Origin of the sequence: Massilia sp. GCM10023247, from assembly GCF_042653325.1 — a bacterium.
Lineage (GTDB): Bacteria > Pseudomonadota > Gammaproteobacteria > Burkholderiales > Burkholderiaceae_D > Telluria.
This window is the reverse complement of the sequence record NZ_JBHSIB010000022.1, coordinates 1-55693: the sequence shown is the minus strand read 5'-3', so window position 1 is coordinate 55693 and position 55693 is coordinate 1. Positions and strand designations below refer to the sequence as shown.

At 66.0% G+C, this 55693-nt stretch carries 54 protein-coding genes (1 of these 54 cut by a window edge); 36 read left to right on the top strand and 18 right to left on the bottom strand.

What is annotated here, in order from left to right; genetic code table 11:
* Both ACFPAH_RS17035 and paaX read right to left on the bottom strand, forming a co-directional pair.
* On the bottom strand, positions 1 to 342 hold the beginning of the coding sequence (locus ACFPAH_RS17035; RefSeq protein WP_379747668.1) for a M14 family metallopeptidase. Its footprint begins 804 nt before the window's first position; only the first 342 of its 1146 coding nucleotides appear in the window; its start codon is at positions 340 to 342; its stop codon lies beyond the left edge, outside the window.
* 118 nt (positions 343 to 460) lie between these two features.
* On the bottom strand, positions 461 to 1390 hold the full coding sequence (gene paaX, locus ACFPAH_RS17030) for a phenylacetic acid degradation operon negative regulatory protein PaaX (RefSeq protein WP_379747666.1): 930 nt from the start codon (positions 1388 to 1390) through the stop codon (positions 461 to 463).
* Positions 1391 to 1508: 118 nt separating this feature from the next.
* Here paaX and paaA point away from each other — a divergent pair, with 118 nt between their 5' ends.
* From paaA to paaZ, 12 genes are all read left to right on the top strand, one after another.
* Positions 1509 to 2498, top strand: coding sequence for a 1,2-phenylacetyl-CoA epoxidase subunit PaaA (gene paaA, locus ACFPAH_RS17025; RefSeq protein WP_379747664.1), 990 nt, complete (start codon positions 1509 to 1511; stop codon positions 2496 to 2498).
* A gap of 107 nt (positions 2499 to 2605) precedes the next feature.
* Complete coding sequence (gene paaB, locus ACFPAH_RS17020) at positions 2606 to 2890, top strand: 1,2-phenylacetyl-CoA epoxidase subunit PaaB (protein ID WP_078033736.1); 285 nt, start codon at positions 2606 to 2608, stop codon at positions 2888 to 2890.
* Between the two features lie 8 nt (positions 2891 to 2898).
* Complete coding sequence (gene paaC, locus ACFPAH_RS17015) at positions 2899 to 3651, top strand: 1,2-phenylacetyl-CoA epoxidase subunit PaaC (RefSeq protein ID WP_379747661.1); 753 nt, start codon at positions 2899 to 2901, stop codon at positions 3649 to 3651.
* Positions 3651 to 4181 carry a 1,2-phenylacetyl-CoA epoxidase subunit PaaD gene (gene paaD, locus ACFPAH_RS17010; RefSeq protein WP_379747659.1) on the top strand — a complete coding sequence of 177 codons (531 nt, stop codon included), beginning with the start codon at positions 3651 to 3653 and terminating at the stop codon, positions 4179 to 4181. The genes paaC and paaD overlap by 1 nt, the downstream gene beginning before the upstream one ends.
* A gap of 14 nt (positions 4182 to 4195) precedes the next feature.
* Positions 4196 to 5272 (top strand): 1,2-phenylacetyl-CoA epoxidase subunit PaaE, encoded by a 1077-nt coding sequence (paaE, locus tag ACFPAH_RS17005; RefSeq protein ID WP_379747657.1) that lies wholly within the window; start codon positions 4196 to 4198, stop codon positions 5270 to 5272.
* A gap of 19 nt (positions 5273 to 5291) precedes the next feature.
* Positions 5292 to 6083, top strand: a complete 792-nt coding sequence (gene paaG, locus ACFPAH_RS17000) for a 2-(1,2-epoxy-1,2-dihydrophenyl)acetyl-CoA isomerase PaaG (RefSeq protein WP_379747655.1) — start codon at positions 5292 to 5294, stop codon at positions 6081 to 6083.
* A 2-nt stretch (positions 6084 to 6085) separates the two neighbouring features.
* A complete protein-coding gene (locus ACFPAH_RS16995; RefSeq protein WP_379747652.1) occupies positions 6086 to 7651 on the top strand; it encodes a 3-hydroxyacyl-CoA dehydrogenase in 1566 nt (521 codons plus the stop codon).
* Entirely contained in the window at positions 7641 to 8078 is a 438-nt protein-coding gene (gene paaI, locus ACFPAH_RS16990) for a hydroxyphenylacetyl-CoA thioesterase PaaI (protein ID WP_379747650.1), read from the top strand. The genes ACFPAH_RS16995 and paaI overlap by 11 nt, the downstream gene beginning before the upstream one ends.
* Before the next feature lie 25 nt (positions 8079 to 8103).
* Positions 8104 to 9420, top strand: coding sequence for a phenylacetate--CoA ligase PaaK (gene paaK, locus ACFPAH_RS16985; RefSeq protein WP_379747646.1), 1317 nt, complete (start codon positions 8104 to 8106; stop codon positions 9418 to 9420).
* A gap of 15 nt (positions 9421 to 9435) precedes the next feature.
* On the top strand, positions 9436 to 10641 hold the full coding sequence (gene pcaF, locus ACFPAH_RS16980) for a 3-oxoadipyl-CoA thiolase (protein ID WP_379747644.1): 1206 nt from the start codon (positions 9436 to 9438) through the stop codon (positions 10639 to 10641).
* A gap of 11 nt (positions 10642 to 10652) precedes the next feature.
* Positions 10653 to 11252 (top strand): phenylacetic acid degradation protein PaaY, encoded by a 600-nt coding sequence (locus tag ACFPAH_RS16975; protein ID WP_379747642.1) that lies wholly within the window; start codon positions 10653 to 10655, stop codon positions 11250 to 11252.
* Between the two features lie 71 nt (positions 11253 to 11323).
* The gene (gene paaZ / locus ACFPAH_RS16970) at positions 11324 to 13375 is read left to right on the top strand and encodes a phenylacetic acid degradation bifunctional protein PaaZ (RefSeq protein WP_379747640.1); all 2052 of its coding nucleotides are present in this window, start codon (positions 11324 to 11326) and stop codon (positions 13373 to 13375) included.
* 168 nt (positions 13376 to 13543) lie between these two features.
* Here the strand turns inward: paaZ and ACFPAH_RS16965 are convergent, their stop codons facing one another.
* Positions 13544 to 13804, bottom strand: a complete 261-nt coding sequence (locus ACFPAH_RS16965) for a hypothetical protein (protein ID WP_379747638.1) — start codon at positions 13802 to 13804, stop codon at positions 13544 to 13546.
* Positions 13805 to 14326: 522 nt separating this feature from the next.
* On the opposite strand from ACFPAH_RS16965, the gene ACFPAH_RS16960 reads away from it, so the two are divergent.
* A complete protein-coding gene (locus ACFPAH_RS16960) occupies positions 14327 to 14884 on the top strand; it encodes a cupin domain-containing protein (protein ID WP_379747636.1) in 558 nt (185 codons plus the stop codon).
* Between the two features lie 16 nt (positions 14885 to 14900).
* On the opposite strand, the gene ACFPAH_RS16955 is transcribed toward ACFPAH_RS16960, so the two are convergent.
* Positions 14901 to 15128, bottom strand: coding sequence for a hypothetical protein (locus ACFPAH_RS16955; protein WP_379747634.1), 228 nt, complete (start codon positions 15126 to 15128; stop codon positions 14901 to 14903).
* A 96-nt stretch (positions 15129 to 15224) separates the two neighbouring features.
* Positions 15225 to 16235: a YeiH family protein gene (locus ACFPAH_RS16950; protein WP_379747632.1), complete on the bottom strand. Its 1011-nt coding sequence runs from the start codon at positions 16233 to 16235 to the stop codon at positions 15225 to 15227.
* 102 nt (positions 16236 to 16337) lie between these two features.
* On the opposite strand from ACFPAH_RS16950, the gene ACFPAH_RS16945 reads away from it, so the two are divergent.
* The gene (locus tag ACFPAH_RS16945) at positions 16338 to 17228 is read left to right on the top strand and encodes a LysR substrate-binding domain-containing protein (RefSeq protein WP_379747630.1); all 891 of its coding nucleotides are present in this window, start codon (positions 16338 to 16340) and stop codon (positions 17226 to 17228) included.
* 6 nt (positions 17229 to 17234) lie between these two features.
* On the opposite strand, the gene argH is transcribed toward ACFPAH_RS16945, so the two are convergent.
* Entirely contained in the window at positions 17235 to 18632 is a 1398-nt protein-coding gene (argH, locus tag ACFPAH_RS16940) for an argininosuccinate lyase (RefSeq protein WP_379747628.1), read from the bottom strand.
* A gap of 137 nt (positions 18633 to 18769) precedes the next feature.
* Between argH and ACFPAH_RS16935 the strand changes: the two genes are divergently transcribed.
* From ACFPAH_RS16935 to ACFPAH_RS16910, 6 genes are all read left to right on the top strand, one after another.
* Positions 18770 to 19345: a hypothetical protein gene (locus ACFPAH_RS16935; protein ID WP_379747626.1), complete on the top strand. Its 576-nt coding sequence runs from the start codon at positions 18770 to 18772 to the stop codon at positions 19343 to 19345.
* 70 nt (positions 19346 to 19415) lie between these two features.
* Positions 19416 to 19853, top strand: coding sequence for a GNAT family N-acetyltransferase (locus ACFPAH_RS16930; protein WP_379747624.1), 438 nt, complete (start codon positions 19416 to 19418; stop codon positions 19851 to 19853).
* 68 nt (positions 19854 to 19921) lie between these two features.
* On the top strand, positions 19922 to 21157 hold the full coding sequence (locus ACFPAH_RS16925) for a cyanophycinase (RefSeq protein WP_379747622.1): 1236 nt from the start codon (positions 19922 to 19924) through the stop codon (positions 21155 to 21157).
* A 384-nt stretch (positions 21158 to 21541) separates the two neighbouring features.
* Positions 21542 to 21763 (top strand): hypothetical protein, encoded by a 222-nt coding sequence (locus ACFPAH_RS16920; RefSeq protein WP_379747620.1) that lies wholly within the window; start codon positions 21542 to 21544, stop codon positions 21761 to 21763.
* A 129-nt stretch (positions 21764 to 21892) separates the two neighbouring features.
* The gene (locus ACFPAH_RS16915; protein ID WP_379747618.1) at positions 21893 to 23308 is read left to right on the top strand and encodes an IgA Peptidase M64; all 1416 of its coding nucleotides are present in this window, start codon (positions 21893 to 21895) and stop codon (positions 23306 to 23308) included.
* 174 nt (positions 23309 to 23482) lie between these two features.
* Positions 23483 to 24019, top strand: a complete 537-nt coding sequence (locus ACFPAH_RS16910; protein WP_379747616.1) for a hypothetical protein — start codon at positions 23483 to 23485, stop codon at positions 24017 to 24019.
* 173 nt (positions 24020 to 24192) lie between these two features.
* On the opposite strand, the gene parC is transcribed toward ACFPAH_RS16910, so the two are convergent.
* The gene (parC, locus tag ACFPAH_RS16905; protein WP_379747614.1) at positions 24193 to 26517 is read right to left on the bottom strand and encodes a DNA topoisomerase IV subunit A; all 2325 of its coding nucleotides are present in this window, start codon (positions 26515 to 26517) and stop codon (positions 24193 to 24195) included.
* A gap of 77 nt (positions 26518 to 26594) precedes the next feature.
* Positions 26595 to 28592 carry a DNA topoisomerase IV subunit B gene (locus tag ACFPAH_RS16900; RefSeq protein ID WP_379747612.1) on the bottom strand — a complete coding sequence of 666 codons (1998 nt, stop codon included), beginning with the start codon at positions 28590 to 28592 and terminating at the stop codon, positions 26595 to 26597.
* 292 nt (positions 28593 to 28884) lie between these two features.
* Here ACFPAH_RS16900 and ACFPAH_RS16895 point away from each other — a divergent pair, with 292 nt between their 5' ends.
* The 3 genes from ACFPAH_RS16895 (at position 28885) to ACFPAH_RS16885 (ending at position 31175) form a co-directional block, all read left to right on the top strand.
* Positions 28885 to 29685: a response regulator gene (locus ACFPAH_RS16895; protein ID WP_379747610.1), complete on the top strand. Its 801-nt coding sequence runs from the start codon at positions 28885 to 28887 to the stop codon at positions 29683 to 29685.
* Between the two features lie 85 nt (positions 29686 to 29770).
* Positions 29771 to 30757: a gamma-glutamyl-gamma-aminobutyrate hydrolase family protein gene (locus tag ACFPAH_RS16890; RefSeq protein ID WP_379747608.1), complete on the top strand. Its 987-nt coding sequence runs from the start codon at positions 29771 to 29773 to the stop codon at positions 30755 to 30757.
* A gap of 91 nt (positions 30758 to 30848) precedes the next feature.
* Positions 30849 to 31175, top strand: coding sequence for a hypothetical protein (locus ACFPAH_RS16885; RefSeq protein ID WP_379747606.1), 327 nt, complete (start codon positions 30849 to 30851; stop codon positions 31173 to 31175).
* Between the two features lie 90 nt (positions 31176 to 31265).
* Here the strand turns inward: ACFPAH_RS16885 and ACFPAH_RS16880 are convergent, their stop codons facing one another.
* Both ACFPAH_RS16880 and ACFPAH_RS16875 read right to left on the bottom strand, forming a co-directional pair.
* A complete protein-coding gene (locus ACFPAH_RS16880; RefSeq protein ID WP_379747604.1) occupies positions 31266 to 32402 on the bottom strand; it encodes a YbdK family carboxylate-amine ligase in 1137 nt (378 codons plus the stop codon).
* The gene (locus ACFPAH_RS16875) at positions 32392 to 33594 is read right to left on the bottom strand and encodes a cation:proton antiporter (protein ID WP_379747602.1); all 1203 of its coding nucleotides are present in this window, start codon (positions 33592 to 33594) and stop codon (positions 32392 to 32394) included. The genes ACFPAH_RS16880 and ACFPAH_RS16875 overlap by 11 nt, the downstream gene beginning before the upstream one ends.
* 284 nt (positions 33595 to 33878) lie before the next feature.
* On the opposite strand from ACFPAH_RS16875, the gene ACFPAH_RS16870 reads away from it, so the two are divergent.
* Positions 33879 to 34478: a type II CAAX prenyl endopeptidase Rce1 family protein gene (locus tag ACFPAH_RS16870; RefSeq protein ID WP_379747600.1), complete on the top strand. Its 600-nt coding sequence runs from the start codon at positions 33879 to 33881 to the stop codon at positions 34476 to 34478.
* A gap of 54 nt (positions 34479 to 34532) precedes the next feature.
* On the opposite strand, the gene ACFPAH_RS16865 is transcribed toward ACFPAH_RS16870, so the two are convergent.
* From ACFPAH_RS16865 to ACFPAH_RS16855, 3 genes are read right to left on the bottom strand one after another with little or no spacing between them, the layout of a single operon-like run.
* On the bottom strand, positions 34533 to 35705 hold the full coding sequence (locus tag ACFPAH_RS16865; protein ID WP_379747598.1) for a vWA domain-containing protein: 1173 nt from the start codon (positions 35703 to 35705) through the stop codon (positions 34533 to 34535).
* 5 nt (positions 35706 to 35710) lie between these two features.
* Positions 35711 to 36304, bottom strand: a complete 594-nt coding sequence (locus ACFPAH_RS16860) for a GNAT family N-acetyltransferase (protein ID WP_379747596.1) — start codon at positions 36302 to 36304, stop codon at positions 35711 to 35713.
* A complete protein-coding gene (locus ACFPAH_RS16855) occupies positions 36301 to 37155 on the bottom strand; it encodes an AAA family ATPase (protein WP_379747594.1) in 855 nt (284 codons plus the stop codon). Before ACFPAH_RS16855 ends, ACFPAH_RS16860 begins: the two co-directional genes overlap by 4 nt.
* Positions 37156 to 37331: 176 nt before the next feature.
* On the opposite strand from ACFPAH_RS16855, the gene ACFPAH_RS16850 reads away from it, so the two are divergent.
* The 3 genes from ACFPAH_RS16850 (at position 37332) to ACFPAH_RS16840 (ending at position 39636) form a co-directional block, all read left to right on the top strand.
* Positions 37332 to 37667 carry a c-type cytochrome gene (locus ACFPAH_RS16850; protein WP_379747592.1) on the top strand — a complete coding sequence of 112 codons (336 nt, stop codon included), beginning with the start codon at positions 37332 to 37334 and terminating at the stop codon, positions 37665 to 37667.
* A gap of 10 nt (positions 37668 to 37677) precedes the next feature.
* Positions 37678 to 38019, top strand: a complete 342-nt coding sequence (locus tag ACFPAH_RS16845) for a c-type cytochrome (RefSeq protein ID WP_379747590.1) — start codon at positions 37678 to 37680, stop codon at positions 38017 to 38019.
* Between the two features lie 111 nt (positions 38020 to 38130).
* Complete coding sequence (locus ACFPAH_RS16840) at positions 38131 to 39636, top strand: SulP family inorganic anion transporter (RefSeq protein WP_379747588.1); 1506 nt, start codon at positions 38131 to 38133, stop codon at positions 39634 to 39636.
* Positions 39637 to 39699: 63 nt separating this feature from the next.
* On the opposite strand, the gene ACFPAH_RS16835 is transcribed toward ACFPAH_RS16840, so the two are convergent.
* Complete coding sequence (locus tag ACFPAH_RS16835) at positions 39700 to 40128, bottom strand: DUF1841 family protein (RefSeq protein ID WP_379747586.1); 429 nt, start codon at positions 40126 to 40128, stop codon at positions 39700 to 39702.
* Between the two features lie 127 nt (positions 40129 to 40255).
* On the opposite strand from ACFPAH_RS16835, the gene ACFPAH_RS16830 reads away from it, so the two are divergent.
* On the top strand, positions 40256 to 41116 hold the full coding sequence (locus tag ACFPAH_RS16830; RefSeq protein WP_379747584.1) for an alpha/beta fold hydrolase: 861 nt from the start codon (positions 40256 to 40258) through the stop codon (positions 41114 to 41116).
* Positions 41117 to 41133: 17 nt separating this feature from the next.
* On the opposite strand, the gene ACFPAH_RS16825 is transcribed toward ACFPAH_RS16830, so the two are convergent.
* The gene (locus ACFPAH_RS16825) at positions 41134 to 42696 is read right to left on the bottom strand and encodes an aspartyl protease family protein (RefSeq protein ID WP_379747582.1); all 1563 of its coding nucleotides are present in this window, start codon (positions 42694 to 42696) and stop codon (positions 41134 to 41136) included.
* A gap of 137 nt (positions 42697 to 42833) precedes the next feature.
* Positions 42834 to 43457, bottom strand: a complete 624-nt coding sequence (locus tag ACFPAH_RS16820; RefSeq protein ID WP_379747579.1) for an RNA pyrophosphohydrolase — start codon at positions 43455 to 43457, stop codon at positions 42834 to 42836.
* A 205-nt stretch (positions 43458 to 43662) separates the two neighbouring features.
* On the opposite strand from ACFPAH_RS16820, the gene ACFPAH_RS16815 reads away from it, so the two are divergent.
* The 4 genes from ACFPAH_RS16815 (at position 43663) to ACFPAH_RS16800 (ending at position 49141) form a co-directional block, all read left to right on the top strand.
* Entirely contained in the window at positions 43663 to 45393 is a 1731-nt protein-coding gene (locus ACFPAH_RS16815; RefSeq protein ID WP_379747577.1) for a proline--tRNA ligase, read from the top strand.
* Complete coding sequence (locus tag ACFPAH_RS16810; protein WP_379747575.1) at positions 45393 to 46046, top strand: lytic transglycosylase domain-containing protein; 654 nt, start codon at positions 45393 to 45395, stop codon at positions 46044 to 46046. The genes ACFPAH_RS16815 and ACFPAH_RS16810 overlap by 1 nt, the downstream gene beginning before the upstream one ends.
* A gap of 240 nt (positions 46047 to 46286) precedes the next feature.
* Positions 46287 to 47723 (top strand): alkaline phosphatase, encoded by a 1437-nt coding sequence (locus ACFPAH_RS16805; protein WP_379748167.1) that lies wholly within the window; start codon positions 46287 to 46289, stop codon positions 47721 to 47723.
* Between the two features lie 23 nt (positions 47724 to 47746).
* Positions 47747 to 49141, top strand: a complete 1395-nt coding sequence (locus tag ACFPAH_RS16800) for an alkaline phosphatase (protein WP_379747573.1) — start codon at positions 47747 to 47749, stop codon at positions 49139 to 49141.
* Between the two features lie 203 nt (positions 49142 to 49344).
* Here the strand turns inward: ACFPAH_RS16800 and ACFPAH_RS16795 are convergent, their stop codons facing one another.
* Both ACFPAH_RS16795 and ffh read right to left on the bottom strand, forming a co-directional pair.
* Positions 49345 to 49740, bottom strand: a complete 396-nt coding sequence (locus tag ACFPAH_RS16795; RefSeq protein WP_379748165.1) for an SWIB/MDM2 domain-containing protein — start codon at positions 49738 to 49740, stop codon at positions 49345 to 49347.
* Between the two features lie 256 nt (positions 49741 to 49996).
* The gene (gene ffh, locus ACFPAH_RS16790; protein WP_379747571.1) at positions 49997 to 51364 is read right to left on the bottom strand and encodes a signal recognition particle protein; all 1368 of its coding nucleotides are present in this window, start codon (positions 51362 to 51364) and stop codon (positions 49997 to 49999) included.
* Between the two features lie 229 nt (positions 51365 to 51593).
* Between ffh and ACFPAH_RS16785 the strand changes: the two genes are divergently transcribed.
* The 4 genes from ACFPAH_RS16785 to ACFPAH_RS16770 form a co-directional block, all read left to right on the top strand.
* Entirely contained in the window at positions 51594 to 52403 is an 810-nt protein-coding gene (locus ACFPAH_RS16785) for a cytochrome C assembly family protein (RefSeq protein ID WP_379747569.1), read from the top strand.
* Complete coding sequence (locus ACFPAH_RS16780) at positions 52400 to 52651, top strand: PP0621 family protein (RefSeq protein WP_379747567.1); 252 nt, start codon at positions 52400 to 52402, stop codon at positions 52649 to 52651. The genes ACFPAH_RS16785 and ACFPAH_RS16780 overlap by 4 nt, the downstream gene beginning before the upstream one ends.
* A gap of 7 nt (positions 52652 to 52658) precedes the next feature.
* Positions 52659 to 54422, top strand: coding sequence for a sensor histidine kinase (locus ACFPAH_RS16775; RefSeq protein ID WP_379747565.1), 1764 nt, complete (start codon positions 52659 to 52661; stop codon positions 54420 to 54422).
* Positions 54423 to 54444: 22 nt separating this feature from the next.
* A partial coding sequence (locus ACFPAH_RS16770; protein WP_379747563.1) for a sigma-54-dependent transcriptional regulator occupies positions 54445 to 55693 on the top strand: 1249 nt, incomplete at its 3' end.

The following is a 55693-nucleotide window of genomic DNA, read 5'->3' as shown; positions in this document are numbered from 1 at the left end:
ATACGGCTCGAAATAGGCGTAGTAGACGCTGTCCATGCCCGGGGTGTGCTCGATGGTGAGCACGTCGCCGTCGAACGAGGTCGGCACGCGGAACCAGTTGATGCGGTCGTAGCTCGCCATTGCGTTGTAGTCTTCCCAGCCCTTCGGGTAGGCGGCCTGGCCGGCGTTGAGCAGGCGGATGGTGCAGGCCTGGCCCTGCGCGCCCTGCAGGCGGAAGTAGAACCACTGGGTGATGTCGGCGTGCGAATCCTTGCGGATGTTCAGGTCGATGGCGCCGGCGCTTGTGGCGTTGACGATCTCGATGGCGCCAGCGTCGAACTGGCTGCTGATCTTGATGGACATGGTAGGTTCCATTGATTGCGTAAAGCCGAGATGATACTCCGTTTCGTGGGCGGGAAAGGGAGCGCGACGGATCATGTCGTGTACCGCGTGCGCACGAGTGCGCACCCTACAACGGCGATCATCCGCGCAATCCGCCGAAGCGCTGATAAAACGCCTCGTCCGCCGCCGGCGCGGCCTCGTCCTCGCGTTTGAGCACCGCATCGACGTGCACCTCGGCCTGCGCGCACACCAGGCCATAAATCGCGCGCGCCACCTCGTAGGCGTCCGAGCCCGGCCACGGATCGGGCAGCAGCTCGATCGGCAGCAGCGGGTCGTGCAGCTGCAGGCGGCGGTAGGCGTGGATCAGCAGCGAGCGGATCACGAAGGCGTCGGCCGGGGCGATCTCGACCTGCTCGCGCAGCAAGGCCAGCAGCGGCGTGAACTTCCCGATGAACTCGACATAGCTGCGCGCCACCGCCGTCAGGTCCCAGCCGTCCTGTGCCAGTTCCGGCAAGGGGCGCGAGCCGGCCCCGGGCAGCTCGTTCGCGGTCAGCACGAACACGCGGCCGGTGGCGCGCGTGCGGTCGAGCGCGTCGCGCAGCCCCTCGGTGTCGGCCGCCGGATGGGCCAGCAGGCCGGGGCCGAGCATGGCGAAGCCTTCCCACTCCAGCTCTTTCTTCACCGCCGAGCGCAGCTCGCCGTCGATGCTGCCGTTGGGTGCCAGCACCAGCGTCCAGCGCCCGTCCCAGTGCAGGCCGGGCGGCGCGTAGACGCGGCGGTCGGCGCGCTGGAAGCGCGGCAGCGATTTCGGATCGAAACCGTAGCGGCTGCGCCGTCCCTCGCGGCTGGCGTTCAGCCAGCCTTCCTGCACCAGCCGGAACACGCTGGTGCGCACCAGGCGGTCGGTCACGCCGAGCGGTGCCAGCAGTTCGATCAGGCTGCCCAGCCAGACCGCGCCGCCGTGGGGCGCGACGGTGTCGCCGAACACCGTCATCACGAGCGATTTCGAGCGCGGTGGTTCAAGGGCGAGCGAGTGGGCGATCCACTCCGTGCTGGTCAGTTGTTTCATGCGGTCCCGGTGAATGAGTAGCGGCCTATTGCTTCTGGATATGATTCAAAATTTTGGTGTACATCCCGAATTCTGTATCGTATTATCTCCTCACGATGTTTGCAATGGGAGACTGACCATGTATGCGCAACTGGTGGAAACGGGCCTGAAAAAGGTCCAGAGCGAAGAAGACATGAGCCTCGAAGAACAGGCCTTCCAGGCCCGGGTCGACGCGGGCGTGAAGATCGAAGCCAAGGACTGGATGCCGGAAGCCTACCGCAAGACCCTGATCCGCCAGATTTCCCAGCACGCGCATTCGGAAATCGTCGGCCAGCTTCCGGAGGGCAACTGGGTGACCCGTGCGCCTACCCTCAAGCGCAAGTCGGTGCTGCTGGCGAAGATCCAGGACGAAGCCGGCCACGGCCTGTATTTATACAGCGCCGCCGAAACCCTGGGCGTCTCGCGCGACGAGCTGCTGGCGGCCCTGCATTCCGGTAAAGCCAAGTACTCGAGCATCTTCAATTATCCGACCCTGAGCTGGGCCGACATGGGCGCGATCGGCTGGCTGGTCGACGGCTCGGCCATCATCAACCAGATCCCGCTCTGCCGCTGCTCCTACGGCCCGTATGCGCGCGCCATGATCCGCGTCTGCAAGGAAGAGTCCTTCCACGCGCGCCAGGGCTACGACATCATGATGAGCCTGGCCAAAGGCACGCCGGAACAGAAGGCGATGGCCCAGGATGCGCTGAACCGCTGGTGGTGGCCCTCGCTGATGATGTTCGGCCCGTCCGACGCCGAATCGGTCAACAGCGCGCAATCGACCAAATGGCGCATCAAGCTGTTCTCGAACGACGAACTGCGCCAGCGCATGGTCGACCAGACCGTGCCGCAAGCCGAATACCTGGGCCTGACGATCCCCGACCCCGACCTCAAATGGAACGCCGACACCGGCCACTACGAGTTCGGCGAGATCGACTGGAGCGAGTTCCACAACGTCCTGAAGGGCAACGGCCCCTGCAACCGCGAACGCCTGCGCACCCGCGTAAAAGCCTGGGACGACGGCGCATGGTTCCGCGATGCGTTAGTCGCCCACGCCGACAAGCAAGCCGCGAAGAAGGCCGCCGCGTAACGAAGGGACGTAGGGTGGACGGCTTCGCCGTCCACGCGTTCAAGCGGCTTACGCCTACCCGAACGCTACAACGTCCAAAAAATATTCCTGAATCACCGGAGACAAGCATGAGCAAAGAATGGCCCCTGTGGGAAGTTTTCATCCGCAGCCAGCACGGCCTGGCCCACAAGCACGTCGGCAGCCTGCACGCCCCTGACGCCGAAATGGCGATCAACAACGCGCGCGACGTCTACACCCGCCGCAACGAAGGCGTCTCGATCTGGGTCGTGCGCGCCGCCGACATCGTCGCCTCCAGCCCGGCCGACAAGGAAGCCCTGTTCGAGCCCGCCAACAGCAAGGTCTACCGCCACCCGACCTTCTTCCCGATGCCGGAAGAAGTGAAAAACCTGTGAGTACGGCCATGGATGCAAAGACCCAGTATCTGCTGCGCCAGGGCGACAACGCCCTGATCCTGTCGCAGCAACTGTCCCAGCTGTGCGGCAAGGGCCCGGCGCTGGAAGAAGACATGGCGCTCACCAACGTCGCGCTCGACCTGCTCGGCCAGACCCGCATGTGGCTGACCTATGCCGGCGAGCTCGAAGGGCAGGGGCGCGACGAGGACCGGCTCGCCTTCCACCGCGACGCCCACGAATACCGCAACGTCCTCCTCGTCGAGCAGCCGAACGGCAGCTATGCGGACACGATGATGCGCCAGTTCCTGTTCGATACCTGGCACTACTTCCTGATGCAGGGCCTGACCAGGTCGAGCGACCAGCGCATCGCCGAGATCGCCGAAAAATCGCTCAAGGAAGTGACTTACCACCTGCGCCGCAGCGGCGACCTGGTGGTGCGCCTGGGCGACGGCACCGATGTCAGCCACGCGAAGATGCAGGCCGCGCTCGACGACCTGTGGATGTACAGCGGCGAGGTGTTCATTTACGACGAGCTCGATAACGCAATGGTCGAGCAGGGCATCGCGCCGGCAAGCGAAGGCCTGCGCGCCGCTTTCCTGGAGCACGTGGGCGAGATCCTGCTTGAGGCAACATTGACGATGCCGTCGCCGGACGCCTGGATGCAGCGCGGCGGCAAGCAGGGCCGCCACAGCGAGCACCTCGGCTATATCCTGGCCGAGATGCAGTTCCTGCAGCGCGCCTATCCGGGAGCGCAGTGGTAATGATCGCCCAGCCCGTCACGCGCGAGCAGGTCTGGGCCTGGCTCGGCGAGGTGCCCGACCCCGAGATTCCCGTGATCTCGATCGTCGACCTCGGCATCGTGCGCGAGGTCGATATCGCCAACGGCGAGTGCGTCGTCACCATCACGCCTACCTATTCCGGCTGCCCGGCGATGCAGGTGATTGCCGAATCCGTCACCGAGGCCCTGCACGCACGCGGCCTGGAAAACGTGAAGCTGGTGAACCGGCTGTCCCCGGCCTGGACCACCGACTGGATGAGCGAGACCGGCAAGGCGGCCTTGAAAGGCTATGGGATCGCACCGCCGGTGCAGCAGGCGATCGATATCAGCGGCCTGCGCAGCGGACGCCGTGACAACATCAAGCGCGGCGCCTTCAAGGAGCCCGAGATCGCCTGCCCGAACTGCGGCTCGACCCACACCCAGCTGACCAGCCAGTTCGGCTCGACCCCGTGCAAGGCGTTGTACAAATGCCTCGACTGCCGCGAGCCTTTCGATTACTTCAAGTGCCACTAGTGGCGTAAGCGACCATGAGCAAATTCTATCCACTCACCGTGGCCAAGGTGAAGCACGAGACGCGCGACGCGATCGCCGTCACCTTCGCCGTGCCGCCCGAACTGAAATCGACCTTCGCCTACCAGCAGGGCCAGCACCTGACCCTGCGCGCCCTGATCGACGGCGAAGACGTGCGCCGCTCGTATTCGATCTGCTCGGCGGTGCAGGACGAGCAGTTGCGCGTGGCCATCAAGCGCACGCCCGGCGGGTTGTTCTCGAGCTGGGCCAACGAGCACCTGCAGCCGGGCGCCACGCTGGAGGTGATGCCGCCGATGGGCCACTTCAACGTGCCGCTCGAACCCGACAGCGAGCGCCACTATCTCGCCTTTGCGGCCGGCAGCGGCATCACGCCCATCCTGTCGATCATCAAGACCACGCTGCAGGCCGAGCCGAAGAGCCGTTTTACCCTGGTCTACGGCAACCGGGCGTCGTCGTCCGTCATCTTCCGCGACGAGCTGACCGACCTGAAGGACCTGTACATGGGGCGCCTGAAACTGGTCTATGTGATGAGCCGCGAGCAGCAGGACATCGAACTGTTCAACGGCCGCATCACCGGCGAGAAGTGCAGCGCCTTCTTGCAGCACTGGATCGACATCCAGGACATCGACATCGCCTTTATTTGCGGCCCGGAAGACATGATGCACGGCGTGTCCAAATCCTTGCAGGAAGCCGGCATGGCCAAGGAAAAGATCCGCATCGAGCTGTTCGCCGCCAGCATCCCGAAACACGAACATAAACCGCGCCCGGTAGCGGCAGGAACGCACCAGCAGACCGAAGTCACCGTGATCATGGACGGCAGCGCCGCCAGCTTCACGATGGACAAGGACAAGGAATCGATCCTCGACGCGGGCATCCGCGCCGGCATCGACATGCGCTACTCCTGCAAGGGCGGCGTCTGCTCGACCTGCCGCTGCAAGGTCGTCGACGGCAATGTCGAGATGGACGTGAACTATGCGCTGGAAGACTACGAGGTCGCGCGCGGCTTCGTGCTGTCCTGCCAGGCTTTCCCGATCACGGACAAGGTGATCGTCGACTTCGACCAGCACGATTAAAAAAAACCAGGAGACACGCATGAGCTACGAATCGATCCTGTTCAGCATTGAAAACGGCGTTGCCGTCCTCACCCTGAACCGTCCCGACCGCCTGAACAGCTTTACCCAGGCCATGCACCTGGAGGTGCGCGACGCGCTCGACAAGCTGCAGGCCGACAAATCCGTGCGCGTGCTGGTGCTGACCGGCGCCGGCCGCGGTTTCTGCGCCGGCCAGGACCTGGGCGACCGCGCGGTGGCGCCGGGCGCGCCTGGCGTGGACCTGGGCGAGTCCGTCGAAAAATTCTATGCGCCGCTGGTCATGACCCTGCGCAGCCTGCCGCTGCCCGTGATCTGCGCCGTCAACGGCGTGGCCGCCGGCGCCGGCGCCAACCTGGCCCTGGCCTGCGACATCGTGCTGGCCGCCAAATCGGCCAGCTTCATCGAAGCCTTCTGCAAGCTCGGCCTGATCCCGGACACCGGCGGCACCTGGCACCTGCCGCGCCTGATCGGCATGGCGCGCGCCACGGGCCTCGCCATGTTGGGCGACAAGCTCCCGGCCGAGAAGGCGGAAGAATGGGGCCTGATCTGGCGCTGCGTGCCCGACGAAGCGCTGATGGACGAAGCGATGGCGATGGCCGACCATTTTGCGACGGCACCCACCAAGGGCCTCGCCTTTACCAAGAAAGCGCTGCAGGCGAGCTACGCCAATACCCTGCCGGAACAGCTGCAACTGGAAGGGCAGATGATGCGCGAACTCGGCTACAGCCACGACTACCGCGAAGGCGTCGCCGCCTTCGTCGCCAAGCGCCCGGCGCAATTCAAGGGAGAGTAAGGATGGAAGGCCTGGCAAAGAATAGCGTCGTCGCCGTCATCGGCAGCGGCGCCATGGGTTCCGGCATCGCCCAGATCGCGGCGGCCGCCGGCCATCAGGTGCGCCTGTTCGACACCCGCGAGGGCGCCGCCGCGAAGGCCATCGGCGAGATCGGCAAGGTCTACGCCAAGCTGGCCGACAAGGGCCGCATGGGCGCGCTTGATGCCGATCTCGCGCGCGAGCGCCTGCAAGCGGTCGACAGTCTCGAGGGCGTGCGCGAAGCGGCGATCGTCATCGAAGCGATCGTCGAAAACGTCGAGGCCAAGCGCAAGCTGTTCGTCGACCTGGAAGCCATCGTCGACGAAGGCTGCATCCTGGCGACCAACACCTCCTCGATCTCGGTGACGGCGATCGCCGCACCCTTGAGCCGTCCGGAACGCCTGGTCGGCATGCACTTCTTTAACCCGGTGCCGCTGATGGCGCTGGTCGAAGTGATCAGTGGCCTGGCCACCGACAAGGCCGTGGCCGATACCGTCTTCGCCACGGCCCAGGCCTGGGGCAAGGATCCGGTGCATGCGAAATCGACACCGGGCTTCATCGTCAACCGCGTCGCCCGGCCGTTCTATGCCGAGGCATTGCGCCTGCTGCAGGAGGGCGCCGCCGATGCGGCCACGCTCGACGCCGTCATGCGCGAGGGCGGCGGTTTCCGCATGGGCCCCTTCGAGCTGATGGACCTGATCGGCCACGACGTCAACTTCTCGGTGACGCAATCGGTGCACGCCGCCTATTACGGCGACGGGCGCTTCACGCCCTCGGTGCTGCAGCAGGAAATGGTGAACGCCGGCTTCCTCGGCCGCAAGACGGGGCGCGGCTTCTATCGCTATGGCGACGACGCGGTGAAGCCAAGCGTGCAAACCGAGCCGGCCCAGCCGCGTCCGAACGCGGTGGCCATCAGCGTGGCGCGCGAAGTGACGACCAGCGTGCTGTCGCCGATGGAAGCGCGCCTGGCCGCCGCCGGCTTCACGGTCGCGCACCGCGAGCCGCTGCACGGCGCCGAGAAGAACGAGGCGCCGGCCTTCCATTGCAACGGCGCCGCGATCTTCCTGAGCGACGGCCGCAGCGCCACCGAGCGCGCCGCCGCCAATGGGCATGCGAACACGGTCGTCTACGACCTGCTGTTCGACCACGCGAAGGCGACGCGGATTGCCCTGGCGCGCGCCGACCAGTGCAGCGATGAGGCTTATCACGCCGCGGTCGGCCTGTTCCAGGCGGCCGGCTTCGAGGTCACGCGCCTGGACGACGTGCCGGGCATGGCCGTGATGCGCACCGTCGCCATGCTCGCCAACGAAGCGGCCGACGCCGTCAACCAGGGCGTCTGCAGCGCGCACGCGGTGGACATCGCGATGCAAAAGGGCGTGAATTACCCGCGCGGGCCGCTGGCCTGGGCCGATGCGGTCGGTATCGCGCACATCGTGACGACGCTCGCCAAGCTCGGCGCCACCTATGGCGAGGAGCGCTACCGCGTCTCGCCGCTGCTGCGCCGCAAGCTCGCCGCCAACCCAGCGGAGCCGCGTTTCCATGCAGTGTGATCCCCAGTCGCTGGCCGAACTGGCCGGCAAGACCATGTACGAGCGCGATCCTGCCAGCCAGGCGCTGGGCATGACCCTGGACGCGATCCGTCCCGGCTATGCGCGCATGGGCATGCGGGTACGCGCCGACATGCTCAACGGGCATGCGACCTGCCACGGCGGCTACATCTTCATGCTGGCCGACAGCGCTTTTGCCTTCGCCTGCAATTCGCACAATTTCAATACCGTCGGCGCCGGCTGCACGATCGACTACCTGGCGCCGGGCCGCGAAGGACAACTGCTGGTGGCCGAAGCCGTCGAGCAGGCCTTGCAAGGTAAAACCGGCGTCTACGACGTCACCGTGACGGACGGTGAAGGGCGCACCATTGCGCTATTTCGCGGCAAGTCGCACCGCGTGAGCGGCATGGTGGCCGACGTTCCCGCCTGATCCGACATCCCCGAAGGAGATCCAGATGGTCCAGCGTATTCCAATGCCAGGTGAGCTCGAACCGATCGAGCGCGCCAGCCGCGACGAGCTGCAGGCGCTGCAGCTCGAGCGCCTGAAGTGGTCGCTCTCCCATGCCTACGAGAACGTGCCGCACTACCGCCAGGCCTTCGACGCGGCCGGCGTGCATCCGAGCGACCTGAAGACGCTTGCCGACCTGGCGAAATTCCCGTTCACCGACAAGAAGACCCTGCGCGACAACTACCCGTTCGGCCTGTTCGCGGTGCCGCGCGAGCAGGTGGTGCGCGTGCACGCCTCGTCCGGCACCACGGGCCGACCGACCGTGGTCGGCTACACCAAGAAGGACATCGACACCTGGGCCGACGTGGTGGCGCGCTCGATTCGCGCGGCGGGCGGGCGTCCGGGCGACATGGTGCACGTCGCCTATGGCTATGGCCTGTTCACGGGCGGCCTGGGCGCCCACTACGGCGCCGAGCGCCTGGGCTGCACGGTGGTGCCGATGTCGGGCGGGCAGACCGAAAAGCAGGTGCAGCTGATCTGCGATTTTCAACCGTCCATCATCATGGTCACGCCCTCGTACATGCTCAACATCGTCGAGGAGTTCAAGCGCCAGGGGATCGATCCGGCCCGGTCCTCGCTGAAGGTCGGCATCTTCGGCGCCGAGCCCTGGACCGACGCCATGCGCCGTGCCATCGAACAGGAAGCGGGGATCGACGCGGTCGACATCTACGGCCTGTCGGAAGTGATGGGGCCGGGCGTCGCCAGCGAATGCATCGAGAGCAAGGACGGCCCGGTCATCTGGGAAGACCATTTTTATCCCGAGATCATCGACCCCGACACGGGCGAAGTGCTGCCCGACGGCGCCGAAGGGGAGCTGGTCTTCACCTCGCTCTCCAAGGAAGCGCTGCCGATCATCCGCTACCGCACGCGCGACCTGACCCGCCTGTTGCCGCCGACCTCGCGTTCGATGCGGCGCATGGGGCGCATCACGGGCCGCTCGGACGACATGCTGATCATCCGCGGCGTGAACGTGTTTCCGAGCCAGATCGAGGAACTGATTTTAAAAATGCCGGCGCTGGCGCCGCAGTACCAGCTGGTGGTGGCGAAAGAGGGCAACCTCGACACGCTGGCCGTGTTCGGCGAGTTGCGCGAAGCCGGCGCGCCGGCCGACACGGTCGAGGCGCTGTGCCGCGAACTCCAGCACTGCATCAAGACCTATGTCGGCGTGAGCACCAAAGTGACCCTGATGCCGCCGATGGGCATCGAACGCACGCTGACCGGCAAGGCCCGGCGCGTGGTGGACCAGCGTCCCAAGAATACCTGACGAGGAGACTGAATCATGATCGACGCATACATCTGCGATGCCATCCGCACCCCTTTCGGCCGCTACGGCGGCGCGCTCGCCTCCGTGCGCGCCGATGACCTCGCCGCGCTGCCGATCGCCGCGCTCATCGAGCGCAACAAGGGCGTCGACTGGTCCATGGTCGACGACCTGTACTGGGGCTGCGCCAACCAGGCGGGCGAAGACAACCGCAACGTTGGCCACATGGCCGGCCTGCTGGCCGGACTGCCGCCCGAGGTGCCGGGCAATACCATCAACCGCCTGTGCGGCTCAAGCCTGGACGCCGTGGGCCTGGCCGGCCGCGCGATCCGCGCCGGCGAAGCGAACCTGATCATCGCCGGCGGCTCGGAGAGCATGACGCGCGCGCCTTTCGTGATGGGCAAGGCCGATTCCGCCTTCTCGCGGGCGGCGAAAATCGAGGACACGACCATCGGCTGGCGCTTCGTCAATCCCTTGATGAAGGCGAAGTACGGGATCGACTCGATGCCGGAGACGGCCGAGAACGTGGCGCGCGACTTCAACGTCGGCCGCGCCGACCAGGACGCCTTTGCCATCCGCAGCCAGCAGCGCTGGGCACGCGCCAACGCGGCCGGGCTGTTCAAGGACGAGATCGTGCCGGTCACCCTGCATTCGAAGAAAGGCGAGTCGCGCGTGTTCGACACCGACGAGCACCCGCGTCCGGACACCACCATCGAAGCGCTGGCCAAACTGAAGGGCGTGGTCAGCCCGGACGGCAGCGTCACCGCCGGCAACGCCTCGGGCGTGAACGACGGCGCCTGCGCCTTGCTGATCGCCTCCAGCGCGGCCGCCGACCGCTTCGGCCTGACGCCGAAAGCGCGCATCGTCGGCATGGCCACCGCGGGCCTGGCGCCGCGCATCATGGGCTTCGGACCGTCGCCGGCGACCAGGAAAGTGCTGGCGCAGACGGGCTTGAGCATCGGCCAGATGGACGTGATCGAACTGAACGAAGCCTTTGCCGCCCAGGGCCTGGCCGTGATGCGCGACCTGGGCCTGGCCGACGACGCCGCCCACGTCAACCCGAACGGCGGCGCGATCGCCCTCGGCCACCCGCTGGGCGCCTCCGGCGCGCGCCTGGTGACCGCCGCCGTGTACCAGCTGCAGCGCAGCGGCGGGCGCTACGCGCTGTGCACGATGTGCATCGGCGTCGGCCAGGGCATCGCCCTCGTCATCGAGCGGGTGTAAGGAGAACCGAGGTGGTCAAAGTCTATGAAATCGACGGCGTGCGCCCGGTCGTCCACCCCAGCAGCTACGTGCACCCGACGGCCGTGCTGATCGGCGACGTCATCGTCGGCCCGCGCTGCTACATCGGCCCGCTCGCCTCGCTGCGCGGCGACTTCGGGCGCCTGATCCTGGAAGAGGGCGTCAACGTCCAGGATACCTGTGTGATGCACGGCTTCCACGATGGAGAGACCGTGATCGAAGTCGACGGCCACATCGGCCACGGCGCGGTGCTGCACGGCTGCCGCATCGGGCGCAATGCGATGATCGGCATGAACTCGGTCGTGATGGACAACGCCGTGGTCGGCGCGGAGTCGATCGTCGCCGCGATGAGCTTCGTGAAAACCGGCATGGTCATCCCGCCGCGCAGCATGGTGATGGGCATGCCCGCGTGCGTGACGCGCACGCTGCGCGACGACGAAATCCAGTGGAAGAGTTTCGGCACCCGCCAGTACCACGAGCTGGCGGTGCGTTCCCTGAACACCATGCGCGAGGTCGAGGCCTTCACCGAGATCGAAGCGAACCGCCCCGCCTTCGACTTCAGCGCCACCGGCAAACACGCCCCCAAAAAGTAGGGTGACACCTGTGTCCACGCGGTACGCCGCCTGCACACCACCCGCGCAAACAGTCCCGAGGAGACAACAACATGCCACAAGCAAGCACCCTGCAAAGCTGGATCGGCGGCCGCTGGATCGGCCAGGAAGCCCACACCCCCCTGCACAGCGCCCTCGACGGCCAGCTGGTCTACCACACCCACGCCGAGAAAATCGACTTCGACGAGGCGATCACCTATGCCCGCAAGACGGGCGTGCCGGGCCTGATGAAGCTCGACTTCCAGACCCGCGCCCAGCGCCTGAAGGCCCTGGCCCTGTACCTGATGGAGAGGAAGGAAGAGCTGTACGAGATCTCGCACCTGACCGGCGCCACGCGCGCCGACAGCTGGGTCGACGTCGAAGGCGGCATCGGCACCCTGTTCGCCTACGCGAGCATGGGCGGGCGCGAGCTGCCGTCCTCGAACGTGCTGCACGAAGGCCCGGCGATTGCTCTGGGCAAGCGCGGCGGCTTCGCCGGCACCCACATCCTGGTGCCGCGCGGCGGCCTCGCCGTGCACATCAACGCCTTTAATTTCCCGATCTGGGGCCTGCTCGAGAAATTCGCGCCGAGTTTTCTGGCCGCGATGCCCTGCATCGGCAAGCCCGCGACCGCGACCAGCTACCTGACCCATGCGGTGGTCAAGATGATGCATGAGTCGGGCCTGCTGCCCGAAGGCGCGCTGCAGCTCGTGATCGGCAGCACCGGCGACCTGCTGGATCGCCTGACCGGTTTCGATGCGGTGACTTTCACCGGTTCGGCCGACACCGCCGCCAAGCTGCGCGCCAACCCCAACCTGATCCGCGAATCGGTGCCGTTCACGGCCGAAGCCGACTCGCTCAACTGCGCGATCCTGGCGCCGGACGTCACGCCCGACGACCCGGAATTCGACCTGTTCGTGAAAGAAGTGGCGCGCGAGATGACCGGCAAGGCCGGCCAGAAGTGCACGGCGATCCGGCGCGTCATCGTGCCCGAGCAGCACGTCGATGCGCTGGGCCAGCGCCTGCGCGACCGGCTCTCGAAGATCGTGGTCGGCAACCCGAAGATGGAAGGCGTGCGCATGGGCGCGCTGGCCTCGATGGACCAGCACCGCGACGTGTCGGAACGGGTCGAGATGCTCGCGCGCGGCAACGAGATCGTCTTCGGCGCCCAGCACGGCTTCAACCCGGTCGGCGAAGGCTGCGCGAACGGCGCCTTCTTCGCGCCGACCCTGCTCCTGTGCCGCAACGCGGCGATCAACGCCGCCGTGCACGACATCGAGGCTTTCGGCCCGGTCAGCACGATGATGACCTACCGCGACATCGACGAGGCCCTGCACCTGGCCGCACTCGGCCGCGGCAGCCTGGTGACCACGCTCGCCACGAAAGATCCGGCGATCGCGGCGCACGCGGTGCCGATCGCAGCAAGCTCGCACGGGCGCGTGCACATTCTCGACCGCGAGGCGGCGGTCGACTCGACCGGCCATGGCTCGCCCTTGCCGCAGCTGAAGCACGGCGGCCCGGGGCGCGCCGGCGGCGGCGAGGAGTTGGGCGGCATCCGCGCAGTCAAGCACTTCCTGCAGCGCGCGGCGGTGCAGGGCTCGCCGACCATGCTGACCGCCGTCACCGGCGAGTATGTGCGCGGCGGCGCGGTCAAGGAATCGGAGATCCACCCCTTCCGCCGCCATTTCGAGGACCTGGAAATCGGCCACTCGCTGCTGACCCACCGGAGAACGGTGAGCGAAGCGGACATCGTCAATTTCGGCGGCGTCTCGGGCGACTATTTCTATATGCACTTCGACGAGATCGCGGCGAAAGACACCCAGTTCGGCAAACGCATCGCCCACGGCTACTTCGTGCTGTCGGCGGCGGCCGGCCTGTTCGTGTCGCCGGCGCCGGGCCCGGTGCTGGCCAACTATGGCCTGGACAACCTGCGTTTTGTCGCGCCGGTGGCGATCGGCGACACCATCCGCGCCCGCCTCACCTGCAAGCGCAAGGTCGACCGCAACCGTACCGACGAACTGGGGCGCGGGCAGGGCGTGGTGGCGTGGGACGTGCAGGTGACGAACCAGGACGACGAACTGGTGGCCAGTTACGACATTTTGACGCTGGTGCAGAAACGCGCCTGAGGACCGGGCCGTGCCTGAGGTTTCAGGCACGGCCTCGACTGGCAATGCTGTGCTTGCTGGGGAAGGGCGCGCTCGGCCTCGCCAGGCGCCTTACGGCCGGCCGGCAAAGGCGCGCGGGTGGCGCAAGCTGGCTTGGCAGGGCAGGGCCCTGCCGGATGTCAGCGCCGATTAACGACGCAGGTTCGAAGGCGCGCGGGACACGATCCGTTCGATCAGCGCCGCGTCTGCTCCTGCACAGCTCAGGAAGAGCCGGGCAGCACCGGCCCCTGCAACACCTTGAATGATTTGCGCCCGGTACACTGCTTGGGCCATTTCGAAATTCTTCCTGACATAACTCGCGCTCCTTGAAACAACAGGCGTGTCCCGGTAATACCGTTCTGGCGTCTCAACTGCGTGCAATACTGCATTGGTTGTCATGATGTTCTTCATTCCTCATAAATAGAGCGCCACGGCCCGCTCTGCCACAGCGAGACGATGAGCCGTCGCCAACGCATGCGCTGGCGCTCCAGATGGTCCTACTTCACTACGAAGTCAGCGATATGCCTGCTTTTGCAGGAAAATGCCGGCACTCGACCGTACCGGCGCTCCGCGCTTGGGCACGCCGAGAGCTCCCAATCATAGATGAGTTCTGCCGAGGGCGGCGCTTGATTGAAAGTCAACTCATTGCAAGTTTAGATGCACTAAGACAACTCTAATCGTGCAGCCAGGTGCAAGCACCGTTGTCTTGCGCACGCGTATTATTTGATGCAGCACAACAGCTAACGTCATGCGAGGCGCGCAAGGCCAAGGCGTGCATAATGTAGCCTGGAGCGACTAACAAAGCCTTCATGGCAAGGCGCGGCGTTGAAGACAGTACGCCTGTACGGCGAGACGCTGCAACGCAGCCATGGAGGTTTTGTTAGGCGCTCATCGTCGTCCCCTTCCAATGTCCTCACTTGCCATGGAGCGTGTATGTCGCGGTTAGACCTGAGCAGTATTCCCGTATTGAGCGGCACCGGTTATCCCGAAGCTTTCGCCGAGGCAGTCAACGGCCGCAGCCGGCAGGCGCTGGGCGAGGCGGGCGGCTTGACCCAGTTCGGCGTCAACCTGGTCGAATTGAAACCGGGCGCGGCCTCGTCGCAGCGGCACTGGCACACCCATGAGGACGAGTTCGTCATGGTCGTGTCCGGCGAGCTGACGCTCATCACCGACGAGGGCGAGACCTTGATGCGCGCCGGCGACTGCGCAGCCTTTCCGGCCGGGCGGCCGAACGGCCACCACCTGGTCAATCGCGGCTGGGGCAATGCCCTGTTCCTGGCGGTCGGCCCGAATGTGCCCGAGGACAAGGCCACCTACCCGGACATCGACCTGATGTACGACGGCGCCAGCGGCAGCTACACGCACAAGGACGGCACGCCCTACCCGCAGCGCGGCGATGCGGCCGTGCCCATGGGCAGCCCCGGTATCGAGGAGCATACGATCGGCCAGCGCGTGGTGCGCACCGATCCGCATCCGGAGGACCGCGGCTGAGCTGCCGCGGCGCTGCCTAGTCGAGCTTGCGCTCGTAGCGGTCGCGGATCACCTGGCTGATGAAGGTCGACAGGCCGCTGCCGAGCGTGGCCAGGCGCTGCATCTCGGCGATGTTGTCGGCGCCGGCGCTCTGGTCGGTGTACAGGTAGCGCTCGCCGCCGCTGAAACGCACCGTGATCGAGCGGTCGCCGATCTCGTAGGCGAGCACGCCGGATTCGCCGCTGAGGTTTTTGTAGCGTTGCATCACGTTCCCCTGCGCTAAGATCTTGTCGGGATTCTAGCGAGGGGAGGGAAGCGCGTCGGTGGTCGTCTTAACCGTGCGCGCAAGGCCGCCGGCTGCTCACACACCCAGCAGCTCGATGCAGGCAAGGCTGATCGCACCCAGGCCCAGCAGCGAAGACACGACCACGGCCACCACCTTGCCGCCGGCGCGCAGCACGGCGCGGGCGTCGACGCCGAGCCCGAGCGCCGCCATCGACATGACCGTCAGCAGATTCGCCGCCGCATGCGCCGGCCCCAGCGCCGCTTGCGGGATCCAGCCCAGCGTACGCAGGCACAACAGCAACAGGAAGCCGAGGATGAACCAGGGCACCAGGTGCGCCAGCGACGGGCGGGCAGGGCCGTTGCCGCGGCCGAACACCGACAGGAACAGCACGACCGGCCCCAGCATCAGCACCCGCACCAGCTTGACCAGGGTGCCGATGTGCACGCTCGCAGCCGACACCGGACTGGTCGCCGCCAGCACCTGCGGCACCGCGTAGACGGTGAGGCCGGCGAACACGCCGTACTGCACCGGCGTGAACGCGAGCAGCTCGACCAGCAGCGGCAGGCCCAGCACCACGACGACCCCGAGCACCGCCGTAAACGCGATCGATGCGGCCACGTCCTTGCCGTCGGCATCGATGACCGGCGCCACCGCGGCAATCGCCGAGTTGCCGCAAATCGAATTTCCGCAGGCGATCAGCAAGGCCAGCTTGTTCGGCAGGCCGGCGGCGCGCCCGATCCCATAACTCAGCAGGATGGCGAGCACGACCACGGCGGCAATGCCGGCGATCAGTTCCACGCCGTTTTCCAGCAAGGCACCGGCGCTCACCGATGCGCCCAGCAAGACGACGGCGATCTCGAGCAGCAGCTTGGCGCCGACCTGGATGCCGGGCTCGAAACGCGGGTCGAGCGCATGCAGCGTGCGGATGCCGGTGCCGAGCAGGATGGCCAGCACCAGGCTTTCAAGCCAGGCCCGTCCGAAGAGCTGGACTTCGAGCTGTTCCAGCAGCGACGCTGCCAGGGTGACACCGGCGCACAGCAGCAGCCCGGGCAGGGCGGTGCGCAAGGAAGAGAAAGCGGTCTTCATCGTTTTTCTTATATCGATATACGTTGACCGCATAAGTATGTCCTGCGGGAATCGTTCGGTCCATCTGATAATATTGAACGATTCATTCACCTGAAGCGAACGATGACCCTTGAGCAATTGCGTATCTTTGTCGCCGTGGCCGAACGCCAGCACCTGACCCAGGCGGCAGCGGCCCTGTCCCTGACGCCGTCGGCCGTGAGCGCGTCGATCAAGGCCCTGGAAGAGCGGTATGGCACCACCTTGTTCCACCGGATCGGCCGGCGGATCGAGCTCAGCGAAGAGGGCAGCATCTTCTGCGAGGAAGCGCGCCGCACGCTGGCGAGCGCGCGCGCCGCCGAGGCGACGCTGGCCGAGCTCGGCGAATTGCGGCGCGGTTCGCTGTCGATCCACGCGAGCCAGACCATCGCCAGCTACTGGCTGCCGGCGGTGCTGGTGCGCTTTCGCCAGGCCTACCCGGCGATCGACCTGCTGCTGGAGATGGGCAATACGGAGAACGTGGCGCGGGCGGTGCTGGAAGGCGTGGCCGACCTCGGCTTTGTCGAAGGCGCGATCGACGATCCGGCGCTGTCGAACGAGGCGGTCGGAGAGGACAGGATGGTGATTGTGGTCGCGCCCGGGCACCCCTGGGCGGACGGGCGCGCCTTGCAGGCGTCGGACTTGCGCGCCGCGCGCTGGATCTTGCGCGAGCCCGGTTCCGGCACACGCTCGGCCTTCGAAGCGGCGCTGGCCGCGCAGGGCATCGCGCCCGGCGAGTTGCAGGTGGCTCTCGGCCTGCCCGCAAACGAGGCGGTGCGCAGCGCCGTCATGGCCGGGCCGTTCGCCACCGCCATGTCGGAACTGGTGGTGGCCTCGCAGTTGCAGGCGGGTTTATTGAAAACGGCGAATTTCGAGCTGCCGGTGCGCAGCTTTTCCTTGCTGCGGCACCGGGCGCGTCACCGCAGCCGCGCGGCGGCGGCCTTCGAGGCGTGCATGCGCGGCGACGAACCGACCTGAATCGGATCAGCCCTTCAACTGCCCGCGCACCCGTTCGATCGCGCGGCGCACCTGGTTCGGCGCGGTGCCGCCCACGTGGTCGCGCGCCGCTACGGAACCTTCCAGCGTCAGCACGGCAAACACGTCGTCCTCGATCAGCGCAGAGAATTCGCGCAGGCGCTCGAGCGACATTTCCGACAGGTCGCATTGGGCAGCGTCGCAGGCGCGCACGGCATGGGCCACGGCTTCGTGCGCGTCGCGGAAGGGCAGGCCCTTCTTGACCAGGTAGTCCGCCAGGTCGGTCGCCGTCGCATAGCCTTGCAGGGCGGCGGCGCGCATGTTGTCCGGCTTGACGGTGATGCCGCCGGCCATGTCGGTGAAGATGCGCAGCGTGTCGAGCACGGTGTCGACGGTGTCGAACAGCGGTTCCTTGTCTTCCTGGTTGTCCTTGTTGTAGGCCAGCGGCTGGCCTTTCATCAGGGTCAGCAGGGCGGTCAGGTGGCCGTACACGCGGCCGGTCTTGCCGCGCGCGAGCTCGGGCACGTCCGGGTTTTTCTTTTGCGGCATGATCGACGAGCCGGTGCAGAAGCGGTCGGCGATGTCGATGAAGCCGACCCGTGGGCTCATCCACATGACCAGCTCTTCCGACATGCGCGATACGTGCATCATGATCAGGGAGGCGGCGGCCGTGAATTCGATCGCGAAATCGCGGTCCGAGACGGCGTCGAGCGAGTTGTGGCAGACGTCCTCGAAGCCGAGCGTCTTGGCCACGCGCAGGCGGTCGATCGGGAAGGTGGTGCCGGCCAGGGCCGCGGCGCCCAGCGGCAGGCGGTTCACGCGGCGGCGCGCGTCGAGCATGCGCTCGGCATCGCGCCCGAACATCTCGACATAGGCCAGCATGTGATGGCCGAAGGTGATCGGCTGCGCCACCTGCAGATGGGTGAAGCCCGGCATGATGGTGTCGTAGTTGCGCTCGGCAAGGTCCGTCAGCGCGGCGCGCAGGCGGTTCAGCAGGTCGACCACGTCGTCGATCGCGGCGCGCACGTACAGGCGGATGTCGGTCGCCACCTGGTCGTTGCGCGAGCGGCCCGTGTGCAGGCGCTTGCCGGCGTCGCCGACCAGTTCGGTCAGGCGCTTTTCGATGTTCAGGTGGACGTCTTCGAGGTCGAGCAGCCATTCGAAGCTGCCCGCCTCGATCTCGCTGCGGATCTGCGCCATGCCGCGCTCGATCTCGGCGCGGTCGCCGGCGCTGATGATGCCCTGCGCGGCCAGCATCTCGGCATGCGCGAGCGAGCCTTCGATGTCGAACATGGCCAGGCGCTTGTCGAAGAAGACGGAGGCCGTGTAGCGTTTGACGAGATCCGATACGGGTTCGGAGAAGCGTGCCGACCAGGCTTCGGCTTTTTTGGAGAATTGTTCGGTCATGGTGGGTTCCGGTTGATTTACTGGATTATAAACGCGCACCCTGTGCACTGCCTGACAGGCGCCATCGTAGCCACATGACAAGGAAGCGAAAATCAACGATGATTCGATTGTTTAACTTGTGCAAGGTGGAGAGAACGATGAAACGATGGATCACGCTCGGGCTGGCCGCCGCGATCGCAGGCAGCACAGGCGCAAGCCTGGCGCAGCCGCTGCACCCCGTCCCGGCGCCTGCGGCCGCGGCAAAGGAGCGGGACGGCGCCTCGGTCGACGCCATCGTCACCGCCTTGTACGACGTGATCTCGGGCCCGGCCGGCGCGCCGCGCAACTGGAACCGCATGCGCGCCCTGTTCGCGCCCGACGCCAGGCTGATGATGATCGCGCCGCGTCCGGACGGCGGCTTCGGCCTGCGCGCGATGACGGTCGAGGACTACATCAGCCGCAACATGAGCGCCTTCACCTCGAACGGCTTCTTCGAGCGCGAAATTTCCCGCACCACCGAGTCCTTCGGTCAGCTGGTGCACGTGTTCAGCACCTACGAGCTGCTGCGCTCGCCTCACGACGCCACGCCTTTCATGCGCGGCATCAACAGCATCCAGCTGGCCCATGACGGCCGGCGCTGGTGGATCGCCAACCTGGTCTGGCGCGCGGAAGACGGCGCTCTGGCGCTGCCCGATCGCTACCTGCCGGGGCATCAGCCAGCGCCGGCGCAGTAAGGCGCCAATCGAATCTTAACGTTTATACAAACGGCGCTAGAATTGGGTTTTTCGCCAGCGTGGCCAGCCCATGACTACCAACGACTCCAGTTTCGAGGTCAGCACCGACCAGGCACGGCTCGACATTCCGGTGATTCACCGCTTCCTCAGCGAGCAGTCGAGCTGGGCGGTGGGCATCTCGCGCCCGCTTGTCGAACGGGCCATCGAAAACTCGCTGTGCTTCGGCGGCTACCTGGACGGCCGCCAGATCGCCTTTGCCCGCGTGATCACCGATTTCGCGACCTTCGCCAACCTGGTCGACGTCTTCGTGCTGCCGGAGTACCGCGGCCACGGCTACGGCAAGCAACTGGTGGCCGCCGTGCTGCGCCACCCGAGCCTGCAACGCCTGCGCCGTTTCATGCTCGCCACGAACGATGCGCAGGGTTTGTATGAACGCTTCGGTTTCGTCACGCCGCGCAATCCGGAAACGCTGATGGAGCGTTACTTCCCGAACATTTATCTCTCCTGAGCGGCCTCAACACGGCGACAAGTTTCTCGAATCAGGCTTAGGCTTTGGGTGTTCGAGAAGGAGGTCGTATGTGGCCGATCGCTGGTTCCGTTGCGCTTGCTGCTTATTTGCTCGCAAGCCTGCTCACAGCCGTGGCCGGCCATGCTGCCCAGGCCGCGGAGCTGCCGGCCTCGAAAGGCTCGCTCGTCATCATCGGCGGCGCCCTGCGTCCGGACAACGCCGCCGTCTGGGAGCGCATCGTGGCGCTGGCAGGCGGGCGCGGCGCGCGCATCGCGGTGTTCGCCTCGGCGTCGGCCAACCCCGAGAAATCCGGCGCCGCGCTGGTCGAGCGGCTCGCCAACTACGGCGCCAACGCCTTTTTCGTCCCCGTCGCCGTGCGCCTGACCGGCACCGATTACCAGGCCGCGGCCGACGACCCGAAGATTGCCGCCGCCGTACGCGCCGCGGGCGGCGCCTATTTTGCCGGCGGCGACCAGGCCCGCATCACGCGCGCCCTGCGCCGCCCCGACGGCAGCAATACCCTGGTGCTCGACGCGCTCTGGGACCTGTACCGGCGCGGCGGCGTCATCGCCGGCAGCAGCGCCGGCGCCGCCATCATGAGCAGCACCATGTTCGGCAACCCGAAGCCGGTACTGGCCACCCTGAAGCTGGGCCTGACCGATGGCCAGGAAATCACGCAGGGCCTCGGCTTCATCGGCAACGACGTGTTCGTCGACCAGCACCTGCTGGTGCGCGGGCGCTTCGCCCGCATGCTGCCGGCCATGCTGCAAAAAGGTTACAAGCTGGGCCTGGGCATCGACGAGAACACGGCGATGATCGTCGGTCCCAACCGCGATGTGGAGGTGGTCGGCTACAAGGGCGCGCTGGTGGTCGACTTGTCGGGCGCGAAGGCGCAGCAGGGCGCCTTCAACGTCAGCAACGTCAAGCTGAGCTACCTCGATAACGGCGACCGCTTCAACATCGCCAGCCACACTTTTACGCCGGCGCCGGACAAGGCCGACGGCCGGCTCGATCCGGCGCGCCCGTACTATCGCGAGCCGCTGTTCTCGGCCGACATCCTCGGCAACAGCACCGTGGTCGACCTGATGGGTAAACTCATCGACAGCGACCAGCCCGATGCGATCGGCCTCACCCTCGACAGCGCGCAGGGCGTGCAGCCCGAGCTCGGCTTCGAATTCCGCTTCTCGCGCACGGGCGAAAGCGTGGGCTACATGTCGGCCGCCACCGAGGCCTATTCGGTCTATAACGTGCGGCTCGACATCCGGCCGATCGTGGTCAAAAGGCCGCTCTACCAGTACAAATAGGGCAGACCCAGGCAGGGCGGATAAGCCATGGATATCGCCGTGCAAAAGTTACATGGACTTGCCTGATTTTCGCCCGCTTCCATGTTTCCTAGTTTATATTGTTTCCAGTAACTTTCGGTCACGCCGAGGATGGCTTGCGCGAAGGTGTGAACCTTGACGGAACAATTCATCGGGAACGACATCCGAAGCGAAACCGGAGGGACAGTGAGAGAGCGTGCTCTTTGGGCAGCGGTCATTGTATCGTTGGGTGTCATATTAGCCTTGTGTGAGTGGGCGCTCCAGAAAGCTGGCGACAATGCCCTGTCTGCACATCAGACGCAATGGGATTGCCTGGCTGAACAAAACCACAGGCTGGCAGCTTGCCGGCCAGGATTGGCGCTCCCGATGGAAGACATGGATTACTGTCCGGAGGCGGTCCAGGTCTGCAAGAAGAAGCATGTTTATCAAGCTGCCGAGCGTGCCGACGAGGCGTACCTGGCCTGGTATCCGCGCAGGGGCTTTGTCATCGCGTCAATGTTGGTGGCAACTGGCGCCCTTGTATTGCGCCTTGCCGGCTTGCAGCTCATGCGATGGCGACGTAGCCGGGCGCGCGGCAGGCCGCCCTGATATTCGGAGCGTCGTGCTCGCGGCGCCGACCAGGCGATGGCCAAGGCGCAATCGCTCGGGAGCGCGACCTTGCCCGCAGGCCCCATGCCAGGATTACAATGCCGGGATTCGATTTCCCGAGGACACTCCATGCTTCGATCCCTTTCGCGCCTGCTCGCCGCCGCTACCCTGTCCGCCGCCGCTCTGGCGCAGGCTGCCCAACCGGCCACCGTCCGCGTCGACTACACCCACAGCGGCAATGCCCTGTCCGACAGCTACGCCCTGGAGCAGGTGCTGATCGAACCGCTGCCCTGGCCGGGCGACACGGCGAAAAACCTGGACGACACGAATCGCGGCCAGAACCGGGTCGAGGTGGTCGACGCAAAGACGGGCGATGTGCTGTATTCGCGCGGCTTTTCCACCATCTTCGGCGAGTGGCGCACGACGGACGAGGCGAACAAGATGAGCCGGGCGTTCCAGGAATCGGTGCGTTTTCCCAAACCGGACCGGCCGGTGCGGGTGCGCATTTTGAAACGCGACGAGCGCAATGCGTTCTCGGTCGCCTGGAGCGTCGAGATCGACACCGACGCGCTCGAGGTGGTGAGGAAGCAGCCGCCGCTGCCCGTGAAACCGATTCCGGTGCGGGTCAGCGGGCCGTCGCCGCAGAAGGTCGACCTGCTGATCCTGGGCGACGGCTACACGCAGGCGGAGATGGCCAAGTTCGAGGCCGATGCGCGGCGCCTGTCGGCGCACCTGTTCTCGGTCTCGCCGTTCAAGGAGCGCGCCGACGATTTCAACGTCTGGGCACTGGCCATGCCGACCCGCGAGTCGGGCGTGTCGCGTCCCTCGACCGGCGTGCACCACGCCTCGGAACTCGGCACCCGCTACGACATCTTCGGCAGCGAGCGCTATGTGCTGACGCTGGATAACCGGGCGCTGCGCAGCCTGGCCCAGCACGCGCCCTACGAATTCATCGAAATCCTGGTCAACAACGACACCTATGGCGGCGGCGGCATCTTCGGGCAATTCAGCACGGCGGCGGCCGGCAACGCCTGGGCCGATTACCTGTTCGTGCACGAGTTCGGCCACCATTTCGCCGGCCTGGCCGACGAGTACTACACCTCGCCGGTGGCCTACGCGGCCAGCAGCACCCGGATGGAGCCGTGGGAGCCGAACGTCACCGCGCTGCGCGACCCGACCCAGTTGAAATGGAAACGCCACGTCAAGGCCGGCACGCCGCTGCCGACGCCCTGGCCCAAGGCGCAGTACGAGGAAGCATCGCGCGCCTACCAGAAGCGGCGCGCGGCGCTGCGGGCGCAGAACCGGCCCGAGAGCGAGATGAATGCGCTGTTCCGGGAAGACCTGGCCGCCACGCGCGCCCTGTTTGCAAAACAGCCCTACCGCCACGCGATCGGCGCCTTCGAAGGCGCCAACTACGAGGCAAGCGGCTACTACCGGCCGGCCATGCAGTGCCTGATGTTCGACCGCAGCGAGGCCTTCTGCCCGGTGTGCCAGGACGGCATCAGCGACATCATCGACTTGTACGCCGGGCCTGTGCGCCGATGATGCCGCCTTGGTCGCAAATGTAACTGCGAATGTAAGCTTTGTAACGCGGCTGCAATCTGTGGGATGGCGAACAGACCCTTGCGGGGCGGCGGGACTATTCTGGGGTCAACACTTAGCAAAAAGTTAAGACTCGGGCCCAGACCCGCACCCACCATCGCATCGAAAGGAAGCACCATGAACAAACTGCTCGCCACCCTGATCGCCGGTTTCCTGGCCACCAGCGCCTACGCCCAGACTGCCGTTACGACGACGACCACCACCACCGCGCCGCACACCGCGGTCACCCAGTCCACCACCGCCAACACCGAAGCCGTCGTCAAGGCGGAAGCGCGCGCCGAGGAAGATGTCGCCAAGGCCGAAGCGAAGGAAATGAAGGCCGCGGCCAAGGCCGACGAAAAAGCGTCCAAGGCGATTGCCGACGCCCAGGAAAAGAAAGCCAAGGCCCATGCCAAGGCCGTGAAGGCGCATGCGAATGCCGCCGAGAAGATTACCAAGGCCGACCCGGAAGACCGCGCCAAGGCGATCGCCAAGGCCGAGGAAAAGGTGTCGGAAGCGAACTTGAAGGCCGAGAAGACCATGATCAAGGCAGACGAGAAGTCGCTCAAGGTCCAGGTTGACGCCGCCGCCGACAAGGCGACCGCCGCGGCCAAGACCGAGCAGGTGCGCGCGGAGGCGATGGCCGACGTGCACAAGGCGGCGGCCAAGAAGTAAGCCGCAGCCAGACAAGCAAATGCCGGCGTAAGCCGGCATTTTTTTTCAGGTAGCGATGGAAACCGTAGGGCGGACGGCTTCGCAGTCCACGCGTTCAACCAGGGTATGCAATGCAGTGAATCGGTGTGCACCGGTGCGTTGAACGCGTGGACGGGAAACCCGTCCACCCTACATCACTCGCCGGTCGAGCGCATCGCCAGGTCGGTCGCCTTCAGCTTGGCCGACAAGGGTTTGCCCTTGCGCGCGCGCTTGCCGAAGTGCGGTTCCAGCCCGGACGCGAACAGCTCGACCACGCGCGGCTTGGAGCCGGCCCAGGTACCGATCACGTTGACGCCTTTCTGGCTGATCGGCTGCGCCGCCAGCAGCGTTTCCTTCGGATCGAGGTCGATCAGGGTCACGCCGCGCCCGCCGTTGGTGAGCACCTTCATCTCGTCGATGCCGAACACCAGCACCTTTCCGCTGCTCGACAGGCAGGCGACGGCGCCGGCATGATCAAGCACGACGCGCGGCGCCAGCGGCACAGCGCCGGCGTCGAGCGTGATGAAGGACTTGCCGCCCTTCAGGCGGCTGACCATGTCGCCCGCCTTCGAAACGAAGCCGAAGCCGTTCGAGGCGGCCAGCAGCAGGCGCGTGTCGGCCGGGCCGGCAAAGTAGTGCAGCAGGCGCACGCCGCCCGACAGGTCGACCAGGGTCGTGATCGGCACGCCGTCGCCGCGCGCGCCGGGCAGGGCGGCCACCGGCACCGAATAGGTCTTGCCGTTGTCGCCGATGCCGACCAGGGAGTCGACCGTGCGGCACTCGAAGGCGCTGCCCAGCGAGTCGCCCGCCTTGAAGGTGAACTGGGCCGGGTCGTGGCCGATGCCGGTGCGCGCGCGCACCCAGCCTTTTTCGGAGATGATGACCGTGACCGGCTCGTCGATGATCTTCTGCTCGGCCGTGGCGCGCTGCGCTTCCTCGATCAGGGTGCGGCGGTCGTCGCCGAACTGCTTCGCGTCCGCCTCGATCTCGCGGATGATCGTGCGCTTCATGGTCGACGGGTTGGCCAGGATGTCTTCCAGCTTGTCCTTCTCGCCGCGCAGCTGCGCCAGTTCCTGCTCGATCTTGATCGCTTCCAGGCGCGCCAGCTGGCGCAGGCGGATTTCCAGGATGTCCTCGGCCTGGCGCTCCGACAGCCGGAATTCCTCGATCAGGGCCGCCTTCGGCTCGTCCGAGTTACGGATGATGGCGATCACCTTGTCGATGTTCAGGAGGACGATTTCGCGGCCTTCCAGGATGTGGATGCGGTCGTTGACCTTGCCCAGCCTGAACTCGGTGCGGCGCTTCACCGTCACGAAGCGATAGTCGATCCACTCCTGCAGGATGTCGTTCAGGCCCTTCTGGCGCGGGCGGCCGTCGCCGCCGATCATCACCAGGTTGATCGGGGCCGAGGTCTCGAGCGAGGTATGCGCCAGCAGCAGGAGCATGAACTCGTTCTGGTCCAGGTTCTTCGACTTCGGCTCGAACACCAGGCGCACCGGCGCCTCGCGGCCCGATTCGTCGCGCATCGTGTCGAGCGAATTGAGGATGGTCTGCTTGAGGGCGATCTGTTCCGGCGTCAGCGTCTTCTTGCCGAGTTTTACTTTCGGATTGGTCAGTTCCTCGATTTCCTGCTGCACGCGGGCGGCGGAGGTGCCCGGCGGCAGCTCGGTAACCACCGCCTGCCACTGGCCGCGCGCCAGTTCCTCGATCTTCCAGCGTGCGCGCACCTTGAGCGAACCGCGGCCGCTGGCGTACATGTCGGCGATCTGCGAGGCCGGGGTGATGATCTGGCCGCCGCCCGGGAAGTCCGGACCCGGCATCAGGGTGATCAGTTCCGCGTTCGAGATCTTCGGGTTGCGGATCATGGCGACCGTGGCTTCGGCCACTTCGCGCAGGTTGTGCGAAGGGATCTCGGTGGCCAGGCCGACCGCGATGCCGGAGGCGCCGTTGAGCAGCACCATCGGCAGGCGCGCCGGCAGCGTGCGCGGCTCGTTGGTCGAGCCGTCGTAGTTCGGCTGGAAGTCGACCGTGCCCATGTCGATTTCGTCGAGCAGCAGGCGCGAGATCGGGGTGAGTCTCGCTTCCGTGTAGCGCATCGCCGCGGCGCCGTCGCCGTCGCGCGAGCCGAAGTTGCCCTGGCCGTCGATCAGCGGGTAGCGCAGCGAGAAGTCCTGGGCCATGCGCACCAGGGCGTCATAGACCGACTGGTCGCCGTGCGGGTGCAGTTTGCCGAGCACGTCGCCGACCACGGCCGCGGACTTGCGCGGTTTCGCCGTCGGGCCAAGACCGAGTTCGTTCATCGCGTACAGGATGCGGCGCTGCACCGGCTTCTGGCCGTCGGCCACGTCGGGCAGGGCGCGGCCCTTCACGACCGAGACCGCGTAGTCGAGGTAGGCGCGCTCGGCGAAGGTCGACAGGGTCAGCGTTTCGATGTCGTCGGCCGGAGCCGCGGCTTGTTCGAAGAGGTTTGCTTGAGTCATAGTTCAGTTTGTTCGATTGTTTTGATGGTGTACCGCGTGCGCATGAATGCGCACCCTACGGGTCACATCGCGCACCATCAAATATCCGCTTCGGTTTCGTTCCCGTGTTCCTCGATCCACGCGCGGCGGGCGGCGGCTTCGCCTTTGCCCATCAACATGTTGAAGCGCGCGCTCGATTCGCCGTGGTCGAAGCCGCCCAGCGCCACCGGCAGCAGGCGGCGCGTGTCCGGGTTCATCGTGGTTTCCCACAGCTGCTCGGCGTTCATCTCGCCCAGGCCCTTGAAACGCGAGATGTTCCACGAGCCTTCCTTGAGGCCGTCCTTTTTCAGCTTGTCCTCGATCGCCAGCAACTCTCCGTCGTCGAGCGCGTACAGTTTCTGCAGCGGCTTCTTGCCGCGCGGCGGCACGTCGACGCGATACAAAGGCGGGCGCGCCACGCAGATGTGGCCGTGGTTGAACAGGGCGGGGAAGTGCTTGAAGAACAAGGTGAGCAGCAGCACCTGGATGTGCGAGCCGTCGACGTCGGCGTCGGACAGGATGCAGATCTTGCCGTAGCGCAGACCGGTCAAGTCGGGCGAATCGCCGTGCGAGTGCGGGTCGACGCCGATCGCCACCGAAATGTCGTGGATCTCGTTGTTCGCGAACAGGCGGTCGCGGTCGGTTTCCCAGGTATTCAGGACCTTGCCGCGCAGCGGCAGGATGGCCTGGTATTCCTTGTCGCGGCCCATCTTGGCGGAACCGCCCGCCGAGTCGCCTTCGACCAGGAACAATTCGTTGCGGGTGAGGTCGGTCGATTCGCAGTCGGTCAGCTTGCCGGGCAACACGGCCACGCCCGAGGATTTTTTCTTTTCGACCTTTTGCAGCGAGCGCATGCGCGACTGCGCCTGCTTGATGACCAGCTCGGCCAGCTTCTTGCCGTACTCGACGTGCTGGTTCAGCCACAGTTCGAGCGGCGGTTTCGTAAACGTCGAGACCAGTTTGACGGCGTCGCGCGAGTTCAGGCGTTCCTTGGTCTGGCCCTGGAATTGCGGGTCGAGCACTTTTGCGGATAACACGAACGAGACGCGTGCGAACACGTCTTCCGGCAGCAGCTTGACGCCTTTCGGCAGCAGGCCGTGCAGTTCCACGAAGCCCTTCACGGCGCCATATAAGCCGTCGCGCAGGCCGGACTCGTGCGAGCCGCCGCTGGGGGTCGGGATCAGGTTGACGTAGGATTCGCGCACCACGCCGCCTTCCTCGTTCCAGGCCACGACCCAGGCCGCGCCTTCGCCTTCGGCGAAGCTTTCGTCGCCGGCGGGCGCATAGGCCGCGCCTTCGAACAGCGGGATCAGGGTCTGGCCGCTGGAACTGGCGTTCAGGGCTTCGAGCAGGTAGCCGCGCAGGCCCTCGTCATAGCGCCAGGTCTGGACTTCTCCGGTTTTTTCGATGGTCAGCGTGACGGTCACGCCCGGCAGCAGCACTGCCTTCGAGCGCAGCAGGCGCTGCAGGTCGCCCATCGGGATGTTCGGCGAATCGAAATATTTGCCGTCGGGCCAGGCGGTGACGCGGGTGCCGTTCTTCTTGCCGCCGCGCTCGAACGGGCTGGAGCTCAAGGGTTCGATCACGTCGCCGTCGGCGAAGGTCAGGCGGTGGATGCCGTTGCCGTCGTCGTCGCGGCGCCAGACCGTGATTTCCAGGCGCTTCGAGAGCGCGTTGGTGACGGAGACGCCGACGCCGTGCAGGCCGCCCGAGAAGGCATAGGCGCCGCCCGAGCCCTTGTCGAACTTGCCGCCGGCGTGCAGGCGCGTGAACACGATCTCGACCGTGGAGACGCCTTCTTCCGGGTGGATGCCGACCGGGATGCCGCGCCCGTCGTCCTCGACGGTCACGGAGCCGTCCGCGTTGAGCGTGACGCCGATGTTCTTGCAGTAGCCGCCGAGCGCTTCGTCGGAGGCGTTGTCGATCACTTCCTGGATGATGTGCAGCGGGTTCTCGGTGCGGGTATACATGCCCGGACGCTGCTTCACGGGTTCGAGTCCCTTGAGGACACGGATGGATGATTCGCTGTAATCGGGTGCGGGTTTCTTGGTTGCCATGCTGATCAGGTTTTGTCGAATGCCTGCGCATTCTATCTTGTCATGAGGAAAAAGCAGGAGCGGCGTGACGGATTGTTCTTGTCAACGCGGAGAAACGTGACTAGATTGATACGCACGGTTGCTAACGCGGTAGCGGCAGCGGGGCAGCCCTGGAAAACCATCGAGAGAGGGCGTGGGCCGAGGATGATACTGTACATGCATACAGTTATTATCGCAAGCTTGGCGTTCCTGGCGCGATCCGAAGCACAACGGCAGGCACGCTTCCCAGGTGGCGCGAACCGGATTTTATATCATGCATGCACAGAAAATTCCGACCGCGGTCCGCCTGCTCGGATTCGAGCCCTGCGAACGCGAACACCTGCGCGCGCTGCTGGCCGCCGCGCCGCGCGCCGGGCCGGTCTACGCCTGCCTGCATGAGGACAGCCTGCAGGAGCCCGACCTCGTGCTGGCCGACGGCGCCAGTCCCGCCGCCCTGGCCGAGCTGAACGGCATGCGCTGCATCCCGCCGGCCCTGCTGGTCGGCGGCAGCGAAGGCGACGGCTATGCGCACCTGGTGCGGCCGCTGCAGCCGGAGGTGCTGCACGAAGCGCTGGCGCGGCTGCTGGCCGAACGCCAGCGCGCCCTGGCGGTGCTGAGCGCGCGCGGCGCGCCGCTGCTGGCCGAACGGCGGCGCTGTCCGCGGCTGCGCCAGGACGACGCCATCGAGAGCGCCCTGCGGCGGCGCCCGCCACGCAGCGGCAAGGTGCTGATCGTCGACAAGGGCGGTGCCTTCCGCGACCATCTGGCCGGCCTGCTCGGCGAGCGCCGGCTGCCGGTCGCCTGGACCGACAGCGCGCCGATGGCGGTGCGCCTGTGCGACGAAACGCCGGTCTCGCTGGCGATGATCAATACCGCGGCGCCGAACATCGACCCGTATGCCCTGAGCCTGGCCATCAAGTCGCAGGAAGGAGCGGGGCGTACCGCAGTGGTGCTGCTGGTCGGCAAGGCCTTCCCCTACGACAGCGAGCGCGCGCGCGACGCCCGCGTGCGTGGCCTGCTCGACAAGCCGGTGGCGGACCGCAGCCTGGTGGCCATGCTGCAACGCTTCACCTGACGGCCCTGCGCCCGCGCCCAGGGCGCGTAAATCATTTGTTACAACTTCGAATCGTGCGCCGCAATGGCAGGGCTATATTGGAGCCATGGCAGACGATCACCCAACGCAACGCGGCGAAGCGCCGGGCCCGCCACTGGAGCCGCGCGCCGACGCGCCGCAGCGCGTGCCCGACCGGCGCTCGACCGACGGGCCGCCGCGCTACAGCCGTCCGGGCGACACTCCGCTGTCGCTGGTCGGCCGGGTCCTGTCCTCGCGCTGGCGCAACCTGCGCGACCGCTTCAGCCGCGATTTCATGCGCCGCACCCTGCGCATCGGCGTCTCGGCCCGCATCTTTCACCCCGAACCCGGGTCCACCGGGCTGCGCAGCAAGAACCTGCAATACCTGGAAGAGTCGATCGCCCAATGGGTGATGTCGCGCGACGTGCTGGTCTTCATGATCCCGACGGTAAACACCAACGGCCTGCTTCATCCGAGCAACATCACGCTGCGCCACTATGCGCGCCATCTCGACGGGCTGGTGCTGCAGGGCGGGGCGGACGTCTCTCCGCAAACCTATTCCGAGCAGCCCACCCGTCCCGAGTGGAGCGGCGACCGCGCGCGCGACCTGTACGAGCTGGAACTGCTGCACGAATTCGTCGAGGCCGGCAAACCGGTGCTGGGCGTGTGCCGCGGCTGCCAGCTGATCAACGTCGCCTTCGGCGGCACCCTGTACCAGGACGTGGCGACCAACGTGCCCGAGGCGCTGGCCCACGTGCATAACGACTACGACGCGCACCGCCACGCGATCGAGTTCGCACCCGGTTCGACACTGGGGCGCATGTTCCCCCATGTGGAGCGGCCGATCGTCAATTCGATCCATCACCAGGCGGTCAAGGAGCTGGGGCGTGGCGTGCGGGTCGAGGCGATGTCGTATCCGGACGGGATCGTCGAGGCGATCCGCTACGAGCCGGCCGATTTCGTGATGGGCTTGCAGTGGCACCCGGAATTCCACCGCGCGGGCGGGCGCGACCTGCTCGACTGCACGCCGGTGCTCGACGAGTTTTTAAGGGCGGCGCGCGAGACCCGGCTGTAGGGCGCGCACGCCTGCAAAATCGCTTGCATCCCATCCGTCCCTTCCTCATAATGAATGAGAATCATTCTCATTTATGTGGAAAGGCACCGCCATGAAAGACCAGTTCGCCAACGACCTTGCCGCGGCAGCGCCGGGCACGCCCCAGCGGGACGCCGTCATGCTCGCTTCCCTGCTGCACCTGATGTCGCACTACACGGCGCGCGACGAGCAGGACCGTCCCTGCGTGCGCCTCGCCTCGGTCATCGAGCGCCACCTGTGCGCGCTGGCGCGCCTGCCCGAGCTCGATCCGGTGCTGCGCGCCACCTGCGAGCAGCTGTGCGAGAAGTGGGCCGGCCTGGTGGACGATGGCATGCCGCGTCCCGTCAAACGCAATTTCATCGAGCGCATCATGGGCACGCGGATGGCGAACCTCGCGTAGGGTGGACTCCCGAGTCCACGCGTGAAGCATGCGCCGCGTTGACGCACGCTTTACGCGTGGAGTCAGGAGCGGTTCGCCGCCCGCTCCACCCTACCTGCGCCGGAACCTGCGTTCGCCGCGGAACCAGTTGATCGCCGCATGCACCATCCCCTCGACGCTGCCCTCGCGCTCGTACTGCTGGCGCAGCAGCGCCGCGTCGCTGCTGCCGGCAGCGGCCGCCGCCAGGTGCTGCAGGGCATCCAGGCTGCCCAGCTCTTCGGCATATGGTTCCATCTTGCGCAGCGTGGCCAGGATGTCCTCGCGGATCGACACGTTGGCGTAGTGTTTCGGGTGCGTGATCGTGCCGTCGAGCCCGAAGCGGCAAGCCTGGAAGCGGTTGTAGTTATAGACGAGGTAGTCGTCCTCGACCGGTGGCTCCTCGCGCCGCAGCAAGAGGTCGCTGCACAGCGCCTGCAGGTAGGCCGCCAGCGCGGCGGCCCGTTCCACGGTCAGCGGGGTGTCGCAGACGCGCAGTTCGATGGTGCCGTATTCGGGTTTCGGGCGCAGGTCCCAATAAAAATCCTTCATGCTCTTGATGATGCCGGTGCGCTCCATCTTCGCGTAATAAGCCGTTTCGAACTCCTGCCAGGACAGGGTAAAGGGCGCCCGTCCGCTCATCGGGAAGGCGAACACGGAATTCAGGCGTGCCGAATCGAAATGGCTGTCGTGTCCCTGCACGAAGGGAGAAGAGCTCGACAGGGCGATGAAGTGCGGGATGTAGCGGTTCAGTGCGTGCAGCAGGTACATGGCGTTGTCGCCATTGCCGCAGCCGATGTGCACGTGCTGGCCGAACACCGTGAACTGCTTGGCCAGGTAGCCGTAGAGCGACGATAAATGCTCGAAGCGCGGCTTGGCGAAAATCTTCTGTTCCGACCAGTGCTGGAAGGGGTGGGTGCCGCCGCCGGCAATCCCGATGTTCAGGGTGTCGCCGGCCGCGACCAGGGTGTCGCGGATCTCGAGCAGCTCGGCCAGCAGCGGCGCGTAGCGCGAGTGCACGCTCGAGTTGATTTCGATCATGCTCTCCGTGATCTCGGGCGTGACGTTGCCAGGAAAGGGTTTGCGCGAGAGCAGGTGCAGCAGGTCGGGGCTGGCGGCCGTCAGGTCGAAGTCCGACAGGCTTACCAGCTGCAGTTCGAGTTCGACGCCGAAGGTCAGCGGGGTGGAGGGTGTGAAGGCTTCAAGCGGCATGGCTGGACTCCGGTCGGGTCTGCGGTGCTTCACGCGCCCACATCAGGGCGCGCTGGATGATGATCGGGCCGAACACTTCGAGCAGCATCGTCACCGCCGCAACCGACTGCAATTGCTCGACCAGGTGCACGCCGGCCAGGCGCGCATGCTCGAGCAGCAGGATGACGAATACCGACAGCGGCGCCAGCGCCACCCCGGCCAGCGCGCCCTTGCGCCAGGAGATGCCCGACAGGTGGGAAAAAGCGGCAACGCCCGCCGTCTTGGTGAGCAGGCGCGCCAGCACGATGACGACCGCCAGCAGGCTGCCGGCGACGACGTTTTCCCAGTCGAGGGTGGAGGCGGCGAACACGAACAGCAGCACGGTGAGCAATTCGCCCAGCGCCCCGAAGCCGCGCTGGGCCTGGCTGAACGCGACCCGGCGGTGGCGCGCCACCAGGCCGAAGGCGAGGGTGGCGACCACCGGCGACAGCCCGCCCGCATGGGAGATGGCCACCAGCAGGATCACGGCCAATGCAAAGGCGACGGTTGCATCCAGGCGCGGGTTCCTGAGCCCGCGCAGCAGGGCCGGCACGGCGAGCCCGAATACGGCGCCGGTCAGCAGCGACACGGCCAGCAGCACCAGGCTGTTCCAGATGGCGTCGCCCAGGTCCTCGAAGGTACGAAAAATCCAGAAGCCGATCACGACGTTGAAGGCGAACACGGCCAGCACGCAGTTCTGGGCTGTCAGGTGCAGCACGCGCTCGGTCACCTGGCCCGAGCTGCGCTGCTCGTTGATGACGCGCACCACGGTCGCCGGCGAGGTCGCCATCGCCAGCGAGGCCAGCATCAGGGCGGTGAGCTGGGGCGTGCCGAAGGCGAGCGCGATCAGGTAGACGGCCACGAAGGTGGCGAGCGACTCGACCAGCCCGCTGATGCCGATCCAGGGATTGTTTTTCAGCCAGCGCAGGTTGATCCGGTAGCCGAGTTCGAACAGGATCAGGCCAAAGGCGACATCGGCCAGCTTCGATACGGCGCCGCCGTCCGGCGCGGGCAGCACGCCGAGCTGGGGAGCGGCCAGCGCGAAACCGACGAGGCCGTAGAAACTGATGCGCGGCAAGCTCGTGACGCGCTGCCCGAATTCCCCGGCAATCCAGGCGACCGCGATCGCGAAGGGCCATGCGAGGTTGCTGAGGAAGGACAGCAGGTCGGGCATGCAAGTTCCTTGTAATCGGTAGGGAAAGCAGGTAATAAAGGACCCACAGCGGCAGGGTCGGACGCGTGCTGATCTTTTGCCGATTTTACAAGGCGGCGTAGAGGACACCCGCGCACGATTGGGCTGGTTTGCGAAGACGAGTTCGTTGTCATGGGCGGCGTCGCGCTCTAGAATGGCGATCTGCGCCGCGACGGCGGCGTCCGGCCCGGGGACTGTCTCCCTTGCCGCTCACTTTCCTTCGTTTATTCCACCATTCATTCGTCGACTTTGCCCGACGCGCCTTCATGTCTTCCCAACCGCCCCGCCAGCCGCAAGCCCGTCCGCCGATTCGCCTGACCGCCCAGGTCCTGACCTGCGTCGTGTTTTCGCTGATCGCCTTCGCCATCATCTTTATTGCGCAGGACGCACCGCGCAGCGTGTTCGTGGGGCCGATGGATTGGAGCACCCAATTCCTGTTCGGGCTTGGGCTGTCGGCGCTGGCCGCGGTGGGATCGTACGTGAGCTTCCGCCTGACGGCGCAATCGGAGGCGACCCGGAATACGATCACCGCTTACGGCAAGCTCGACCTGTCGGGCCTGAATCCCTTGTGGATCAGCCTGGCGGCGGCGATCGGCGAGGAACTGCTGTTCCGCGCGGCGCTGCAGCCGCTGCTCGGGGTGTGGATCACCTCGCTCATCTTCCTGCTGACGCATACGCCGGTGTACCAGTTCCGCAAGATCAACCGGGCGACGCTGGTGCAGGCGGCGGGCGTGTTCGGCGCCAGCGTGGCGCTGGGCTTCATTTACCAGTATGTCGGCTTGCTGGCGGCGGTGATGGTGCATGCCGCGCTGGATGTGGTGGGTTTATATGTGGTGCGCAACGTCGTGCGCCTGCAGCGATTGTAGGGTGGACACCCGTGTCCACGCCTTAAGCGGCCGCGGGTGCGCACCAAACAACGGTTACTTACTGAGCAGGCGCATGGCCCGTTCCAGCCCCTCAATGGTCACCGGGAACATGCGGTTGTTCATGATCTGGCGGATGAGGGCGATCGATTGCCGGTATTGCCATAGACTTTCCGGTTCCGGGTTGAGCCAGGCGAACTTCGGGAAGGCGTTGCAGAAGCGTGCCAGCCATTCGGCGCCGGCTTCCTCGTTGTGGTATTCGACCGAGCCGCCGGGCGCCATCACCTCGTAGGGGCTCATGGTGGCGTCGCCCACGAAGATCACGCGGGTGTCGGGCGGGTATTTGCGCAGGATGTCCCAGGTCGGGAAGCGCTCGGCGTGGCGCCGCCGGTTGTCCTTCCACAGGTAGTCGTAGACGCAATTGTGGAAGTAGTAGAACTCCATGTTCTTGAATTCGCTCTTCGCCGCCGAAAACAATTCCTCGGTGCGCTCGATGTGATCGTCCATGGTGCCGCCGACGTCGAGCAGCATCAGCACTTTGATGCGGTTCTTGCGCTCGGGCTGCATGCGGATGTCGAGGTAGCCGGCATTGCTGGCGGTGGCGCGCACCGTTTCGTCGAGCGCGAATTCATCCAGCGCGCCGCTGCGCGCGAAGCGGCGCAGGCGGCGCAGCGCGACCTTGATGTTGCGGGTGCCGAGTTCGCGCTCGTCGTCGTAATCCCGGTAGGCGCGCTGGTCCCAGACTTTCACGGCGCTGCGGTTGCGCCCCTGGCCGCCGATGCGTATGCCCTCGGGATTGGTGCCGCCGTGCCCGAAGGGCGAGGTGCCGCCGGTGCCGATCCACTTGCTGCCGCCTTCGTGGCGCTCTTTCTGTTCCTTGAGCAGCTGGTTGAGGCGATCCATCAGCTTGTCGTAGCCGAACTTTTCCAGCGCCGCCTTCTGTTCGGGCGTCAGCTCGCGCTCCATGCGCTTGATCAGCCAGTCGAGCGGGATCTGGCCCTTGCCGGTGTCGAACACGGCCTCGATGCCCTTGAAATAGCTGCCGAAGGCGCGGTCGAACTTGTCGAAATGGGCTTCGTCCTTCACCAGCGTCAGGCGCGCAAGGTAATAGAACTCGTCGAGCGAAGGCGCGATCACGCTCTTTTCCAGGGCTTCGAGCAAGGTCAGGAATTCCTTGATCGAGACCGGGACCTTGGCATTGCGCAGGGCGAAGAAAAAATCGATCAGCATGGTGTTTAATTGCCGGCGGCACGCCGGGTCAGCAGGTAATGCAGGTGGGTCTTGATTTCGATCCACTCGCCGCGCACGATGCTGTACATGACGGTGTCGCGTACGGTGCCGTCGCGCCGTGCGACGTGGTGGCGCAGTACGCCATCCTTCTTCGCGCCCAGCCGTTCGATCGCCTTCTGCGAGGCGACATTAAAATTATCGGTGCGAAAACCGACCACGGCGCAGCCCAGCGTGTCGAAGGCGTGCGAGAGCAGCAGCAGCTTGCAGCTGGTGTTGACCGCACTGCGCTGCACGCTTTTCGCATACCAGGTGTAGCCGATCTCGACCCGGCCGATCTCCGGCACGATGTCGTGGTAGCTGGTCGTGCCGAGTACCTCGCCGGACGAGGAATCGACCACCGCGAAGGCGACCCGGTTCGGCGTTTCCAGCGCCGTGTGCACATAGGCCTGGGTACGGTGCGGTTCCGGCACCGAGGTCACGCGCAGGTTCCACAGCTCGCCGTCGGCGGCGGCCAGGCGCAGGCCGTCGACGTGCTCGAGCGTGAGCGGTTCGAGCCGCACGCCGTTGAATTCGAGCGTGACCGGCGCTGCCTGGATCATCGGTTGGTCCTCGACATGGCGATCAGGCGCTCGAACAGGTGCACGTCCTGCTCGTTTTTCAGCAGCGCGCCGTGCAGCGGCGGCACCACCATCTTGCCGTCCTGGCTGTGCAGGGCCTCGGTCGGGATGTCCTCGGCCATCAGCAGCTTGAGCCAGTCGAGGAATTCCGAGGTCGAAGGCTTTTTCTTGATGCCGGGGACGTCGCGCACCTGGTAAAAACTTTGCAGCGCGGCCGCCAGCAGCTCGCGCTTGAGGCGCGGGAAGTGCACCTGCACGATGTCGGCCATCGTCTCGCGGTCCGGGAACTTGATGTAGTGGAAGAAGCAGCGGCGCAGGAAGGCGTCCGGCAGCTCCTTCTCGTTGTTCGAGGTGATGATCACCAGCGGGCGGTGTTTCGCCACCACCATTTCGCGCGTCTCGTAGACGTAGAATTCCATGCGGTCGAGTTCGCGCAATAAGTCATTCGGGAACTCGATGTCGGCCTTGTCGATCTCGTCGATGAGCAGCACCACCGGCTCGGGCGCGGTAAACGCCTGCCACAGCACGCCCTTGACGATGTAGTTGTGGATGTCGCGCACCCGCTCGTCGCCGAGCTGGGAATCGCGCAGGCGCGAGACGGCGTCGTATTCGTACAGGCCTTGCTGGGCCTTGGTGGTCGACTTCACGTGCCACTGCAGCAGCGGCATGTTCAGCGCGGCGGCCACCTCTTCGGCCAGCATGGTCTTGCCGGTGCCCGGCTCGCCCTTGATCAGGAGCGGGCGCTGCAGGGTGAGGGCGGCGTTCACCGCCAGTTTCAGGTCGTCGGTCGCGACATAGCTCTCGGTGCCTTCGAAGCGGGTGTGGGCTTGCATACGCGTTATCGTCAGGAGGAAAATCCCGAGTATATGCCAGAACTTGCGCGCCGGATCGAGGGGCGCACGACGTTGGTAGACTGCAACCTTCTGTTGGGCTAGAATCGGCAGGTTGGTACTAAGTTAAGTTTCTGTGCGGTAGCGGTATTCGATTAAAAAATCTTGCGATTCCCACCATGAAAAAACTTTTGGCAGTACTCGTTCTCGCCGGTTGCGCCGCTTCCGCGTCCGCCGCCGATGTCGTCGGCAATCCGAAGGCGGCTGCGAGCAAGATCGAAATGTGCATCGGTTGTCACGGCATTCCCGGCTACAAGACGACCTTCCCCGAGGTGTATCAAGTGCCGATGATCGGCGGCCAGTCCGCCAAGTACATCGAATCCGCCCTGCACGCCTACAAGAAGGGCGACCGCAAGCATCCGTCGATGCGCGGCATCGCGATCAGCCTGTCCGAACAGGACATCGCCGACGTCGCCGCCTACTATTCGCAGCAGAACGCCCAGAGCCGCAAGTAAGGACCACGCCATGAAAAAACTGATCATCGCGCTGGCCCTCGGCGCCGTTTCGTTTCAAGTAGCCGCTGCCGACGTCAAGCGCGGCGAAGAGCTGACCAAGAAGTACAACTGCGCCTCCTGCCACGGCGCCGATTATAATAAGCCGATCGACCCGAGCTATCCGAAGCTGGCCGGCCAGCATGCGGACTACATCGCGCACGCCCTGAAGGCGTATAAACGCGGCGGCGACCAGGCCAACGGCCGCAGCAACCCGATCATGGCCGGTTTCGCCCAGCCGCTGACCAACCAGGACATGATCGACATCGGCGCCTACCTCGCCAGCCTGCCGTCGCAACTGGTCGTTCGTAAATAAGTCGGCTGCGCCTGCAGGCGCGGTCAGTATCCGATCCCCCGGAACCGGCTCGATGGCCGGATCCGGGGGATTTTATTTTTTGCGCCGCGCGCGCTTGCACTGGAGTTTGTCTTGCAGTCCGTCTCACCCGCTTATCTGAAAACCAACCTGCTCAGCGGCCTGACCGTGGCGCTGGCCCTGGTGCCCGAAGCGATCGCCTTTGCGCTGGTCGCCCACGTGTCTCCGCTCACCGGCCTGTATGCCGCGGTGCTGGTGTCCTTCATCACCTCCGCCTTCGGCGGGCGCCCGGGCATGATCTCGGGCGCGGCTGGCGCGCTGGCCGTGGTCATGGTGGCGCTGGTCGTCGAACACGGCGCGCAATACCTGTTCGCGGCAATCATATTGATGGGCGTGTGGCAGATGCTGTTCGCGGCAGCGCGCCTCGGCAAATTCATCCGCATGGTGCCGTATCCGGTGATGCTCGGCTTCGTGAACGGCCTGGCGCTGGTCATCTTCATCGCCCAGTTCGGCCATTTCAAGGTCGACGGGCAATGGATGCAGGGCGCGCCGCTCTACACCATGCTGGGACTGGTGGCGGCGACGATGGCCGTCATCTACATCACGCCGCGCATCACGACCGCCGTGCCGGCGACCCTGGTCGGCATCCTCGCCGTGACCGTCGGCGCGGCCCTGCTCGGGATCGAATCGAAGACCGTGGGCGACCTCGGATCGATCGGCGGCGGCCTGCCGGCCTTCGCGCTGCCCGACGTGCCGTTCAACCTCGAGACCTTCTGGATCGTGCTGCCGTATTCGCTGGTGCTGGCCGGCGTCGGCCTGATCGAGTCGCTGCTCACATTGACCCTGGTCGACGAGATCACCGAGACGCGCGGCCAGCCGAACCGCGAGTGCATGGCGCAGGGCGCGGCCAACGTCGTCACCGCCTGCTTTGGCGGCATGGGCGGCTGCGCCATGATCGGCCAGAGCATGATCAACGTGAACAACGGGGCCTACGGCCGCCTGTCGGGCATCGCGGCCTCCGCCTTCCTGCTGTCCTTCATCCTGTTCGGTTCGAGCTGGATCGAGCAGATCCCGCTGGCCGCCCTGATCGGCGTGATGTTCGTCGTCTGCGAAAAGACCTTCGAATGGGGTACCTTCCGCACCATCGGCAAGGTGCCGCGCGCCGACACGCTGGTGGTGGTGCTGGTGGCGGCGATCACCCTGGTGTTCGACCTCGCGGTAGCGGTGATCGTCGGCGTGATCGTCTCGGCGCTGGTGTTCGCCTGGCAGCACGCGAAGCAGGTCAAGGCGACCACCTCGGTCGATGCCCAGGGCTGGAAGGTGTATGAGCTCGAAGGCACGCTGTTCTTTGCCTCGAGCGCGAATTTCAACGAGCTGTTCACGCCCAAGGACGACCCGCAGGACGTGGTGGTCGAGTTCCGCCGCGCGCGGGTGGTGGACCATTCGGCGATCCAGGCGATCGACGCCCTCGCCGAGCGCTACCGGGCGCTGGGCAAGCGGCTGCACCTGCGCCACCTGAGCCCGGACTGCCGCGAATTGCTCGGCAAGGCCAGCGACATGATCGAAGTGAATCTGCTGGAAGACCCGCGTTACCGGGTCGCGGACGACAAGCTCGGTTAAACCCGGCAAGCACAGGAAGGGATACAAAAAAGCGGCCTTGGCCGCTTTTTTTGTATCGTTCTTTTAACGTGTCGCGCGCCTGCGCACGCATTCGATATACGCCTCGGTATCGGGCGGCACGCCGCCGCGTTGCGACTTCCAGATCATCTCGCCGAGACACTCCATGATTTCGTGGTGGGCCTCGTGCTCGCCGATGCGCGACACCAGCAGGTCGTGCGCGGCCTTGATGCCGCGCGGCTGGTCGATCGAGACTTGCTCGGCGATCGACAGGTGCATCGACAGGTGCAGGAAGGGGTTCGGCTGGCCGCCCTCGACCGAATAGTCGCGCGCGACGGCTTCGTCGGCGTCGAACAGGGCTTCGTGGTATTCGGGATGCTGGACGATCCAGTCGGCGGCGATGGCGTCCATCGGGGTCAGGACTTCACCGGCGCGTTGCTTGCGGTAGGCTTCGCAGAAAAAGCGGCGCACGTCGTGCGAGGACGGTGTAAACATGGTCGGGGAGTAAAAACGGGAAGGGGCCGTCATTGTAGCCGGATGGCGCGGGACGTGCCGGCGGCGCCCGCAGTATCCTGCAATCGGTATGATGAAGCGGTATATGCAAACTCGACAAGGAAAAGGCATGACGGAGCTGAACGTGATGTCCGATGACGGGCATGCCTTGCATGCCTACGACCAGGGGCCGCGCGATGGCCGCGCGCTCCCGGTGTTCTGGCTGCACGGCACGCCCAACATCGGCCCGCCGCCGGCGCCGCTGGCGGCCGATGCGGCCCGGCTCGGGCTGCGCTGGATCGGCTACGACCGGCCCGGCTACGGCGCTTCCACCCGTCGCGAAGGACGCACCGTGGCCGCGGCAGCGGCGGATGTGGCCCGCATCGCCGATGCCCTCGGCATCGGCCGTTTTGCGGTGGTGGGGCATTCCGGCGGCGGCCCGCACGCGCTGGCCTGCGCCGCGCTGCTGCCGGCACGCGTGCTGGCGGCCGTCAGCATCGCCGGCCTGGCGCCTTATGGCGCCGAGGGGCTCGACTGGTTCGGCGGCATGCACCCCTGCGGCGCGGCGGGCCTGCGGGCGGCAGTCGCGGGGCGGGCGGAGAAGGAAGCATACGAGGCGTCCAACCCCGCATTCGACCCGGCGCTGTTCACCGAAGCCGACCGGGCGGCGCTGGCGGGGCCATGGTCCTGGTTCGACAGCGTGGTCGGGCCTGCCATGGCGCAGGGGCCGGGAGGGTTGATCGATGACGACCTGGCTTACGTGACGCCCTGGGGATTTGACTGTGCGCAGCTTTCCCGGCCGCTCCTCCTGCTGCACGGGGGCGAGGACCGGATCGTGCCGAAAGACCATGGCGCCTGGCTGGCGCGGCACTGCCGGACGGCCGCGCTGTGGCAGTTACCGCAGGACGGGCATATCTCGGTGCTCGCCTGCGCCCCGCGTGCGCTCGACTGGCTGAGGGAACAGGCGGCAAGCGCGGCCGGCACGCGCTAGGCACGCCGGCCGGCAGCTCATTGCAGGGCGGCCGTCGCGGGCTGCCCCGCGGCACTGCCTGCCGGTTGCGCCGGCGGGGTGGCGCACTGCGCCTTGCCTTGCTCCGACAGCCGCGCCGCCTCTCCAGCCTGGCCGCTGGCCGCCTGCCACTCGGCCATCGCCGCCAGCGCCTGGCAGCTGCGGTATTTCGCCAGCTTGCGCTCGTCCTGCGCTTCGGCGAGCAGCTTGGCCTCGTCCAGCTTGCCGAGATAGAAATCGTGGATCGGCGCCGGCCAGTCGTCTTCCCGGTTGCGTTCGCGCGCGGCCAGCAGTTCGGTTTTCGCCAGTTCCGACTGGCCGCTGCGCACGCGTGCGATGTACAGCCACAGCGGTCCGAGTTCGTGGCCGTACAGCTTGTCCAAACCCGCGCGCAGGCGCGTTGCCGCTTCGGCGGGCTTGCCGGCCAGGAGCAGGCGGCGGCCAGTCATCACGTTCGCCTCGGGATTGCCCCCGAGCGCCGCCTTCTCCAGCCATTGCGCGGCCAGGGCAGGGTCGCGCGGCACCAGCTTGCCTGCCATGTAATAGGTGGCCAGCGCCATCTGGGCGTCGGCATTGCCGGCGTCGGCCTCGGCCTCGATCCAGGGCTCGAGCCGGTGGCGCTGGCCGAAGGGCTGGCCGCCGACGTACGACAGGTACAGCTTGCGCTGGCTCATCGCGAACAGGACGCGGTGCGCGCGCAGGAAGTCCGCGCCCAGCAGCACCTCGGCCGCACCTTCGTAATCGATGACGCCGACCTCGGCGTTGCGCACGAGTTCGTCGCCGATCTCGAAGCGGTCGAAGCGCGTGCGCCAGCGCGCCGCCGGGCGCGAACCGATGCCGGTCGCGTCGGCCGTGCGCGTGACGCCCGGGTCGTCGAGCTTCAGGCCGGCCCGCTTGGCCGCGTTCAGGGTGATGAAGGAGGTGCTGGCGCCGCTGTCGATGATGGCGTCGAGCTTGACGCCGTTGACGACGACGGTGAAGTGCGGATTGGCGTCGTCGCGCATGTGCGGGTCGAAGGGAACGACAACCGCCTTCTCGTCCCAGTAGCCGAGGAAGGCCTGGTCGCAGTTCTTCGGACGGAAGAATTTCAGTTCCTTGGTCGCGAGCGAAATCTCGAGGTCGCTCTGCAGCAGGAAGGGAGCGCCGACCAGCGCGTCGAAGCTTGGCGGGTGGCCGAATTCCTTGACCACGCGCAGCGTCATGCGGCCGCTCTTGACCGGCCCGATCGAGAACTCGTCGACCCGGGCGTGGTACACCCGCGCCATGCCGCCGATGCCGGCCACCGAGCGCCCGCTATTGCGTAGCGCCAGCTTGCGCGGTTCGGTGGCGGCCGGGGTCAGCAGGGTCTGGAAGGCGCCGGTATCGATGAGCATGCTTGCCGGCGTGCCGTTGATGCTGCCGTCGGTCGTGATATTCAGGCCGAGGCCGGCATAGCGCAGCGGCAAGCGCTGCACCTCCACGTACTGGCATGCGCCCTCCTGTGCCGCCGCCGCGGGGAGCAGGACAGGCGCCAGGAAGAAGACGGCGAGGGCGGCAGAACGAATGTGGGCATGGATATTCATGCAACTAATTCTAAATTGAAACCTTTCTCCTTTGGTCAATTTCTTAACTGAAAGTCATAAAAAAAGCAGGCCCCACCGTTTGCACGGTGCGCCTGCTTTTTTGCCTCGCGGCCGCTGCCTGTTCGGCTGCCTGTTGCTTACTTCTCGGGTGCCAGCACCAGCTGCTGCGATTCGGCCACAGCCGGCTCGCGCAACTTCGGACTTGCCTTGCCGGCGCCGCTGCCCTGGCCACGCGGCTGGCGCAGGTAGCGCGCGCTGTGACGCCGCTCCGCCTGCCCGCCGTGGGACGGAATGGTCAAGAAGCGCGACAGTTCCTGCAAGGCACGCTGGTAGACATCGCGCTTGAACTCGATGACCACGTCCAGCGGCACCCAGTAGTCATGCCAGCGCCAGGCGTCGAACTCCGGATGGTCGGTCAGGCGCAGATTGACGTCGTTGTCGCGCGCAACCATGCGCAACAGGAACCAGATCTGCTTCTGGCCGCGGTAATGGCCGCGGATCTCGCGCTTGATGAAATGGTCAGGCACCTCGTAGCGCAGCCAGTCGCGGGTGCGGCCCACGATCTTGACGTGCTCCTGGCGCAAACCGATTTCTTCTTCGAGCTCGCGGTACATCGCCTGTTCCGGCGTCTCGCCGTATTTGATACCCCCTTGCGGAAACTGCCACGAGTGCTCGCGCACCCGTTTGCCCCACCACACCTCGTTATTGGCGTTGAGCAGGATGATGCCGACGTTGGGGCGGAACCCTTCCCGATCGAGCATAAGTGCACCTCGAAACTTTCTGCCGGCCTCTGTGTCCGTTACATTTTTACCTACAAATCCAGGCGTCAGCTGCCTCCGCTCGTGGCGAAAACCGCCGACGCTGTACGTTGCGGACCCATTTGTACAAAGATTGGACGCATCAGCCAGCTAATCCTTTAAAATTAGGTCGATTATAACTCTCTCTTTTTAAAAAGAATTCATCGATATGCGCGCCTCACGATTTTTTATTTCAACTCTTAAAGAAGCGCCGTCCGACGCCGAGATCGTCAGTCACCAGTTGATGATGCGCGCCGGGATGATCAAGCGCCTCGGCTCCGGCATCTACACGTACATGCCGCTCGGCCTGCGCGTGATCCGCAAGGTCGAGGCCATCATCCGCGAAGAGATGAACAAGTCGGGTGCCCTCGAACTCTTGATGCCGGTCGTGCAGCCGGCCGAACTGTGGCAGGAAACGGGCCGCTGGGACAAGATGGGTGCTGAACTGATGCGCGTCAAGGACCGCCATGGCCGCGACTACGCGATCCAGCCGACCTCCGAGGAAGTCGTCACCGACGTCGTGCGCAGCGAAATCAAGTCGTATCGCCAGCTGCCGCTGAACTTCTATCACATCCAGACCAAGTTCCGCGACGAGCGCCGTCCGCGCTTCGGCCTGATGCGCGGCCGCGAGTTCACGATGAAGGACGCATATTCGTTCGACCGCGATCTTGACGGCATGCAGAAGTCCTACCAGGTCATGTTCGACGCCTATGTCCGTATCTTCAACCGTTTTGGCCTGAAGTTCCGCGCCGTGGCAGCCGACAACGGCGCCATCGGCGGCACCGGCTCGCACGAATTCCACGTGATCGCCTCGACCGGCGAAGACGCGCTGGTGTACTGCCCGGATTCGGATTTCGCTGCCAACATGGAAGCGGCCGAGGCGCTGGCCATCGGCGCGCGCGGCGCGGCCACCGAAGACATGAAGAAGGTGCCGACGCCAGGCAAGACCAAGTGCGAAAGCGTGGCCGAACTCCTGAACCTGCCGCTGTCGCGCACCGTGAAGACCATCGCGCTGACGGTCGAGCAGGAAGAAGAGGGCAAAGTCAGCAAGCAGTATTTCATGCTGCTGTTGCGCGGCGACCATGAACTCAACGAAGTCAAGGTCGGCAAGGTCGCGGGCCTGGCCAACCACCGCTTCTCGCTTGAGTCGGAAATCCAGGAAGTCTACGGCACCGTGCCGGGCTACCTCGGCCCGGTCGCGCCGAAACAGCCGGTGACCATCGTTGCCGACCGCACGGTGGCCAACATGGCCGACTTCGTCTGCGGCGCCAACGAAGTCGACGCCCACCTGACGGGCGTGAACTGGGGCCGCGACCTGCCGGAGCCGATCGTTGCCGACCTGCGCAACGTGGTCGAAGGCGACGCTTCGCCGGACGGCAAGGGCGTGCTCGCCATCGAGCGCGGCATCGAAGTCGGCCACGTGTTCCAGCTCGGCACCGCGTATTCCGAGAAGATGGGCGCGACTTTCCTCGACGAAAACGGCAAGCCGGCACCGCTGCAGATGGGCTGCTACGGCATCGGCGTGACCCGCATCCTGGGCGCGGCGATCGAGCAGAACTTCGACGACAAGGGCATCGTCTGGCCGGACGCGCTGGCGCCGTTCCAGCTCGTGCTGTGCCCGATGGGCATCGATCGCAGCGAACTGGTCAAGAACCAGACCGAGCAGCTGTATGCCGAGCTGCAGGCGGCCGGTGTCGACGTCATCGTCGACGACCGCGGCCTGCGCCCGGGTGCGATGTTCGCCGACTGGGAACTGATCGGCGTGCCGCACCGCGTCGTCATCGGCGAGCGCGGCCTCAAAGAGGACAAGCTCGAATACCAGGGGCGCCGCGAAACCGAGGCCACTGCCGTGCCGGTGGCCGACATGGTCGGCTTCATCAAGGCCAAGCTCGGCCAGTGATGCCGCAGTGGGGACACAGCCGGGCAGGCGCCCGGCTGGGACGCTGCGTCCTTGCCGCCTTGGCTTTCGCCCTGGCGGCGGGGACCGCCCACGCCGGTAACCAGAAGGAAGAAGCGCTGGCCGACTCCGTGCGCCTGGCGCTGTCGAACGCGATTGCCGACACCCGTCCGCCGAAGCCGAGCTTCCGCGACGAGGCCGCGCGCGTGCGCTACCAGGCCTGGTTCACCGAGATGTCCGCGCGCCTGAAAAAGCGCCTGCCGGACGAGCTGTCGCGCACCGAATTCCTCGAATCGGTCTGGTACGAATCGACCCGCGCCGGCCTCGACCCGGGCCTGGTGCTGGGCCTGATCCAGGTCGAATCGGCCTACCGCAAGTACGCCGTCTCGATCGTCGGCGCGCGCGGCTACATGCAGGTGATGCCGTTCTGGACGAAGGTGATCGGCGACAGCGACCGCCGTAAACTGTTCCACATGCAAACGAATTTGCGCTACGGCTGCGCGATCCTGCGCATGTACATCGACATGGAAAAGGGCAACCTGTACCTCGCCCTCGGCCGCTACAACGGCAGCCGCGGCAAGCCGCAGTATCCGAACGCGGTGCTGTCGGCGTGGAAGAAGTGGGAGTTCAATCCGGTGCAGGTGGCGCAGCGGTAGGGACGCAGCAGCCGTGGCGAATCGTAGGGTGGACGGGTTCCCCGTCCACGCGTTCAACGCACGTTCGCGTGTCAAAACGCATCGCTACAGATCATGTTCGGGTTGAACGCGTGGACGGCAAAGCCGTCCACCCTACGGGTTGCGCACGTCGACAACAAACCGGCAACATATCAATCGAGCCACAGTCGCCCGTCCCGGTGTAGACTGCCCGTTTTTCCCTGTTCCAAACCCATCATGCGAATGAACACAATCGCGGCGGCCAGCCTGCTGGCGCTGCTCGCCGGCTGCGCCTCGACCGGTCCGGCCCAGGCACCTGCGCAAGCGGGCAACGACGGCGGCCCGCGCGCCAAGAACATCATCTTCTTCCTCGGCGACGGCATGGGCATCAATACCCTGACCGCCGCGCGCATCTACGCCGCCGGCGAAGACGGCGAACTGACCATCGACACGCTGCCCGAATCGGCCTTCGTGAAAACCTTCTCGAACGACGCCCAGGTCACCGACAGCGCCGCCTCGATGTCGGCCTACATGACGGGCGTGAAGCAGAACAACGGCGTGATCTCGATGTCGACCGAGACCCGCGCGATTCCTCCCGCCGCCGACGTCAACGGCAACAAGCTGGTGAGCCGCTGTGAGAATGGCAAGCCGGTGCCGACCCTGGCCGAACTGGCCAAGGCGCGCGGCATGGCGGCCGGCGTCGTCACCACCACCAAGGTGACCGACGCCACGCCGGCCGCGACCTATGCGCACGCCTGCACGCGCCGGCTGGAGACGGATATCGCCGCCGCCCTGGTGCCGGGCGGCGCCGGCTATAACGCGGCGCTGGGCAAGAACAGCCTGGACCTGGTCTTCGGCGGCGGCGCCGAGTTCTTCACCCCGTTCGCCCAGGGCGGCAAGCGCGCCGACGGGCGCGACCTGGTCAAGGAACTGCAGGCGCAAGGCTGGCGCGTCGCGGCGAACACGGCGCAGATGACGGCCTTGCAAGCGACGCAGCAGCCGGTCATCGGCCTGTTCGGCCAGGGCCACCTGGCCTTCGAGGCCGCGCGTGATCCGGTCAAGCAGCCGATGCTGTCGGAGATGACGGGCAAGGCGATCGACATCCTCTCGAAAAACCCGAACGGCTTCTTCCTGATGGTCGAGGGCGGCCTGATCGACCACGCGCTGCACGCGACCCAAGCCAAGCGCGCGCTGCAGGAGACGGTCAGCTACAACGCCGCCCTGAAGCTGGCCATCGACAAGATGCAGGCCATCGATCCGGGCCTGAAGAACACGCTGATCGTCGCCACCGCCGACCACGACCACACCCTGCTCATCAACGGCTACTCGCCGCGCACCGGCAAGACGACGCCGACCAATCCCGGCATCCTCGGCCTCGTGCGCGGCCTGCCGGAAGGGAAGATCCGCCTCGACAAGGACGGCGCGCCGTTCACCATCCTCGGTTTCGGCACCGGCGAGCACCGCGTGCAGGGCAGCCGCAAGGAGGTGAAATTGACCGACGAGATCGCGGCGGGCGACGACTACCACCAGGAAGCGGTGGTGCGCACCCGCAAAGGCGCCGAGACCCATGGCGGTGCCGACGTCTACCTCGGGGCGATCGGCGCCAATGCGGAGCTGTTCCGCGGCACCATCGACAACACCCGCGTTTTCAGCCTGATCAAGACCGCGGCGGGCCTGTGAACTTCGCCGCCAGAAAGCACGACATGACCACCATCCGACTCTCCGCGCTGCTCGTCGCAGCGTGTTTCACCCTGAACGCACAGGCCGCCCCGGCCGTTCCTGCCGCCAAGGCATCAGCGAAAAACATCATTTTCTTCCTCGGCGACGGCATGGGCCCGACCACGATCACCGCCGCGCGCATTTTCAAAACCGGCGAAGACGGCCTGCTCAACTTCGAGCGCCTCGACCGCACGGCGCGCATCAAGACCTATTCCGCCGATGCCCAGGTCACCGACAGCGCGCCCTCGATGGGCGCCTACATGACCGGCGTGAAGATCAACAACGACGTGATCTCGATGAAGGACGCGAAACCGGTCGCCCCAGGCAAGGACGCGAACGGCAATCCGAGCATCGACCGCTGCGGCGCGAACAACGGCACGTCGCCGATGACGATCCTGGAACTGGCCAAGGCCGCCGGCAAGTCGGTCGGCGCCGTCACCACGACCGAGCTGACCCACGCCACGCCGGCGTCGACCTTCTCGCACGTCTGCGAGCGCGACATGGGCTATACGATCGCCCAGCAGGTGGTGCCGGGCGGCGCCGGCTACAACGCGCGCCTGCTCGATGGCGTCGACGTCCTGATGGGGGGAGGGCGCAACCACTTCACGCCGTTCGACGCGAAGACCAACCCGAAGGGCCGCGGCGACGGGCGCGACCTGATTGCGGAACTGGCGCAACAGGGCTACTTCGTGGCGAATACCCGCGCCGACATGGCATCCGCACGCACCGGCCGCAAGTTCGTCGGCATCTACAGCGCCGAGAGCCACCTCGACTACGCCGCCAAGCGCCGTCCGGAACAGCCGACCCTGGCCGAGATGACGGCCAAGTCGATCGAGCTGTTATCAAGCAACCCGAAAGGCTTCTTCCTGATGGTCGAAGGCGGCAAGATCGACCACGCCCTGCACGACACCAATGCGCGAAATGCGATGGTAGAGACGGTCGCTTTCGACGAGGCGATCCAGACCGCGGTCGACCGCATGCGCGCGCTCGACCCGGGCCTGGACAACACCCTGATCGTCGTCACCGCCGACCACGACCACACGATGGTCCTGAACGGCTACCCGAAGCGCGGCAACCCGGTGCTCGACATCGTGCGCAACGTCGGCGACGGCCAGCCGACCAGGGATGCCGACGGCAAGACCTACACCACCCTCGTCTTCGGCAACGGCCCGAACCGCCCCGACCTGCGCGCGGACGTGGACAGCGCCACCGCCCTGTCCGAGGGCTACCACCAGGAGACGGGCGTGCGCTGGTCGAGCGAATCGCACGGCGGCGGCGACGTCAAGCTGTACGCCGCCGGTTCCGGCTCGGCGCCGTTCAAGGGAACGATGGAGAACACCCACGTGTTCACGCTGATGAAGGCGGCCTTCGGCTTGTAAGAGGGCAGGGTTGCGTAGTGATCGTTGGCGGCTCCGTTTTCGCGCCGGATGATCTTGCCGCCAACGATCACCGCGTGGACGGGGAACCCGTCCACCCTACGGTCAAGCGCATCGTCCCCCGAAATCCGGAAACCAAAACTAAAAAGCCCCGATCTCGCGATCGGGGCTTTTTACGTTCGGGCTAGAGGGCAGCCAGTCTTTTCTTATTTCAGATGATTCGAAATGAGCTTGGTCATTTCGAACATCGAGACTTGCGCCTTGCCGCCGAAGACAGCTTTCAGCTTGTCGTCGGCATTGATCATCTGGCGGTTGTCCGCAGCTTGCAGGTCCGCTTTCTTGATGTATTCCCAGACCTTCTTGGTCACTTCGGTGCGTGGCAGCGGCTTGTTGCCGACCACTGCGGCCAGCTCGGCCGATGGCGTCAGTTCTTTCATGAACGCGGCATTTGGCTTGCGCGCTGCTGCCGGTTTCTTTGCTGCTGCGGCTTTCGGCGCTGCTGCCTTGGCAGGAGCTGCTGCCTTCTTCGCCGCAGGCTTGGCTGCCGGCTTGGCGGCGGCCTTCTTTGCGGGCGCTGCTGGGGATTTCTTGGCTGTTGCCATCTTCGAGCCTCCTAAACGAACAATATGAGAAATTGCGCAATACATCGCACGGCTTATATTGGTGGCGTTTTACTGTTCCTGCAAGTCTTTTTCTAAATTTTTTCACTCTGACAAGCCCAAAAAACAGGGTTTATACGCAACTCGTCGTCATAGAGTGAAAAACCGCCCAAAAACGGGCATAAAAACGCCGCGCCGGGAACAATCCGGGCGCGGCGTTTTGGATGGCACCGAACGGACGAAAACGCCCGCTGCCGGCTCAGCGCAGGCCGGGCATCATGCCTTTCATTCCGCGCATCATCTTCATCATGCCGCCGCCTTTCAGCTTCTTCATCATGGTCTGCATCTGCTCGAACTGGTTCAGCATGCGGTTGACTTCCTGCACCTGCACGCCGGCGCCGGCGGCGATGCGGCGCTTGCGGTTGGCCTTGATCAGTTCCGGCTTGGCGCGCTCGAGCGGCGTCATCGAGTCGATGATGCCGACCATGCGCCGCACCTGCTTCTCGGCCTGGTCCATGTTGGCGTTGCCGGCGGCCTGCTGGAACTGCGCCGGCAGCTTATCGAGCAAGCCCGCCATGCCGCCCATCTTCTTCATCTGCGCCAGCTGCGACTTGAAGTCGTTCATGTCGAAGCGGCCGCCCGACTTGATCTTGTTGGCCATCTCGGCGGCGGCCTTCTCGTCGACGCCCTTGCGGGCCTCTTCGACCAGCGCCAGGATGTCGCCCATGCCCAGCACGCGGTTGGCCATGCGGCTCGGATCGAAGGCTTCCAGGCCGTCCAGCTTTTCCGACACGCCGGCGAACTTGATCGGCTTGCCCGTCACGTGGCGCACGGAGAGCGCCGCGCCGCCGCGCGAGTCGCCATCGAGCTTGGTCAGCACGATGCCGGTCAGGGGCAGGGCGTCGTTGAAGGCCTTCGCCGTATTGATCGCATCCTGGCCCAGCATGGCGTCGACGACGAACAGGGTTTCGACCGGTTTCACCGCGCCGTGGACGGCGGCAATCTCCTGCATCATCGCTTCGTCGATGCCGAGGCGGCCGGCGGTGTCGATGATCAGGACGTCGTGGTAGTGCTTCTTCGCCCAGTCGAGCGCGGCCAGGGCGATGTCGACCGGCTTGTCGGTCGAGGTGGACGGGAAGAAGTCGGCGCCGACCTGTTTGGTGACCGCTTCGAGCTGGGCGATCGCGGCCGGGCGATACACGTCGGCCGAGACTGTCAGGACCTTTTTCTTCTTCTGTTCCTTCAGGTACTTGGCGAGCTTGCCGGTGGTCGTCGTTTTACCGACACCCTGCAGGCCGGCCATCAGGATGATCGCCGGCGGCTGCTGGGCGAAGGACAGTTGCGTCGCTTCCGGGCCGAGGTCGGCGCCCATCAGGCTGGCGAGTTCGCGCTGCACCACGCCGACCAGCGCCTGGCCGGGGCTGAGCGAGCCGACGACTTCTTCGCCGAGCGCTTTTTCCTTGACGTTGGCAATGAAGGTGCGCACTGCCGGCAGGGCCACGTCGGCCTCGAGCAGGGCCATGCGCACTTCGCGCAGCATCTCGGCGGTGTTCGCTTCGGTCAGACGCGCTTCGCCGCGCATCGTCTTGACGACCTTGGCAAGGCGTTGGGTAAGGTTATCTAGCATGTTCTATCTACCTGACTATATAAGTAAGACGGTATTCGGCAATTCTCCATTTTACCCTGTGCATCGCGCTCCCGCCCGCCGATGCGGCCTGCGCAAGACGGATTTTTTGGATGGGCTATCTGCGCCGTACCAAAACGACTGCTGCGCATGGCGGCCAACGGCCAGGAAACGTCCGGGCGCGGCGCAAGGGGGCTGCCACGCTCATTTGGCGATGGTGTAGACTGCCGCTATGCACAACACCCTCTTTTTTGCCGCGGCCTTCCTGTACGCGGCCTGCGCCCTGCTGCCTTCGAGCCAGGGCGCTGTCATTTCAGCCGTGACCGCGCTGGCCTGGGCGCTGCACGGCGCTGCCCTGTGGAGCGACGCCTTCGCCCCGGACAGCCTGCGCATCGGTTTTGCCATCATGCTCTCGGCCGCCCTGTGGGTGTCGGTGGCCGCCTACTGGATCGAGAACCGCAACTTCGCGCTCGACAGCCTGCGCCGCCTGGTGATGCCCTGCGCGTTCGGGGCGGCGCTGCTGCCGGTGCTGTTCCCCGGGGCGCTGATGCCGCTGCACGGGCAGTCGAGCGCCTTCGGCTGGCACGTCGCGGTGGCGGTGCTGGCCTACAGCACGCTGACGATCGCCGCCTTCCACGCGGTGCTGATGGCCTTGCAGGAGACGCGCCTGCACGCGCGCATCGTCCCCGCCGGCGGCGGCTGGCTGGGCGGCGCGCTGGACCAGCTGCCGGCCCTGCTGACGATGGAGAAACTGCTGTTTCGCCTGATCGGGATCGGCTTCGTGCTGCTGACCCTGACGGTGCTGTCGGGCGTCGTGTTCTCCGAACAGCTGTTCGGCCGCGCCATGCGCTGGGACCACAAGAACGTGTTCGCGCTGCTGTCCTGGATGCTGTTCGCGGCCCTGCTGGCCGGGCGCCGCTGGCGCGGCTGGCGCGGCAAGACCGCACTGCGTTTCACGCTGGCCGGATTCGCCACGCTGGCGCTGGCCTATGTCGGCAGCCGCTTCGTGCTCGAAGTCGTGTTGCAGCGGGGTGTCGCATGAGCCGCATCGTCTTCTGGGTCATCCTGATCGTCGTGGTCGGGTTCGCGATCCGCGCCAAACTGCGCGCAGCCGTGCGCCGCGCCGAGACCCACGTGCCGCCGCCGCGCCCGAGCGCGCAGAGCCCGGCCGTCATCGAAAACATGACCAGCTGCGCGCATTGCGGCCTGCATTTCCCGGCCTCCGAAGCCGTGCGCGTCGAGGGGCAGGACTACTGCAGCCCCGCCCACGCCGCCAGGATCAGCAATTGAGCAGCAATTGAGCCAGCAGGCAAACCAGCAAGCCGATCGGCAAGCCCGGGCCGGCCTGCCCGTGTCCAGCCAGGCGCGCGCCACGCTCTGGCGTTCATTGCAGGCGCTGACCGTTACCCGCATCGTCATCGCGCTGGTGCTGATCCTGTATCTCGCCTTCGACGTGCGCGGCGGCCAGGCCCAGGCGGCGCCCGCGTATGCGGGCCTGTGCTTCTTCTACCTGGCCGCAGCCGCCGGCTTCGCCGCGCTCACCGGTCTCTGGAAGCGGCGCTTCCTGGCCCAGCTGGCGGCCCAGGTCGCGCTCGACCTGGCCGTCATTTCGCTGCTCTACCTGGCCGCCGGCGGCGTGCGCAGCGGCCTGGGCATCCTGTACCTGTTCCCGCTGGCGGGCGCGGCGATCCTGGCGCCGCTGGTGCTGGCGCTGTTCTCGGCCGCGGTCGCCACCCTGTTCGTCCTGCTCGAGCTGCTCTGGAAGAGCGTCACCCAGGCCGGCGAGCCGGCCCTGATGCAGGGCGGGATGTACGGCATCGCCTTCTTCGCCGTGGTCTGGCTGCTGAACCGGCTGGCCGCGCGCCTGATCGGCCAGGAGGAACTCGCCGCCCAGCGCGGCGCCGACCTGCAGGTGCAGCAGGCGATCAACGAGATCGTCGTCGCCGATGTGGGCGATGGCGTGCTGGTGGTCGGCGCGGACGGCGCCATCCATAACGCCAACCCGGCGGCGCGCCGCATGCTCGGATTCGAGGGCGCGGCGCCGGCGCGGATCGACGAGCCGGGGCTCGAGCCGGTGGCCCAGGCCTTTGCGGCCTGGAGCGGCAGCGGCGCGGCGATCCTGGCGCCCCGGCCGGCCCTGTCCGCGGTCCAGCCGGTGCCGGGCGAGGCCGGGCCGGATGCCGCTTACGTGATCCTGAAACCGTACCAGGAAGCCCAGGCGGGCGAGGGCGCGCCGCGCGCGCGCCGCGAGCAGCCGGCGCACCTGAAGCTGCGCTTTGCCCACGTGCAGGCCGGCGCCGGCAGCCTGGGGCGCAGCGTGGTCTTCCTGCATGACGTGAGCGCGATCGAAAACCAGGCGCAGCAGCTGAAACTGGCCTCGATGGGGCGCCTGACGGCGAGCATTGCGCACGAGGTGAGAAATCCCCTGTCGGCGATCGGCCACGCGACGGCGCTGCTGGCCGAAGACCTCCATGGCAAGGCCGAGCTGCGGCTGCTGAAAATCATCGGCGACAACGTGGCGCGCGTGAATCGCATGGTCGAGGACATCCTGCAGTTGTCGCGCAAGGCCCAGCCGTATTCCGAGCCGCTGCTGCTGGCCCCGTTCCTGGCCGAGCTGAAGGCCGAGTTCTGCGAAACCCAGGACCTGGCCGATGATATAGTGTGGCTCGGCGGCGCCGGCGCCATCGAGGTGCGCTTCGACGCGCTGCACCTGCGCGAAGTGCTGGTCAACCTGCTCGGCAATGCGATCCGCTACGCCAGCCGCGCGCCGGCGAGCATCCGGATTTGGCCCGAGCTGGACGCCTTCGGCACCCTGGAACTGCACGTGCAGGACGACGGCCCCGGCATCACGCCGGAAGTGCGCGCCCACCTGTTCGAGCCCTTTTATACGACCTCGAGCAAGGGGACGGGGCTGGGGCTGTACCTGGCGCGCGAGCTGTGCCTGAACAATGGCGCCAAGCTCGACTACGAATCGCGCCTGGAGGCGGGCGCCGGTGGCCGGGCCAGCGGGCGCTTTGTGATCACCTTCGCCCAGCCGCCCGCGCCCGGGGCGGCGCGTTAGTTTTTTGGACGGAAAGGCAGTCATGAGTTCTCCCCGCATCCTCGTCGTCGACGACGAACCCGACCTGCGCGACCTGCTCGACATCACCCTGGTCAAGATGGGGCTCGACGTCGATTGCGCCGCGACCCTGCGCGAAGCGCGGCGCCTGCTGGCCGACCATGCGTACGCGCTGGTGCTGACCGACATGCGCCTGCCCGACGGGCTCGGGCTGGAGCTGGTGCGCGAAGTCTCGGGCGAATCGAAAACCCCGATCGCCGTCATCACCGCCTTCGGCAGCGCCGAGAATGCGGTGGTGGCGCTGAAGGCCGGCGCCTTCGATTACGTGTCCAAGCCGGTCGTGCTCGACGAGCTGCGCGTGATGGTGCGCTCGGCACTGAAGCTGTCGGACAAGGCGGCCGGGCCGGTCCCCGGCGAGGGCGGCTCGCGCCTGATCGGCGGCTCGCAGGCGATGCAGTCGCTGCGCGCCCAGATCGCGCGCCTGGCGCGCTCGATGGCGCCGATCGCGATCACCGGCGAATCCGGCGCCGGCAAGGAACTGGCCGCGCGCGAAATCCACGCCCAGAGTTCGCGCGCCGCCAAGCCCTTCGTGGCCGTCAACTGCGGCGCAATTCCCGAAAATCTGATGGAGTCGGAATTCTTCGGCCACCGCAAGGGCGCGTTCACCGGGGCAGGGGAGGAGCGCGAGGGCTTCTTCCAGGCCGCCAACGGCGGCACCCTGATGCTCGACGAAGTGGCCGACCTGCCGCTGGCGATGCAGGTAAAACTGCTGCGCGCGATCCAGGAGCGGCGCGTGCGCAAGATCGGCGCGACCCAGGAGGAGCCGGTCGACGTGCGCATCATCAGCGCCACCCACAAGGATCTCGCCAAATGCGTCGAGACCGGGGTGTTCCGCCAGGACTTGTTCTATCGCCTGAACGTGATCGAACTGGCGCTGCCTGCCCTGCGCGAGCGGCTCGACGACCTGCCGGTGCTGGCCGAGGCCATCCTGGCGCGCCTGGCCGGCCCCGGCGGCGCCGCGCTCGGCCCGGGCGTGCTGGACGCGCTGCGTGCGTATTCCTTCCCGGGCAACGTGCGCGAACTGGAAAACGTGCTGGAGCGGGCGCTGGCCTTTGCCGACGGCGGCGTGATCCAGGTCGGGGACCTGTCGCTCAAGGCCGCGCGGCCGGCGCAAGCTCTCCAGCAGGCCCCGCTGGCGGCCGAACCGCCGGCGCCGCCCGAGCCGCCGGCGCCCGCCGCGGCGCCTGTCCCGGCGCCCGACGCGGCGCCCGACG

Bases quoted from the DNA above. Each gene is read 5' to 3' on its own strand.
- paaX (WP_379747666.1), bottom strand. From the start codon at position 1,390: ATGAAACAACTGACCAGCACGGAGTGGATCGCCCACTCGCTCGCCCTT.
- paaA (WP_379747664.1), top strand. From the start codon at position 1,509: ATGTATGCGCAACTGGTGGAAACGGGCCTGAAAAAGGTCCAGAGCGAA.
- paaB (WP_078033736.1), top strand. From the start codon at position 2,606: ATGAGCAAAGAATGGCCCCTGTGGGAAGTTTTCATCCGCAGCCAGCAC.
- paaC (WP_379747661.1), top strand. From the start codon at position 2,899: ATGGATGCAAAGACCCAGTATCTGCTGCGCCAGGGCGACAACGCCCTG.
- paaD (WP_379747659.1), top strand. From the start codon at position 3,651: ATGATCGCCCAGCCCGTCACGCGCGAGCAGGTCTGGGCCTGGCTCGGC.
- paaE (WP_379747657.1), top strand. From the start codon at position 4,196: ATGAGCAAATTCTATCCACTCACCGTGGCCAAGGTGAAGCACGAGACG.
- paaG (WP_379747655.1), top strand. From the start codon at position 5,292: ATGAGCTACGAATCGATCCTGTTCAGCATTGAAAACGGCGTTGCCGTC.
- ACFPAH_RS16995 (WP_379747652.1), top strand. From the start codon at position 6,086: ATGGAAGGCCTGGCAAAGAATAGCGTCGTCGCCGTCATCGGCAGCGGC.
- paaI (WP_379747650.1), top strand. From the start codon at position 7,641: ATGCAGTGTGATCCCCAGTCGCTGGCCGAACTGGCCGGCAAGACCATG.
- paaK (WP_379747646.1), top strand. From the start codon at position 8,104: ATGGTCCAGCGTATTCCAATGCCAGGTGAGCTCGAACCGATCGAGCGC.
- pcaF (WP_379747644.1), top strand. From the start codon at position 9,436: ATGATCGACGCATACATCTGCGATGCCATCCGCACCCCTTTCGGCCGC.
- paaZ (WP_379747640.1), top strand. From the start codon at position 11,324: ATGCCACAAGCAAGCACCCTGCAAAGCTGGATCGGCGGCCGCTGGATC.
- ACFPAH_RS16965 (WP_379747638.1), bottom strand. From the start codon at position 13,804: ATGAAGAACATCATGACAACCAATGCAGTATTGCACGCAGTTGAGACG.
- ACFPAH_RS16960 (WP_379747636.1), top strand. From the start codon at position 14,327: ATGTCGCGGTTAGACCTGAGCAGTATTCCCGTATTGAGCGGCACCGGT.
- ACFPAH_RS16955 (WP_379747634.1), bottom strand. From the start codon at position 15,128: ATGCAACGCTACAAAAACCTCAGCGGCGAATCCGGCGTGCTCGCCTAC.
- ACFPAH_RS16950 (WP_379747632.1), bottom strand. From the start codon at position 16,235: ATGAAGACCGCTTTCTCTTCCTTGCGCACCGCCCTGCCCGGGCTGCTG.
- ACFPAH_RS16945 (WP_379747630.1), top strand. From the start codon at position 16,338: ATGACCCTTGAGCAATTGCGTATCTTTGTCGCCGTGGCCGAACGCCAG.
- argH (WP_379747628.1), bottom strand. From the start codon at position 18,632: ATGACCGAACAATTCTCCAAAAAAGCCGAAGCCTGGTCGGCACGCTTC.
- ACFPAH_RS16935 (WP_379747626.1), top strand. From the start codon at position 18,770: ATGAAACGATGGATCACGCTCGGGCTGGCCGCCGCGATCGCAGGCAGC.
- ACFPAH_RS16930 (WP_379747624.1), top strand. From the start codon at position 19,416: ATGACTACCAACGACTCCAGTTTCGAGGTCAGCACCGACCAGGCACGG.
- ACFPAH_RS16925 (WP_379747622.1), top strand. From the start codon at position 19,922: ATGTGGCCGATCGCTGGTTCCGTTGCGCTTGCTGCTTATTTGCTCGCA.
- ACFPAH_RS16920 (WP_379747620.1), top strand. From the start codon at position 21,542: ATGGAAGACATGGATTACTGTCCGGAGGCGGTCCAGGTCTGCAAGAAG.
- ACFPAH_RS16915 (WP_379747618.1), top strand. From the start codon at position 21,893: ATGCTTCGATCCCTTTCGCGCCTGCTCGCCGCCGCTACCCTGTCCGCC.
- ACFPAH_RS16910 (WP_379747616.1), top strand. From the start codon at position 23,483: ATGAACAAACTGCTCGCCACCCTGATCGCCGGTTTCCTGGCCACCAGC.
- parC (WP_379747614.1), bottom strand. From the start codon at position 26,517: ATGACTCAAGCAAACCTCTTCGAACAAGCCGCGGCTCCGGCCGACGAC.
- ACFPAH_RS16900 (WP_379747612.1), bottom strand. From the start codon at position 28,592: ATGGCAACCAAGAAACCCGCACCCGATTACAGCGAATCATCCATCCGT.
- ACFPAH_RS16895 (WP_379747610.1), top strand. From the start codon at position 28,885: ATGCATGCACAGAAAATTCCGACCGCGGTCCGCCTGCTCGGATTCGAG.
- ACFPAH_RS16890 (WP_379747608.1), top strand. From the start codon at position 29,771: ATGGCAGACGATCACCCAACGCAACGCGGCGAAGCGCCGGGCCCGCCA.
- ACFPAH_RS16885 (WP_379747606.1), top strand. From the start codon at position 30,849: ATGAAAGACCAGTTCGCCAACGACCTTGCCGCGGCAGCGCCGGGCACG.
- ACFPAH_RS16880 (WP_379747604.1), bottom strand. From the start codon at position 32,402: ATGCCGCTTGAAGCCTTCACACCCTCCACCCCGCTGACCTTCGGCGTC.
- ACFPAH_RS16875 (WP_379747602.1), bottom strand. From the start codon at position 33,594: ATGCCCGACCTGCTGTCCTTCCTCAGCAACCTCGCATGGCCCTTCGCG.
- ACFPAH_RS16870 (WP_379747600.1), top strand. From the start codon at position 33,879: ATGTCTTCCCAACCGCCCCGCCAGCCGCAAGCCCGTCCGCCGATTCGC.
- ACFPAH_RS16865 (WP_379747598.1), bottom strand. From the start codon at position 35,705: ATGCTGATCGATTTTTTCTTCGCCCTGCGCAATGCCAAGGTCCCGGTC.
- ACFPAH_RS16860 (WP_379747596.1), bottom strand. From the start codon at position 36,304: ATGATCCAGGCAGCGCCGGTCACGCTCGAATTCAACGGCGTGCGGCTC.
- ACFPAH_RS16855 (WP_379747594.1), bottom strand. From the start codon at position 37,155: ATGCAAGCCCACACCCGCTTCGAAGGCACCGAGAGCTATGTCGCGACC.
- ACFPAH_RS16850 (WP_379747592.1), top strand. From the start codon at position 37,332: ATGAAAAAACTTTTGGCAGTACTCGTTCTCGCCGGTTGCGCCGCTTCC.
- ACFPAH_RS16845 (WP_379747590.1), top strand. From the start codon at position 37,678: ATGAAAAAACTGATCATCGCGCTGGCCCTCGGCGCCGTTTCGTTTCAA.
- ACFPAH_RS16835 (WP_379747586.1), bottom strand. From the start codon at position 40,128: ATGTTTACACCGTCCTCGCACGACGTGCGCCGCTTTTTCTGCGAAGCC.
- ACFPAH_RS16830 (WP_379747584.1), top strand. From the start codon at position 40,256: ATGACGGAGCTGAACGTGATGTCCGATGACGGGCATGCCTTGCATGCC.
- ACFPAH_RS16825 (WP_379747582.1), bottom strand. From the start codon at position 42,696: ATGAATATCCATGCCCACATTCGTTCTGCCGCCCTCGCCGTCTTCTTC.
- ACFPAH_RS16820 (WP_379747579.1), bottom strand. From the start codon at position 43,457: ATGCTCGATCGGGAAGGGTTCCGCCCCAACGTCGGCATCATCCTGCTC.
- ACFPAH_RS16815 (WP_379747577.1), top strand. From the start codon at position 43,663: ATGCGCGCCTCACGATTTTTTATTTCAACTCTTAAAGAAGCGCCGTCC.
- ACFPAH_RS16810 (WP_379747575.1), top strand. From the start codon at position 45,393: ATGCCGCAGTGGGGACACAGCCGGGCAGGCGCCCGGCTGGGACGCTGC.
- ACFPAH_RS16805 (WP_379748167.1), top strand. From the start codon at position 46,287: ATGAACACAATCGCGGCGGCCAGCCTGCTGGCGCTGCTCGCCGGCTGC.
- ACFPAH_RS16800 (WP_379747573.1), top strand. From the start codon at position 47,747: ATGACCACCATCCGACTCTCCGCGCTGCTCGTCGCAGCGTGTTTCACC.
- ACFPAH_RS16795 (WP_379748165.1), bottom strand. From the start codon at position 49,740: ATGGCAACAGCCAAGAAATCCCCAGCAGCGCCCGCAAAGAAGGCCGCC.
- ffh (WP_379747571.1), bottom strand. From the start codon at position 51,364: ATGCTAGATAACCTTACCCAACGCCTTGCCAAGGTCGTCAAGACGATG.
- ACFPAH_RS16785 (WP_379747569.1), top strand. From the start codon at position 51,594: ATGCACAACACCCTCTTTTTTGCCGCGGCCTTCCTGTACGCGGCCTGC.
- ACFPAH_RS16780 (WP_379747567.1), top strand. From the start codon at position 52,400: ATGAGCCGCATCGTCTTCTGGGTCATCCTGATCGTCGTGGTCGGGTTC.